Genomic DNA, 57,671 nt, shown 5'->3' with positions numbered 1-57,671 from the left:
TCGCTGCTCTCGGCGAGGACCCGGCTGAACTCCATCGCGTTGGCGTAGCTCCTCGGCTCGCCGCCGAGCCGATAGACGTCCGCGGCGTTGACGGGCATGCCGTTGTCGATCGTGCGGTACTTGCCGATCGCGTCGTAATGCTCGAAGGCGAACCCGGCCGGGTTGATCATCGTCCCGTGGCACGCCTCGCCGCACGTCCCCTTGCCCGTGTGCGCCTCGACGCGCTCGCGGTTGGTCGCGTGCTCGCCCGGCGGCAGCGAGGTCGCGTTGTCGGGCGGCGGCGGCAGCGCGGCGCAGATGACCCTGAGGTTCACGAAGACGCCGCGATGGATCGAGTCCGGCTGCCGCGCCGTCGCCTTCGACGCGAGGAAGCCGAGGCGCGTGAGCAGCCCCGCGCGCTCGTCCCCGTCGAGCTCCACCTGCTTGAAGTCGTTCGACGACTGGCCCTCGACACCGTAGACCGTCGCGAGGCGCTCGTTCACGAACGCGGTGCGGTCGGTGAGCAGATCGGTGAGCCCGCCCTCCTTGTCGAAGACGATGTGCTCCACGAACAGCTCCGCCTCGCGCTCCATGTCGTCGCCCATCTCGGGGACGAACTCGGGGTAGAGCGCCTGGTCCTTGTTGAGATCGTGGTAATGATCGAAGTCGTAGAGCTGCCGGTGGAACGAGCCGATGACCTCGCGGGCGCGCGGATCCTCGAGCATGCGCTCGGCGTAGGCCCGGACGGCCTCGGGGGTCGACAGCTCGCCCGCCTTCGCCGCCGCGAGGAGATCGTCGTCGGGCATCGTGTTCCAGAAGAGGTACGCGAGCTTTGTCGCGATCTCGTGGCCGCTCAGCGGGATGAGCCCGTTCTTCGTCGGCCCGGCGCCGAGCTCGACCCGGTAGACGAAATGGGGTGATTGCAGGAACGCCTCGAGCGCCGCGCGCACGCCCGCGACGAACGGCTCCTCGCCCTTGAAGAGCTCCTTGCCGCGGTGGAACAGGGCGACGTACACGTCCCGCTCGTCGTCCGTGAGCGGCCGCCGGAACGCCCGCTCGCCGAACCGCTCGACGAACGCCTGCGCCCGCGCCTCCGGCTCGTCCGGCAGGCCGGCGGGCGCGATCCGATCGAGCTTGCCCTGATCGGCGGCCACCATCGCCGCGAGCTCCTCGGCGGCGCGCTGGTAGTCGCTCCAGAGGCCCGGGGTCACCTGGAGCGCAGCCTCGTTGTTGTCGAACACGCCGCCGAGCGGATCGGTCGTGAACGACGCCGAGAGGCCAGGCCTGTCGTCGAGGCGCAGGAGATCGCGTACGGTGTTTTCCCACTGCACATGGCTGAGCCGAGGGAACATGCTGCGCGCTGCGACCTCCTCTGGCCGCGCGCCGCCCGGAACGGGGCCATCCCCATCGCCTTCGGCCCCTTGCGGGTCGCCTCCCTGCGGGTCGCCCAGGGCGCCCATACACGCCGAGAGCAGGAGCGGCGCGACGCTCAACCCCGCGCCGAGCAGCCGCCGCCACCGCGGGGAGCGGGCCAATCGATAAGCCAATGAGGTCATCGGATTCTCCTGATAAGCAGCCTGATCAATTTATGTAGGAAATACTCTTTACCAACAAACAAAAAAACCTCGGGCGCTGAGCCCAGCCTGTCGATCGTCCTGGAGCAGAAATAGTTCAACACCACCCGAATCGCGGTCTCGCGTGTAGGGGCTCCGGCCAACACCCGACACGGCAAGAGATCTCGATTTCGCCAGAGCGGGCGCCGCCGTCACTGGTGTAGTTCTTCACCAGAGATAGAGCGGAGAATGAATGACTGAGCTCCCGCGTGCCTCGAACGAGGTCGACGAGCTGGCACGAAGTGCCTGTGGGCACGACACGGCCCCCTAAACCCCACACCCTTCACCCCTCGTGTCACGCCGGCCGGGTGGTCGCAGCGCTCACGAAGGGAGAAGGGCGGCCGCCTCGCGTGCGGCAAGACGGAAGAACGAGGCTACATATGTTAGCGGTCACAAATCGGACGTCAACTCGGATTCGCCCGTCCGCGGCCTAGCTCGGTTCGGATGGCTGGCCTTCTGCTTGCCCGCGCGGAGGAAGCTGAGGATGGCCTTCCTCCCGCGCGATGGCGGGGTACCCACGGGTCATCGAGGACCCCATCGGGCGTGAAGAGGGCTGTGAAGGCCTCGTCGGTGTCGTCGTCGGTGTCGTCGAAGACGGCGGGGGAATAGCGACGGCGCGCCGGCGAGGCGGGCGCATCGCGAGGGCATGGCGCGGGCGTGGCGTCCGCGAGAACGCACGCCACCGACGCCCGCCCGGGTTGCAAGGCCGTCCACCTCCCTCTATCTTCTAGGTCTTTACACTTGTGAGGAACTGTGCGCAAAGAGCCGGCTCCGCCCGCGTTTTCCGACTTCATCCTGCTCCTCATCTCCGCCGCACCGAAGCTCGGCCTGCCGCTCGATGCGGTCCTGCGAGGCGCGGCGCTTCCGCCGGGGGCCCTCAGCCAGCGCGGCGTGCCGATCCCCTTGAGCGCAGCGCGGTACGTCTGGTCGTCCGCCGAACGGGTGAGCGGCGATCCCCTGCTCGGGCTCCGCGTCGCCGAGACGCTCGACGTCGGCACGCTCGACATCCTCGACTACCTGTCGCGGAACAGCGAAAGCTTCGGCGCGGCGCTCTCCCGCTTCATCCGCTTCGCCCCGCTGCTCGCCGACTCCGGCGAGCTGAGCTTGAGCGTGGACGGCGCCCGCGCGCGCTTCCGCCACGTCGCGCCCAACGGGCTGCCCGCCGTGTCGGAGCTCCTCGCCGGCATGACCGTGCTCCGGGCGCGGACGTTCTCCGGCGAGCACGTCCGCCCGCTGGCCGTGCGCTTCCGGCACCACCGCCGAGGAAGCACAGGCGCCTACGAGCAGATCTTCGACGCGCCGGTCGAATTCGGCGCCCCCTGCGACGAGCTGGTCTTCCGGCGGGAGCACCTGGAGATGCCGTTCCGCTCCGCCGACCCCCGGCTGTGCGAGATCCTCGAGGAGCTCGCGCAGCTGCGGCTCCAGCAGCAACGCCGGGTCGACGCGCCGCCGCCCGCCGCGCCGTCCGGCTTCGTCGACGAGGTCCGCCACGCGCTCCGCGAGTGCATCGCCGAGGGCAACCCGAACATCGACCAGGTCGCCGTGCGCATGGGCGTGAGCCCACGCACGCTCCAGCGGCAGCTGCGGGAACAGGGCACGTCGCACCGCGCGCTCCTCGCGGAGACGCGCGCCGCGCTCGTGGATCGGTACCTGACCATCGCCACCCCCTCGCGGCACGCGCTCGCCACCGAGCTCGGGTACGCGAGCGCCCGCTCCGCGTCCCGCGCGCTGCGGCGCCGGTAGACCCGCCGCAACGCCGGTAGACCCGCCGCGGCGCCGGAAGGCCGGGGCCCGCCGGCGCCGCGGCCGCGTGGTCACCCGCGGCCGCCCGCGCGGGCGCCGCGACGGCAGGCCCGCGCCGGGGGCGCGGCGGCGCTCACGGATGCCACGCCAGCTGGAGCTGCCGGTTGGCCGTCGTGCTCACCTGGTAGACGACGGGGGTCGACGCGCCCGGGAACGGCGTCGAGAGCTGCATCGACCAGCTGTTCGCCGCGGGGCTCTGGGCCGGCCCGCCGTTGGCGGACACGGTGACCCCGTTCAGCGACGCGCCATCCATCGACGTCACCTGGAGCCACAGGTTCGCCGGCGTCCACCCCGTCGGGTAGTCCGCCGGGTCGATCTGGAAGCACGCCGTGCCGTTCACCGTGGCCGTGGTCGCCGGGCCCGCCTGGCCGAGGCTCTGGCAGGTCGGCGTCGGGCTCGGGTTCTTGTAGACCCCGAACGTGTACTGGCGCATGAACATCGGGACGGTGGAGTTGCCGGCGTGGTCCGCGAACACCGTGATCTGGTGGCTCCCCGTCTCGGTGAACTGGTTGAACTTCAGCGAGTAGACGCCGTTGTTGGCCACCGAGTCACCGTGCGCGGCGAGCCCGTCGTCATAGAACGTCAGCGGCGTGACCGCGCCGCTCGGCGCCGTCATCTCGGCGCTGACCGCGGCGCCCGTCACCGGGGCGCCCAGGTGGGTCACCGCGGCCTCGACGACCAGCGGCTGCGACCCGACGTTCAGACCGTTCGTGGTGACCTGGAGCTGGATATCGTCGATCAGCGTCGACACGGCGGCATAGAGATAGATGTCCGACGACGAGTTGTTGACGGCGCAGAACTGCCAGAAGCCTTCCTCGTACGACTGCGTGAGGTTCAGCGAGAAGCGCTTGAAATTGTCGGCCGAGAAGAAGGTCACGTCGGAGCTCGACGACCCGTAGCCCGTCTCGTTGATCTCGGTCTCCGGGTGCTGCGACGGCGGAATCAGGTACACGTTGGGGGCGGCGCTGCCCAGGAAGATCATCGTGAAATCCGCGATCTGAGCGGCCGAGATGTACGGCTGGACGCACGACATCCCCCCCGGCAAGATCCGGTCCAGCCCCTGATCGATCATGCCGCCCTCGCGGCAGTCGTTCGCCATGCGGTTGAACGCGCCGAGCAGCTCGAGCTGGTCGATGTCGGAGCTGACGTCGGCGCGCATGAAGAGCCCGGGCGAGGCCCCGTAGTTCGTCGCGATGTCGCTCATCATCGCCTCGTCCGCCCCCGCCCCGAGCGCGATCGAGTGGACCTCGTCCACGCGGGTGAAGTAGTCCAAGAAGAAGTCGCTCGGCGCCGGCGGCGTGTTGTGCTGCCCGTCGGACAGGAGGACGACGCACTCGCGCGGCCCCTTGGTCGGGTTCTCCGCGGTGAGCATGTCGAGCGCCTGCTCGAGGCCCGCCCCGATCGACGTCGACCCGTTCGCGACGAGCGCGTCCACGGCCGCGTCGTAGCCGGACGCCGGGAGCGGCGTGATCGGGAAGGACTCCGAGGCCGTGTCCGCGTAGCTCGCAAGGCCGATCTGCTCGGTGAACGACTGCGAGGCGGGCACGTTGCTCGAGGCGAGCGTGTTCTTGTAGATCTTCGCCGCCTGCTGCGCGAGGGCGAGGTTGGTCCCATACATGCTGCCGGAGCGGTCGATGATGACCACGTGGTTTGTGTCGAGCGACGTGACCTGAGCCAGCGCCGTGGACAGCCCCAAGACGCCCGCGAGGACGCCGCCGGTGATGCCTGCGAAAGTTCGAATTGCGGTTCTCATCGTCTCTATTTCCTCTGCATTCCTCTGCGTTCTCGGACACGAACAGGAGCTGAAGAGCGAACGGGAGCGGCGTCGCCGGGCCGACGCGTCGGCGCCGTAAAGGGCGTCCGGAGGGGCGAGGTGGCGGGCGCCGCCTCGCGGACGGCGACCCTCCACCCTGCATGCCTATCGGGCCGGACCGGCGACGCCGGCTCTCACGGGTTGCGGTACAGGACCTCGAGCTTCGGACGCCTGTGGGCGGTCGCGTAGTCGCTCGACGTGAACGAGACCTCGCGGTAGCTGTTCGCCTCGCTGTCGAGCCGGATCATGAATCCGTTGTTGCTCGACGACGGGCTGAGCATGTCTCGCACGAGCGCGGTCACGTCGATGTTCTCGTAGTCCTGGCTGCTCGACGTGCTCTGCGGCAGGAGCACCTGGTGGACCGTCGACACGGCCGGCTGGTTGTTCCACGTCACCGTGTTCTCCTGCCAGGCCGCGGTGATGCGCTGGATCAGGAAGGCGTTGGAGCCGCCGACCGTCAGGTGCCCCGGGGAATACGGGTTGTACGTCCCCTGGCCGTAGAGGCGCGCGTCGGGGTCCGCGTACAGGCTCAGGCGCGCCCGCTCGATCGTGGCGCCCGCCGGGAGGGTCGAGAGATCGAAGCGGAGCAGGCTCCGGTTCCGGTACCAGACGCTGCTCGCCGTCCAGGACCCCGCGGTCAGGTTGACGGTGTTGCCGGAGTTGTTGCCGCTCGCCCCGGTCATGTTGGTGATGGTCGCGTCGACGCCGTCGCTGCCGGGCTGCAGCGTCAGCGTCTGGACCGGGTTCTGGCAGGCCCCGTTGACGGTGAACACCGCCCCCGGCACCGCCGCGCACTGCGACTGGTAGGTCGGGTCGTGGCAGGTCCCGTCGGCCTCGTGGCAAGCGCCGACAGGCTCGCTGCCGCACGCGTCGACCTCGGCGCAGCTGTAGCCGCTGATGAAGTAGCCGCCGGCGCTCGCGCAGCTCTGGCCGGAGCTGATGCCGCCCTGGCCGAGGTCGGTGCAGCCGCCCGACCGGCAGCACGCGCCCTTCGACTCCGGCTTGCAGAGCGCCGAGCAGCCGTCGCCGCTCACGGTGTTGCCGTCGTCGCACTGCTCCGAGGCCTGCTGCACGCCGTCGCCGCAGCACCGCTCGACGGTGACGCCCGTGTTCTCCACGACGGAGCACTCGGCGACCGTGTTCTCCGGCGTCTGGCACGTCCCGCTCACGCAGGTCTGCCCAGGGCCGGTGGTGCAGTCCGCGTCGGTCTGGCACGCGCAGGGGATCGTGTCCTCGTAGTGGTCGTCGAAGCAGGTCTCCACCTCGTCGAGCCACGCCTCGGACGCGGCGGTCCGCTTCACCAGGTTCTCGGCCTCGAGGCCGGCGTCCGGGTCGACGAGGACCTTGGTCAGGTCGAAGTGGGCCGTGCCGGGGTTGACCACGGCGCCGCTGAAGTCGCCGATGGCCAGCTGGATGGACGTGGCCGTGCGCTGCGTGTCGAGGCACCCCCAGTGCTTGAGCAGGTGGCGATGCGACTCCTGGCACGGGAAGGTGAGGCTCCCGCGCGAGCCGGTCTGCGGGCCGACGTACGAGCAGGTCCCGGTCACGAACGTCTGGGTGAGCGCGTCCTGGTCCTGCAGCCAGTCCGTCATGGGCTGGCCGTTGATGCAGAGGTTCTCGGCCGACGAGACCGTCTCGCCCACGTCGAAGCCGAAGTTCACGACGTCCTCCACGCCGCCGACCACGTCATCGGTGGTGGGGGGCAGCGGGTCCGCCGCGTGCAGCGGCAGCTCGTCCTTGCACCACTCGAGGAAGTCGGCCGTCGACGCGTTCACCTGCGCATACCGCGTGACCTCGCCGGGCTGGTAGTTGGTGATCTCGCCGAGCGGCGAGGTGTCCCACTGGTAGGTGGCCTCGAGCCCGGGCTGGAACTTGTACTTCGAGACCGAGCCGATATCGAAGGTCCGGCGCCACTTCCACAGCGTGAACTTCTTCCACTTCTTGAACAGCTTCGCCTCGAGGCCCACGTGGATGCCCGCGTTGAGCGCGGCGATGAGCTCGATCTCGGTCAGGCCGTACGTCGCGATCGCGTGGGTCGGGTCATCGCCGTTCTTCATGCCCCAGATCACCTCCTCGGCATAAGGCACGTTCGGGCCGGCCTTCGGCTCGCACGTGCCGCCGGGCGTGCAGACCTCGTTCTGGCCGCAGGCCGTGTTCGCCGTCGAGGGGTTGTAGGTGCAGTGCCGGGCGCACGCGCCGTTCACGCAGGCGCGGCCGGGCTGGTTCGGGCAGGTGCTCTGCGCGGTGCAGACGCAGTCGACGGGCGTCCCGCCGACGGTGCACAGCTTCGCCTGGACATCGCACGTCTCGCCGCTCGCGCAATCGGCGTTCGAGGTGCAGCCGCACGCCGACGGGAAGCCCGTCTGGAGCGGGTGGCACCCGGGCCCCTGCCACTCCGTGGCGTCGGCCTTGGTCTCCGACAGGCAGCTGTACGCGTCGAAGTTGCCGGGGCACTCGGCCTCCGTGACGTCGAACACGACGGCGCCGGGGATGCCCGAGTCGCAGTCGCCGCTGATCTTGCGGACCGTCGCAGGGGTCGTGTCGCTCACGTAGATGTCGCCGGTCGGGAGCACGGCCACGCCGGAGGGCAGCTCGAAGATCGCGTCGTCGGCCAGGCCGTCCGTCGCCACGGTGCCGGGAGCACCGGAGACGGTCGTCACGGCGGAGGTCTCCGGGTCGAAGCGCCGCACGCGACCGGGCTTGTTGCCGTCGACGACGAGCACGTGACCCGCGCTGTCGACGGTGAGCCCCTTCGGCGCGGTGAACCGCGCGGCCGAGCCGATGCCGTCCGCGGAGCCCGCCGAGCCGCTGGTCCCGGCCACGGTGGTGACCGCCGCCGACGCGACGTCGAACCGCCGCAGCGTGTTGTTGAGCGTGTCGCTGATGTACAGCCTGCCGCGCCCGTCGGCGACGATGTTGGTCGGCTCCGAGAACCGGGCCGCCGAGCCGATGCCGTCGGTGCCCCCGGTCTGGCCCGACGTGCCGGCCACGGTGGTGGCCGTGCCCGACGGGAGCGGGATGCGGATCAGCGTGCGGGCGCCGCTGTCGGTGGCGAAGAGGGCGCCGTCGTGCACGGCGACGTCCCGCGGCGTCAGGAACACCGTCCGATCCGCGATCGTGGTCACCTGGTTCGTGCTCAGGTTGAGCTTGCGGACCGAGCGAGCGCCGCGATCGGCGATGTAGAGCGAGCCCGCGTCGTACGTGATCCCCGAGATCGTGTTGAACCGCGCGGCGGTCCCGACCCCGTCGACGTTGCCCGCCGCGGTCGACCCGGCGATCGTCGTCACCTGGCCGGTCTGCAGGTTGATGCGGCGGATGGCGGTCCGATCCGCGACGAAGAGGCGGTTTCCGCTGCGATCGTAGGCGAGGTCGGCGGGCTGGAGGAAGCGGGAGCCGCCGAACGTGCCGTCCGTGAGCGACAGCGAGTAGGCGAGGCCGTAGGGCGAAGAGACCGCGGGCAGGCAGCACACGCCGCGCTTGGTGCACGCCGAGATCTCGGGCAGCGCGGGCGCGCGCAGGCTGTTCGGGCAGGTGCCGTCGTTCGCGCACTCCTCGCACGACTTGTTCGCGCTCCACTGGGTCGTGAAGCCCTGCTGGAAGATGCTCTTGTACGTCTTCGCGTCCTTCTCCTTCAGGAAGGTCGAGAACAGCGCGTACGAGAGCTTGGACGGGCTGCACTGATCCTGCGTGATCCCCGTCCAGTCGTCGAGGCAGGCGCGGCTGCCGTTGACGAAGGTGATGCAGCAGGAGTTCTTCGTGTCGAGCGGGGAGCAGGCGAGGTTCAGCGACGACTCGGGGATGTACTTGTTCGAGCAGGACGCCTCATCCTTGTAGGAGAAGACGGGCTTGCACTCGAGGTCCTCGTTCGGGTTGCTGTTCACGAGCGCCTGCTCGAGCGAGGCGTTGAGGTCGACCACGCCGCCGGAGCCCTTCGGCTTGATATCGACGGAGAAGCCGATGCTGGCCTCCACGCCCACCTTCAGGAGCTTGCCGATCGGCACGCCGAGGAAGAGCTTCGCGCCCACCTCCGGCCTCACCGACACCTGCGTCCCGGCCTCCGCGGTCACGTCCGGCGCCTGGAAGCCGTGCATGTCGCGGTTGAAGTCGAGATCGGAGATCTTGTGCGACGTGTTCTTGTTGAGCGCCTCCTGCAGGCGCCTGCGCATGAAATAAGCCTCGTCGTACCACTTCACCCCTGCGCCGAGCTTGAAGTACGGGATGAGGTACGCGCCGGGGACCGGCGGGAGGGGGATCGGCGTCAGCTCCTTCTCGATCGGCTTCAGCCGCAGGTCGAGGTTGAGCGCCGCGGCGAGGAGCGCGGCCGACTTCCCCTCCCAGTCCTCGATCGCCTCCGCGCCGTCGCGGGGCCAGGTGAGCTGGGCCGGGACGCCGTCGGTCGGCGTGTAGTCGAACGGCATGTAGGTGCCGATCAGGAACTCCTGCGGGGAGACGCGGCCGTCGCCGTCGCTGTCGAGCGACGTCATCTGGTCCTCGTCCGCGAGGTAGAAGACGCCGAGCTTCTTCGCGGCGTCGAGGCTGACCCCGCCGCCGGCGAGGTGGCCGAGCTCCTCGATGCCGAGGGGAGCTTCACGGTTGAACCACTTGTAACCGTCAAGCTGCATGTTGAACTCCATCCCTGGCAGGATGCTCAGCGTCTCGCCGAACGCGGTCACGGCGAAGCCGCCGGTGCGCATCTGGGCGCGGCGCTCCTTGCTCAGGGTGTGCGACGTGTAGCGGCCGCCGATGCCCCACCGGTCGCTGTCCGACAGGTTGGCGTACGCGCCGTGTCCGGCCCACGGAATGCACATGTGCAGGTCGGGCCGCTGGTCCGAGTAGCTGCCGAGGTGGTACCCCTCGGTGTACTGGTCGATGTAGCACTGGATCTTCGACATCACCTCGCTGATGTTGTCGAGCTCGCCGCCGAACTGGCTCAGGAAATTGGCGAACTGACCGCCGCCGATCTGGCCGGCGATCTTGTCGAGCCACTTCACCGTGCTGAGCGCCCACTTGGCCTTGCCCGCCTGGGTCTGCTGGATATCGTTGGAGAGCCACACGAGGACGCCGGTGCTGCACGGGTCCGCCGAAGACGAGCTCGGGTCGCAGAAGTCGAGGCACTCCTCGTACGTGGTCTTGTCCTGCTGGATGACGTTCAGGCACTGGGAGGACACCTGCTGGCTGCAGACGCACGTGCCCTTGTCCGCGTCCGCGGCCGGCTCCGTCTTGAGGCCGTTGATCGCCTCGGCCGTCTTGTTGACGATCGACGCGAGGAGCTGGATCGACTGGAGGACGTGGAAGTTCGTGGTGATGTTCTGGAGGTCGGCGCCCTTCGGGTTCGGGTTTTCCGGCAGCTTGCCGAGCTGGCTCGGATCGCACGCCTGCACCTGGAACGTGCCTGTGCCGGCGTCCGGGGCCTCCCCCTCGATGACGGCGTCCGGCCGGTCGGGCTGCTGGGACCACGTCGGCCAGTCGTGGATGGTCGTGTCGTTGCAGGCCACGTCGTCCGGCGCGCACAGCGCCTGTTCCGCCTGACCGACGGGCCCGTCCAGCGCGACCGGATCGTCGGCGCCGGCCGTGCAGGCGGTCGTGAGCGCGCCCAGGCACGCGAGGAGCGGCAAGCGCCCCGCGCGCCATGGGGCAGCGCGTGATTGTGCGACCTGACGTAGCAGTATGGATCTTAGACTCGTCATGAATAAGCCCTCGACGCCGTTGTTGACGGGAGGAGACGAAGCGAATCCGCTCTCGCCCGGCCTGCTCGCGCAGACATAGGCGCTCTCCCATTGCGAACATCTGTGTACTCGGCTGTAAACCGATCGCGAAGGCGACAAATCGCGCCACGCGGCGACAAATCGCGCCAGGCCAGGGGCGGTCGGCACAACCTCCCACGATCTCCGCCTCCCTGGGGCTTTTGCGCATCACCTCGACATCGGGTCCTCCCCCCGCTTCGGCGAGGAGCTCCGAGGCCTGTCATGGAGCTCACGCTGGCTCGGCCCCGGCGGATCCATCTAAGATCGGACCGAGGAGGTTCTTCATGCGCACGCATCGACCTGTCTTGCTCGCGACGCTCCTATCGACCGTCGCCGTCGCGATGTCCGCCGTGCCCGGGTGCGGGGACGACGAGACGGGGGCGAGCAGCGGAGGGCCGGCGCCGACAGGCACCGATTTCCTCTCCAGGTATGCAAAGGCCCTCTGCGACCGCACCTTCGCGTGCTGCGACGCGGCGACCCGGGCCGCGCATGACCTGGACGCGAGCTCTGCCGACGCGTGCGCGTCGGAGCTCGAAGCGATCCTCGTCGCGGTCACCGGCGGAGGCGAGGTGAACGGCACCTTCGTCCCGGAAAAGGCGGAGGCGTGCCTCGCCGAGGTGGACGCGGCCCCCTGCGCCGAGCTTCAGATCCTGGGCGTGCTCTTGGGGGTGAACGACGGGTTCACGCCGTCCTGCCTCGGTGCGTGGGACGGCGCCGTGCCCGAGGGCGGGACGTGCGCCACGGACTGGGACTGCGCCCGGGACCGCTGCGTGCGCAACATCGACACGAGCGGGCAGACGACGTCGACGTGCAGGGCGAGGGCGGCGGCCGGAGAGCCGTGCTCGTCGGCGTTCTACTGCGACGAGGCGCTCCGGTGCGACCAGCCCTCGCCGCCCGACGAGGGGACGTGCGCGCCACGGCTCGCCGTGGGCGGGTCGTGCAAGCGAAGCCTCGACTGCCAGGAGGAGCTCCGCTGCGGCGAGGACGATACGTGCCAGGCGCGGGAGCAGGCGGGCGGTCCATGCGCGTCGGACGAAGACTGCGCCGCCGGCACGGCGTGCGATGGCGCGACGTGCGCGCCGCTCGGCGCCGCCGGCGCGCCCTGCTCCTTCGATTCGGACTGCGCGTCATCCGCGTGCGTCGATGCGACGGGCACCTGCGCCGACGTCTGCAAGGGCAGCTGATCGCAGGCCACGGCGGCCATGACGATGCCGTGGCCGAGATCCGTTGCATGTGCGAGGGCACGCCGTCAAATGCGCGGTGCCGCATCCCAGCGCGCCAGCGCCCTATCCCCTCGCGCCCGCCGGTCGCCATGACCATCGGCAGGTTCGCTCCCGACAGGCTCGACGCCCACGCGAACGAGCCGGTCCGGCGCGCCTCCGGGAGCTCCCAGACCGGGGGCGAAGGCCGCGGCTACCGCCGCTCGCGAGCGCCTGCGCCCGCCTTCGTTCCGCGCGAGAGCCGCGCCTCGATGCCGTCGAGCACGCAATCGAGGCCCCAGTCGAACACGACGTCGGCCGGCGGGTGCGAGGCGTCCCGGACCACCTTGGCGAGCGTCGGGAAGCGGCCGGTGGCGATCATCCGGTGGATGTACGCGTCCGATGCTCGCTGCCATTCGGCCTGGCTCATGCCGCTCGCGAGCTCGGCGCGCAGCTCATTGGCCTCGCCGCGGATGGCGCCGATCACATAGGCGTTGACGGTCCCGACGGCCAGCATGACGGCATCGATGTGCTCGAAGCCCGGAGCCCCGCTCAGCGCGGCGAACGAGGCCTCGAGGTGCGCGAGGGCGTTCGGACCGAGGTGCGGCCGGCCGCCCAGCAGATCGATGAACCACGCATGCTCCCTGGCGGCCCGCCGGGTGCGGTGGGCGATCGTCCGGAGCGCCTCGCGAAAGCCGCCGGGGATCGGCCCGGCGGACGCCATCTCCCCGTACACCGCGTCCACCATGAGCTCGAGCAGCTCCTCCTTCGTGTCCAGGTAGCCGTAGAGGCGCATCGGACCGGCGTCGAGCGAGGCCCCGACCTTGCGCAGCGACACCGCGGCGAGGCCTTCCGCGTCGGCGAGCGCGATGGCGGCGCGCACGATCCGCTCTCTGCTCAGCGGTCCGGGCGCGGGACGGGGGACGGGCTCCGGACGCTCCCAGAGGAGGGAGGCGTCGGTCGCGCGCGCTTTCTTCTGCCGTGCGGTCATGCCTCGGTCTTGTTCGCATCGGAGCGCGGTTGACAACAAATCGTGCTAGATACAGTGTATCGACGTGATACACTGTATCAAAGGACGGTCATCATGCACATAGAATCGACGTCGGCGCTCGTGGTCGGGGGCAGCTTGGTCGGCCTGTCGGCCGCGGTATTCCTGGCCTGGCGAGGTGTGCGGGCGGTCGTTGTCGAGCGGCACGCGGGCAGCTCGCCGCATCCGCGCGCGATCGGCTACACGCCGAGGACGCTGGAGCTCTATCGCGCGGTCGGGCTGGGCCCGCGCATCCCGCAGGTGCCGCCCACCTTCCGGCTGCGCCGAGCCCGGGTCGAGAGCCTCGCCGGGGCGTGGTTCGAAGAGCTCCCGTGGACGCCCGGGGAGCAGGGGGCGCCCTCGATCGAGCTCTCGCCGTGCGCGGGCGCCGCGCTCGCCCAGGATCGTCTCGATCCCATGCTCCGGGACAGGGCGGCCGAGCTCGGCGCCGAGGTCAGGCTCGAGACCGAGCTGGTCCGCTTCGAGCAGGACGCCGACGGGGTGACCGCGTGGCTGCGCGAGCGCGGCGGGCGAGCGTACGCGATGCGCGCGGACTACCTGGTGGCGGCGGACGGCCACCGCAGCCCGATCCGCGAGGCGCTCGGGATCGGCCGCTCCGGGCGGGGCCACATCCAGACGGTGCGCAGCGTCCTGTTCCGGGCTCCGCTCGAGGAGTACCGCCGGACGGGGATCACGCAGTTCGCGATCGAGCAGCCGGGGTTCAAGGCATTCCTCACCACGTACGGCGATGGCCGCTGGATCCTGATGTTCTGGGACGACGAGGAGCGCGACGCGGGCGCGCTGAGGGCGATGATATCGAGGGCGATCGGCAGGTCGGACCTGGACTTCGAGATCGTCACCACCGGACGATGGGAGATGAGCGGCCTGATCGCGGATCGCTTCGCGTCCGGCAGGGTATTCCTCGCCGGGGACGCCGCGCACACCCTGCCGCCGAGCCGCGGCGGTTATGGCGCGAACACCGGCATCGAGGACGCCCACAACCTCGCGTGGAAGCTGTCTGCGGTCCTGTCGGGCGCGTCGACGAAAGAGCTGCTCGACACCTACGACGCCGAGCGACGCCCGATCGCGTGGCTCCGGCACGACCAGATCTTCGCCCGGGCCGACTACAAGGCATACGCGGGCGGGGCCGCCGCGGGCGTGCCGATCATCGACGACGATGCGATGGAGCTCGGTCAGCTGTACCGATCGACCGCGGTGCTCGGCGCGGGCGACGGGCTCCCGCCGGCGATGCGGCCCGAGCGATGGGCGGGTCAGCCGGGCACGCGCGCGCCGCACGCGTGGGTGGCGAGGGGCGACGAGCGGCTGTCCACGCTCGATCTGTTCCAGCGAACCTGGGTGCTGCTCGCCGAGGACGGGCGGTGGGGTCCCGCCGCGGCGCACGCCGTCGAGCGGCTGGGCGTCGCGCTCGAATGCGTTCGCGTCGGCGTTGATGTGCGCCCGGTCGAGGAGGGAGCGTTCCGGAGGGCGTTCGGGATCGGGGCCGGGGGCGCGTCGCTGGTGCGCCCGGACGGCTACGTGGCGTGGCGCTCGATCGACCTGCCGGCGGATCCGCGCGGCGCGCTCGCCGATGCGCTCGCGCAGGTGTCGTCCGCCGCGCGCCGCCCCGAGCGCGTCGCCCCGTAGGGTCGATGCGAGCTCAGCGGCTCGGCGACGCGAGGATCGCCGCGATGGTCCGGAGCCGGCCACGAGGGGGTCGAGCGAGGGCTATGATGCTGGGACATCATGAAGATCGCCGTTTACGGTCTCGGAGCCATCGGCGGGCTGCTCGGCGCCCGCCTGGCCACGGCCGGCTGCGAGGTCAGCGCCGTGGCGCGTGGAGAGAACCTCGCCGCCGTGCAGCGACGCGGCTTGCTGCTGCAAATCCGGGAAGAGATCACCAGCGTGCCGATCCGCGCTGCGCCGGATCCAGCCGCGCTCGGCGCGCAGGACGTCGTGCTCATCGCGGTCAAGGCCACCGCGCTGACCGACGTCGCCGCGCGGATCGCGCCGCTGCTGCGCCCGGACACGATCGTCGTCCCCGCGATGAACGGCGTGCCGTGGTGGTTCTTCGCGCCCGAGAACGTGCCGTATGCCGGCGCCCGGCTCCGGTCGCTCGACCCGGGCGGCGTCCTGCCGCGCGCCATCCCGCTCCGCCAGGTGATCGGCTGCGTCGTGCACCTGTCGGGCTCCAGCCCGGAGCCGGGGCTCGTGCGCGTCGGCCTCGGCAATCGCCTGCTCATCGGCGAGCCGGCCGGCGGACACTCGGACCGGGTGGCCGCGCTGGTCAAGCTGCTGCAGCGCGCCGGCTTCGACGCCGAGGCGAGCGCCGATATCCGGACGGACGTCTGGTACAAGCTGTGGGGCAACATGACGATGAACCCGGTGTCGGTGCTCACCGGCGCGACGTGCGACCGGATCCTCGATGATCCGCTGGTGCGCGGCTTCTGTCTCGAGGCGATGGAGGAAGCGGCGGCGATCGGCGCGAGGATCGGCTGCCCCATCGCGCAGAGCGGAGAGGACCGGATGGAGGTCACGCGCAAGCTCGGCGCGTTCAAGACATCGATGCTGCAGGACGCGGAGGCCGGCAAGCCGCTGGAGATCGACGCGCTGGTGACCGTGGTGCACGAGATCGGCAAGCTGACCGGCGTGCCCACGCCGACCATCGACGGCTTGCTCGGGCTGACGCGGCTGTGCGGCCGCACGCGCGGCCTGGTCGCCGGTTGATCCTCGAGCGAAGCCCGCTCGTCCCGGCTCGCCGCCGGGCTACCCGAGCAGCGCGCGGCGGCACGGCTCGACCACCTCGAGCTCCGGGAACCGCTTTGGGGAGCCCGGCCCCCGATGTGTCGTCATGCACTGCGGCAGGAGACGATGATCAGCGGGGTCTCCCGGCTACGAGCCGTGCGCGGAGGCGAGCTTTGCGAGCGTCGCTCCGTCGGCCTCTCCCGTCACCGGCAGGCCGTGGTCGCTCTGGAAGTCTTCCAGGGCGATCCGAAGGAGGCCCTCCTCCCGGCCTTGCTCCTCGCTCTCCAGATAACCGAGGCTCACGAGCCGCACCAGCGGCCCTTCCGCCGTATCGAGGGGCGGAAGATGGCCGAGCGAGAGCGCCATCTCTTCTTGGTCCTCGCCGGTGCCCAGGAGGAGCCGTCCCTTCGCCGCGGCGGGTGAGATGGGCACGACGATGAAGCCGTCGCCGTCCGTCTCGCCCTCGAACGTGGCGCCGTCGATCTCGAGCACATAGGGGACGCCGGCGCGCGGCTCGGACTTCGCGTCGAGGAACCGGAGCCGCAGCTCTTCGGGCACGCCGCGGCGGCGGAAGGTGTGACGAGCGCCCGTGGGCCGCTCTTCGATCTTCAAACGCTTGTCGGGGATGAAGACGACATCTTCGGTCGGTAAGAGGGCGCTGGGGTTCGAGCGCTTCTCGCGGAGGGCCGCGTTCTCGGGCAGGTTCCAGAGCGTATCGGGATAGAATCCATAACGAAAAGCGATGCTCGACAGACACTCTCCCGGCCTCACGACGTGCTTGAAACCCATCACGAATTCTCCTTGTCCTCCGAGCCCGTCTCCTCCTCGCCTCCCGAGACCACCTTCGATTTGCCGCGCGATCCGAGGAGCTGCGCCTGGAACTCACCGACCTCGAAGTATGGAATCGGCTCGAAGCGGCTCTCCTCGTCCCTCGGCGTGATCGAGCCGTACGTCTCGCTCTCGTCCTCCAGATCGAGATCCCCGAGGACGTAGTTGAGGAGGTGCAGGTAGCGATTGGCCTTGTGGACGCGGTTGCAAAGGGCCATGCCGTCGCCGACGAGCTTCTCGAAGCCTTCGGGCTTCCCCGCCACCCAGCAGTCGAGGAGGTACCCACGGGCTCTTCGATCCCACTCGTCTTTGGATCCCGGGCCCCTCTCGATCCACCCCTGGCCCACCTTGCGGAGATCGTCGTCCGACAGCCTCTCTTCTTCGAGCTCCATGCTCGTCGGGCCGACGTTCTTCGCCTTCTTCTTGTTCTTCTTCTCCGGTTTCACGGGAGCGGGGCCGAGCTCGAGCACGGCCCTCAGCCCCGCGTCGATGGGATCGGCTTTCAATCGAGCGATCATGAAGTTCGTGAGCCGCTCGTCGGTCGGGCGCCGGACGTCGTGACAGTACGAGAGCCACTGCAGCAGCGACTCGCTGGTAAGCCCCCTGGACTCCTCGGCGAACGCTCTATAGTCCGCTTCCGGCACCTCGGGCGCGAGATCCGACAAATCGGGATCTTTGAGCACGCACGAGAGGAGTACACAGAAGCTCTTGAGGCATGCGGTCCAGTCGTCGCTCCTTCCTTGGCGCTGCTTCGCGAGCTCGCAGAGGTCGGCCAGCGACTCGCTGATCCCTCGAACGGCGTCCCTCCGCATGCACGCCACCTTCTCGCAGGCTTCCTCGATCTTCGACCTGAAGTCTTTCGGTAATTTTTGGATCTCGAACCGGCGCCAGGCTCGGGGTCGCTCCCCGGTGCTGAGGAGGGCGCCCACCGGACAATGATCGCTGATGTCCGACCACCAGTTCAGGGCGCGGTGGTCGAAGTCGAGCGGCAAGAGGCCGCCGCCCGGGGCGACGATCCCCGCCTGCCGGAAGACGAACGTCTTCGAGTGCGCGAAGAAGTCCGCGCGCTTGTTGAGCACGACGACCCTCCGCTCTCCCGCCTTCCCGTCCTCCTGCTTCGCGACGATCATCCTGGTCGTGCGGTCTTGGATGTTCTTGGCGTTTCCCTTCAGACGGGTCTGGTTCGTCGCCGACACCGAGATCGCGAGCTCGAGGTTCGCCTTCGTTAGATGGGACTCGAAGAGCTGGCTCTTGCAATGATTCAGCTTGGTCGACTTGACCACCGTCGACTCGGGATCGAGGTAATAGTCGCCGGCGAGCACCCAGTGCCCGCCTGCCTGGCCGACGTAGGCGAACATCCCTTCGAGCTGCTCGTACTCTCCCTGTCGCTTGAGCCCGTGTCCGGCGGGTGTCGTGTGGACGACGCCGACGGAGACCTTCTCGCCCTGGGGCTCGAGGAGCTCCAGGTCGTGTACGACGACGGGCCTGCAGTAGGCTGGCCAGAAGCGGGTTTGCAGGTAGGCGACGAGCTGCCCCTCGGGCCGAGCGTCGAGCTGCCGGCACGCCTTCTCGTAGTTCTTGAACTGGCGAACGAGCGTCTTGTCCGGCTGGTCCGTTTTGCTCGTCTCCTCATAATCGGCGATCAGCTGCTTCAAGTCGTCCGCGGGCTTCATCTGCACGAGCAACAATTGGACCTCGGGGTACTGGTCGAGCGTGAAGACCCATTTGCGGACCCACGGCGCTGCTTTGGAGCGGACGGTGCTCTTGATGGAGCGGACGTAGGTGCCGGCATTGGTCCGTACGGGCGCCCCTCCGTTCTTGTTGAGCTGCAGGTTCAGCTCCTCCAGCAGCGCCAGGGGCAGGTAGACGGAGCCGCCCTTCGACGGTTTTTTCAGAGGAAGCCTCTCCACGACGGGCAGGGCCTTTTTGCCTGGAAGCTCGCACAGCTTGAGGGCGCAGGGCTTCTTTGCCCAGTAATGGACCCCGGGCGCCAGGCGCTTGCCGTCGTAGGACGCCCAGGCGTCGTCTTCGCGAGCCTTCCTGAACATCCGGGATCGCACGACGACGGGGTAGTACTCCGGCTGGCCGAGCCGCACGCTCTTCCAGGTCTTGAACCACCCCATGTCCACCTCCACCTCGCGGAGCTTCACGCCCTCGCCCTCGCCGGTCACTCGGACCTTGAGGTCCTTCCCCCAGATGGACCATGTCTCCTCTCTCACGGAGTTGCGATCGTAGGCCTCGGGGGCGTCCTCTTCGGGGGAGCCGTCGTCGTCTTCGCCCTCGTTGTCGGTCTCGTCGTCCTCGCCCTTCGTGCTCCCCTCGTCCTCCTCCTCGTCGTCGACCTCGATCTCGGGGCCGACCGCGGAGAACGATCGCATGAGGGGGCCGAAGCGGCACTCGAGGCCCCCCTCCTCCAGCGTGGTCACGAACGCCTCTTTCTCGAGCACGTCTCTCCCGGCGAGGTTCACCTCCTGGAGGGCCAGGACGTCGATCCAGAGGTGGCGCGTGAAGATCCAGGCGATGGTGCTGGTCTTCTCCTCCGCCTGATTGATATGGTTGAGGTTCCACGTCGCCACGCCGAGGTTGAGAGGAGGGGGCCTTCGCGTGTTGTCCGACAGCTTCTTCGGGTGCCCTTTGCCCGCCTTGGCGACTTTGAGCAGCTTGGGATCCGGTTTGAATCTCTTTTTCGGATCGAATGTCTCCCCCTCGCCCTCCTTGGCGCGCGCCCTCTTGCGGGAGGGCGGGTCCTCCTCGGTCGGGATCTCCGTGCTCGTCGAATCGAACTTGACCGACCAGGAGCTCCAATCGAGCCACTGCTCCTGCACGTTCGGCGTCTGCGGGTACAGCCACGACGATCCAAAATCGAACCCGACGAGGCGCTCACTCTCGTGCATGTGACGCTCGTGCGAGTTCCGCGCGCAGCCCCGGTCGGAGCAAGCGAAGCAACGACCGCAGAGGGTCCGCCCCTGGCAAGCGAAGCATCCGTAGAACGTGGTGAGAGTGTTGCACTTGGGGCACAGCGGCTCGTCGATGACGTTCATGGCAATCCTCTCGCTCCGATGTTGCTCACCATGGGTTCACGGGATCACAGGACGCTGACGCGATCGCAGAACCGCGCTCCTCTCGACCGAGGCTGGGCTTTGCGCGCCTGCTGGCGCGCTCAGGCCAGCTTGCTCCCCTCCTCGACCGCTTTTCGGATCCCCCGCAGCATCTCCAGCACGGCGTCCGCCCCGCCCCACGGGTACGCCATCCGCAGGGTCCCCTCGAGCAGCGCGTCGAGCGACGCGCCGTCGGCCCCTGCCGGGCCGGCGCCCGCCGGCGCCCCGGCCGAATGGGCGAGCTTGGAGACGAGCGACGGGATCCGCTCGATGCCGAGGAGATCCCACGGGTGGGGGAGGCCGCGCTCCAGGCACCAGGCGTCGTACTGCTTGGCCAGCGCGAACTCGGGCAGCTCCCAGTGCTCCATGTCCCAGATCGCGCAGTAATCGCCGGCCGGCGTGGAGCGGTAGAAGACCTCCGATCGCATGTGGCGCGCCGCCTGGGGCGCGGCGCCTGGGTAGCCCCCGCCCGGCGCCGGAGCGGGCGCGCCGCCGGGGACGCCCGACGTCGCCGGCGCGCCCGGCGCCCCCGCCGCGGCCCCCATCGCGGGCGCCTTCACGAGCCGCAGGTGGTCGAGGATCGCATTGACCGCGTGGCGCCCGGACTCGTTCGCCGCCTCCATCGTCGACATGCGGGTGAAGGTCTTCAGGTACACACCGGCGAAGACCAGCTTGCCCCAGTGCACGAGATAGCCGCCGTGGGGAGCCTGCCACAGCGCCGCTTCCGGCGCCTTCGCCGGCGGCGGGCTCACCACCCGCGGGGTCGGATCCCACGGCGGCGGGCCGGGGCGGCTCTGGAAATCGGCCTTGATCGGCACGAGGTACGGGACCCGGGCGCGCGTGAACACGCCGCGCTCGTCGAACTCGAGGAGCTCGTCGAGGTAAAACCAGGCCGGCGCCGGAGGATCGTAGATCGGCGCCTCGGCCGCCGCGCCCGCCGGGCGCATCTCGGCCACGATCTGCGCGAAGACCTGCTCGGCGATCCCCACCGGGCCGCACTCGGCCGCGGTCCTCCCGGCCGCCGCGCCCTCCCGCGCCCGGGTGTTCCAGTCGCAGAGATCGATGCTGAGCAGCGAAACGAACCCGTCGCGCTCGAGCGTGGGGCGGCGCCGCCAGAACTGCGCGCTGTTGATCGAGGTCAATCCCCAGGGCGCCTGGCTGTAATAGACATATCCATTGTTGATCTTCAGCTCCTGGGTGAAGAAGAACTGGAGACCCGACATCGTCTGGAAGCGATCCCAGGCCGTCACGCCGAACGCGTGCCCCGCGCCGGCCGCAGGCCGCGGCGCCCCCTCGCCCTCCTCGGGCGGCGGCGGCCGGACCTTCGTGGTGAAGCCGCCGAGATCCCTCGGGACGCCCGCGGCGACCCCGGCCCGGCGCAGCGGCTCGGTGACCGCCTCCGCCGAGCACGCGTCGGTGGCGACCACGTGGTAATCGGCGCTCCGGAGGGCCTCGATGAGCTCCCTCTCCCGCGCCGTGAGGTCGTCTCCCTCGGCCCGCTCCCCGGTGGCGAGGCGGATCAGGAAGCCGTGGGGCACGATCTCGCCCCCCTCGAGCTCGAGGCGCTCCAGCCCGCCGAGGATGAACTGCACCCCGAGGCGCCGCTCCAGGTAGGCCCTCCAGGGATCGAGCCACGCCTCGCTGGTCGGGCCGCTCAGCGTGCCGTCGACCTTGGGCAGCGTGCGGACCCAGTTGTAAAAGAGCTGCACGTACGTGTTGCCGCAGGTCCGCGCGTCGCCCCACACGGCGTCGAACGAGGCGAGGACGCGCGATTGCGTCTTGGCGTCCCGCTCGAACCGCTCGCTGTAATGGTAGAGCCGGGCGCCGGTCGCGGGATCGTACCCCTCGAGGTACTCCCACCACGAGATGCGCTCCATCTCCTGCGCCCGGCGCCCCGCGGAGGTGCACATGTACCGCAGGACGCGCAGCATGAGCTGCGTGAGATCCGCCGCCGTGTAGCCCATGGTGCGGAGCGCCGCGAGGCGCTCGGCGCGCTCGTGATCCGAGCCGGGCGGCGAGCGCGGCATGATGAGCGGGCTGAGCCCGCCGCTGACGATGCCCTGGTTCGGGGTGGGCACCACGTTGTCGTACACGGTCCTGCCGCTCTCGTTCCCGTCCTCGTCGAGGAGCGGGATCCGGCGCATCGTGTCGAAGACGTGGTTGTAATAAGAAGGGAAGAAGCGAAAGCCGTGCTCGCCAGGGAGCACCGTGAAGCAGACCTCGACGACGGCCCAGCGGTTGTGGTCCGGCGCCGCGCCGTCCGATCGCCGCGGCGCCCGCTCGCCCTGCCCGCTCGCCGCGATCGTGCACGCGGCGCCGCCCGCGGCGGCGGCGATCAGCGCGCGCGCCGCCTCGGCCCGCTCGACGCAGAGCTCGCGGTGCTCCTCGGGGTTGGTCAGCGGCCGCAAGCCGGGGCCGGGCGGCGGCGCGTCGTCGTGGGCGTCGGCGTAGCCGGTGATCTCCAGCCGGAAATCGACGTCCTTGCCGCGGAGGTAGGCGAGCAGCGCGCGCACGCGCCCCTCGACGTCGGCGCGCGCCTCGCCGCCGGGCGCGGCGTGGCTCCCGCGCGCGAATGGGACGTGGATGGGGACGAGGCGCAGGTCGCGCGCCTCGGCGACGGCGCTCATCCCGTCGACGTCGCTGCGGCAGAACCGCGCTGACCAGGGCCCCTCGGCCCCGCCCGGCCGCGCCTGCCGGGCGATCGCGTACTGCGTCCGCGCCACGCCGCCCATGGCGATCCGGCGCCGGCCGTGCCGGTCGAGGCAGGTGTCCTGCTCGACGACGCGCACCACGAAGCCCCGCTCCGCGAGCTCGTGCGCGACCGTCAGCCCCGCGATCCCGGCGCCGAAGACGTTCACGGTGGGCCGCCGACCCGCGTCGCTCCCGCCGCCCATCAGAACGCCGCCTTTCCGCCGCCGTGGAGGTACGCGCCGGGCTCGTCCGCGAGCGCGCCGGCGCCGCGATCCGGCCCCACGCGGAGCTCGACGCGGCCCCGCCTGGTGGACGCGCACTCGAGCAGGAACTGGCTGTCGGGGACGTCGGGCGTGGGCGTCAGGCAGAGGGAGTGGACGCGCCAGACGGCCTCGATCTCGGCGGCGGCCGGGCTGCCGCGCAGCGCGCCGAGGAGCCGGGCGATCGAGAGCCCCTCGGCCTCCATCGAGAGCCACGCCGAGCGGTAGAGGAGCTCCCCGTCCGACCTGCGCCGGAGGATCAGCCGAGCGCGCCCGCGCGGGCGCAGATCGGATCGCACGGCGCCGACGTCGGGGAGGAGCCCGACGCCGCAGAAGCGGAGCGACTCGGTCTCGGTCTCGAGCGGGTCGGGAAAGCGCGTCCACAGCGCCCCCTCGACGAGCGCCTCGGGCTCGGCGGGATCGTCCTGCCGCACCTCTTCGAGGCCGGGGGTGCCCCAGAGCTGCAGCGCGCGCCGGTCGCCGTCCTCGTGCTTGCGGAGGACCAGCGCGACGCGCCCCGCGCCGGCCGCCGAGCCCGCCCAGAAGAGGCAGGCGCCCGGCCCGATGCGATCCCAGAGGGCGCCGCCCCACTCCCGGAAGGGGCGGAGCAGCTCCGGGGCGTCGGCCGGCGCGATGGCCTCGCCGAGCTCCCGGCAGCGCTCGAGGCCCACGAGGCCCCGCCCGACGTCGCCGTGCCTGCCGCCGTCCCAGCCGCCCACGCACAGGGCCGCCGTCACCGCGTCCTCGGACAGCGCCGCGAGCGGCACCCGGCCCTCGATGAACAGCGCCCGGGCGATCGCCGGCCGCCCCTCGGCGTAGACGCGGGCAGGGTCCACGATCGGGATGCCCGTCAGGTGCTCGGCGACGGCGCGCGCCCACGCCTCGCCCGGGGACGCGTCGAAGCGGCGGTAGGCGCCGTGCTCGAAGGCGCGGGCGAGCCGGCCGCCGTCCCGCGCCCGGTCGAGGAGGAGGCCGGCGATCGCCTGGGGGTCGTCCGGCGCGCCGCCCTCGTCCGGGAAGAGGTCCGGATCGTTGAGCGCGCGGCGGAGCCGGGGCGGCTCGAGGTCGGCCGCGAAGCTGGCCGCCCTCGCCTTCACGCCGTCGCTCCGGAAGGCGCCGAGCGCCCGCTCCAGCGCGGGAGGAGCGGGCGCCCCCGGGCGCGGCGCGGCCTCGGGCGCGCGCCCGGCGCCGCCGTCGAAGAGGTGCACGGGCGCCGGCACGGGCCTACGGCGCGGATCGGTGTGTCGCTGCTGCATGGGTCCTTCCTTCCGGTGAGAGATCGAGCCCCGGCGCCACGGCCGCCGCGAGCGCCCGCGGCCGCACCACCCCCTGCCCCGCCATCCACGCCTCGGCGCGCCGGATCTGCGCGGCCCCGGCGCTGCCCCCGGCGAGCTGCCCCAGCGCGAGCCGCGCCGCCTCGCGGTGCAGCGCCATCTCCAGCCGATCGAACCCCGCGATCGCGGCCTCGAGCGCGCGCGCCGCCTCGCCGGCTCGCCCCTCGACGCGCGCGATCCCGGCGCGGAGCAGCTGCCCGATCGGCGCGCCGGCCGCGAGCGGATCCCGCTCGATGCGCCGGATCTGCGCGCGCGCGTCGTCGAGCAGCGCCCGCTCGGTCCACCCCGAGCGCCGGCCGCGCGGGCGCGTGGCCGCCGCCGCGAGCGCGGCGCGCGCCCGCGTCCAGCGCAGCTCGAGGCCCGTCCCGCGCAGCGGCAGCAGGAACGACGCTTCCAGGCGAGGCCAGTGATCGAGCACCGCCGCCCACGCCGCCCAGGGGTCGCCCCGGTAGAGCGCCGCGTAGCCCGACGCGATCATGGCGGCGTACTCCTGGCGCCGGTAGCCGTGCTCGGGCCAGCGGCGCGACCGCGACGCCTGGCGGCCGAGCGCCGCCGCCGCGCTCGCCTGCGCCTCGTCGCCGCGATCGGCGGCGAGCCACGCGAGCATCGGCTCGCCCACGTGCGCCTCGCAGAGCGCGTGCACGTCGCCGCGGCGGCGCGCGTCGCCCGCGAGCTCCGACAGGCGCGGGAGCAGCTCGCGCAGCTCGCCGAGCCAGGCCAGGGCGAAGTGGTGGAAGATCGCCACGGTGACGCGCTCCCACGCCGTGCCGGGGCAGCGCTCGCGGAAGAGCGTGTCCGCGCGCCGGCACGCCTCCGCCGTCCTCCGCCACTCCCCGCGGGTGAACGCCACGTTGGCGAGGGTCAGCTCGCGCCACGCCTCGTCGTACGGGTCCCGCGTGCGGACCACGAGCGCGCTCACCTGCTCGAGCAGCGCCTCGACGCTGCGGTCGAGCAGGGCGCCGCCGAGGTGCGCCTCCATCGAGGCCTCGTAGGCGAGCGCGCGGCAGACGGTGGAGGCGTCGCCGACCTTCAGCACCCGCCGGAGGTGCAGCATCCGGAAGGCGTCGGCGAGGTGGGGGCTCAGCATCGACATGCTGGTGGAGGCGGTCCACAGCGCGTCGAGCCGCGCGCGCTCCGCGGCCGGCAGCGCCGCGGGGAAGGCCCGCCGCCGCGCGTCGGTGCGCCCGAGCAAGAAGGCGAGGCGCCGCCACGACGCGGCGGCGAGCGCGCCGGCGAACGAGCCCGGGATCGGCACGCGGAGCGCCTCGAGCGTGCTCCGCATCTCGCGCCACCCCGCGTCGATGAACCCCGCCTTGAGGTGCTGCTCGGCCGCGCGCCGCCGCAGCGCCAGCCCCCGCTCCGCGGCGGGCGGGCCCCCGACGTGCGCGGCCGCCTCGAGGTAGCGCTCCGCCGCCTCGGGCGCGCGGCCCAGGTTCACGAGCGCGTCGCCGAGCTTCTCGAGGATGCCCGCGCGCCCGGCCGCGTCGCCCGAGAGCGCGAGCCCCTTCTCGTAGAGGACGGCGGCGTGCTCGAAGGCGAGCGCGGCGGCCGCGCGGTCGGCGGCGCGGAGCGCGTGCTCCCCTGCCCTCCGGGGCTCGCCCGCGCCCTCCCAGTGGTACGCGAGCGCCTCGTGGTCGCGCGCCCCCTGCGCCTCGAGCGCCTCCGCGATGGCGCGGTGCCTGCCGGCGCGCTGCTCGGCCGGCAGGGCCGCGAGGAGGGCCTCGCGGATCCGGTCGTGGTAGATGGCCACGGCGCTCGCGCCGTCGCCCGCGATCTCGCGCAGGAGGTTCGCGTCGCGGAGCCGGGCGACGAGGGGCCGCCGCCGCTCGTCGAGCCCCGCGGCCGCGAGCGCGACGCCGCGATCGAGCGGCTTGCCCGCGACGGCGGCGACCTCGAGGAGGCGCTGCGACCCGGGGTCGAGCGCCCGGACGCGCGCCATCACGAGCGCCGCCACGTCGAGGGGCGCGCGCTCGTCCCCGGCGCCGCCCTCGTCGGCGCGCGCGCCGAGGTAGCGCGCCATCTCGGCCGCGATGAACGGATTGCCCTCGGCCTGCGCGACGACGGCGTCGATCTGCCCCGCGCGCCGGGCGCCGTCCGCGCCGAGGATCGCCCGCGCGAGCGCCGCGACGTCGTCCACGGCGAGCGCGCCGAGCTCGATCGTGCGCGTCGCCCCGCCGCCCTCCGCGCCCTCCAGCAGGTGCCGCAGGAGCGGGCTCCGCTGCCGCTCGTCGCTGCGGTACGTGAGCAGGAGCAGGAGCGGCGGCGCCGGCGCGCGGGTGAGCTGGTCGAGCAGCGGCGCCGAGTCGACGTCGCCCCACTGCACGTCGTCGAGCCACAGCACGACGAGGCGCGTCGCCGCGAGGCGGTCCACGAGGTCGCGCAGGGCCGCGGCGCCCTGCTGCTGGAGGGCGATCGGGTCGGGCTGGGCGGCGGGCTCGGGGCCGGCGAGGAGCGCGGGGAACTGCGCGAGCACGGGGAAGAGCTGGGTCAGCGCGCGGGCCCCCGCGGGCACGAGGGCCGAGAGCGCCTCGGCGGACAGCGTCTCGAGGTGGGCGGCGAGGCCGTCGATCGCCGCGTCGAGCGCTTTGTAGGGCAGGCTCTCCGCCGGGTGGCAGCGCCCCTGCAGCACGAGGAGGTCGCCCGCGCCCCGCTGGGCGTCGAGGAGCTCGCGCACCAGCGTCGATTTGCCGATCCCCGAGGGGCCGTGGACGTGCACCGTGATCTGCCGCCGCGCGCCGGCGACCTCGTCGAGCGCCCGCGTGATCGCCGCCATCTCGGCGGCCCGCCCGACGAACGGCGGCCCCGGGGCGGCCTCCGCGGCGCGCGCGGCCGCGGCGCCGCCCTGCCCCCGCGCGAGCACGGCGAGGCACGCCTCCGCGCCGGGGCGCCGATCTGGATCCACGGCGAGGAGGGCCATCGCGAGCTCGAGGAGGTCTCCGGGCGCGTCGGGGGCGAGGGCGAGCGCGGGCTTCGGCGCGTAGTGGACCTTCTGGTAGAGGATCATGTCCACCGCCCCGCGGAACGGGAGCACGCCGGTGAGCGCCTCGTAGAGGATGACCCCGACCGCGTAGAGGTCCGCCGCCCGCGTGATCGAGCCGCGGAGGACCTGCTCGGGCGCCATGTACGCCGGGGTGCCGGCGATCTCGCCCGGCGGACGCTCGCTCGCGCCGCGGAGCGCCGTGACCAGCCCGAAGTCGAGGAGCGTGATCCTATCGCCCGCGGAGACGAGCACGTTCGCGGGCTTGACGTCGCGGTGGACGCGGCCGGACGCGTGCAGCGCGTGCAGCCCCCGGACGAGCCCGGCGAGCCCCTGGCGCAGGCGCGCCCAGGCCTGCTCGGGGACGGGCCCCGCGAGCGGCGCGCCGCGCCCGCCGTCCGGCGCGCCAGGCGGAGCGCTCCCTGGCGGCGGCGCGAGCGGCGGCGTCTTCCCCGCCGCGCTGGCGGTCGTGTCGCCGCCGGGCGCGGGGGTGGCCGGGCTCAGGGTCATGGTGGCCGTCGCGCGCTCGGCGGTCGGCGCCTGGACGGCGGCCCCGGGGATGCCGAGATCGTCGCGGATCCAGCGGAGCAGGTCCTTCCCCTCGACGAGCTCCATCGTGAAGAAGCAGCGCTCGTCCTCGACGAAGAGCTCGTGCAGCTGGAGGAGGTTCGGGTGCGTCACGCCGGCGAGCGCGCGGAACTCGCTCTTCAGGCGGAGCACCTGCTCCGGCCCCGGCTGGTGCATCATCTTGAGCGCCACGTCCTGACCGAGCTCGCGATCGTGGACGCGGTAGACGGTCCCCATCCCGCCGTGGCCGAGGTGGGCTCGGAGCTCGAAACGCCCGGTGCCCAGGAACGAGGCGCTCTTGCTCGTCATCCGCGGGTCGGAGAGTATAGAGGAGAAGCGGACGTCCTCGCAGTCACGCGGGCATGGTGGCAGGAAAATCGATGGTCGCGCCGAGCCTCGAGCGGCACCTCTTGAACCACGGCCTGGCGATGGCGCTCCTCTCGTGGAACCTGCACGTGTTCCAGCCGGCGCTGGCGCTCCGCCGGCTGGGCCTCTACCGGCCGGCGACGCTCGGCGAGCGGCCGGAGGCGGGCGCGCCGCGGGGCGGCGGGCGGGATCTCTCGCTGCGGCACGCGCAGCCGGTGCTGCTGCCCGGCGAGCCGGAGGGCTACGAGAGCGTGCGGGCGTTCGACGACGTGGCCCACCTGTACGAGGCCGTGGTGCGGCCGTTCTCGGAGCCCATCGTCGACGAGACGGTGGCCCTGATGCGGCCCTACCTCGCGCCGAGCGCCCGGATCCTCGATCCCTCCGCCGGGACGGGGCAGGCGGCGATCCGGCTGTCGCGGCTCGTGCCCGAGGGGGAGGTCGTCGCGGCCGATCTGTCGCGGGGGATGCTCGAGCAGGCCCACGAGGGCGCGCGGCGCGCGGGCTGCGGCAACATGGCGTTCTTCCAGGCCGACGTGGCGCGGCCGCCGGAGGCGTTCGCGGGGTACTTCGACGCGATCTTCTGCTGCCTGTCGTTCCACCACTACCCGGACGGCGCTGCCGCCGCCCGGGCGTTCCGCGGCGCGCTCGCGCCCGGCGGGAGGGCGTTCGTCGCCGACGCCGGCCCGGCGTGGTTCGTCGAGCTGGCGCGCCCGATCTCGGTGCTCGCCGATCCCGGCTTCGTCCGGCACCGGACGGGCGAGGAGTTCCAGCGCCTCTTCCTCGAGGCGGGCTTCTCGTCGGTGTACTGGATCGAGGCGCTGCCGGGGATCGGCGTCACCATCGCGTCCGCGTAGCCGCGGCGGCGCCCGGCGGCACGCGCGCCGGGCTCCGGCGCGCGTGCCTGGTCCTCCGGATCACCACGCGATCGTCAGGGACGCGGGCTGGCTGGTGTGCGCTCCGTTCGAGGCCGTCACCTGATAGACGCCGAACGGATACTCCTCCTCGATCAGGATCCTGCGCTTGTTGATCTGGGAGATGGGGGCCAGCACGTCGATACCGTTCCCGGTGATGCGCACGGTCGTCAAGCCCGGGACGAAGTTGTCGCCGATCACATAGATGGGATACCAGACGGGCATGTCGGTCCGGTCCGACGCGAACCGCAGGATGCTCGGCGGCAGGTTCGGGTTGGGCGCGGGCTCGGGGGTGCAGGTGGTGACCCACGGCGGGCAGTCGCCGAGGGAGCGGTACGGATCGCGCCCGAGCAGCTCCTGAACGCGCCATTCGGAGACCAGCCGCATGCGGATCCCTTCGTAATCGGACGCCATGCTGGGGAGCGCCGGCGCCGCTGGCACCGCGTCCATGCAGCCGCTGTCTTTGGTGTGGTCGCGGCACACCGCCGTGTCGAACGAGCCGGGGGCGAAGCGAGAGATCCACTGCGCGATCGGGAGAGGCCCCGCCGGCTCGATGGCGGGGTCGAGGATCATGAGCTGTCCGCCGACCCGGACCACGGGCGCGACGTGGTGGCTCCACGACACCTCTCCGTCCGGCTCGTTCTCGGTCTGCAAGATCAGATTCCCGGTCACCCTGGCGTACCAGGGCGTCGGGTAATTCTCCTCGTGGAGGAAGTAGGTCGCCGCCGGGGCCCGCTCCTCGCAGCCGTTCTCGGGATCGAGCCAGGGGATCCGCCGCGGGAAGCCGGGCTGAGACGGCACGGTGAGCTCCTCGAACCGCGTGTCGCGGATCAGGGCGAACCCGGCGCTCAGCTGCGCCTCGGTCCAGCTGGGAACGCAGTCGACCGGCAGGTTCGCGAGCGGGCCCTTGAGCTCGTTGTACGAGTGTGCACCGTCGAGCAGCGGGCAGCTCCCGCTTCCCTCGAGCGGCGCCGTCCCATCGGACCGCTCGATGTCGAGGTCCGGCGCGGCATCGGCGCCCTCGTCGCCGCCGCAGGCCGAGGGGGCAATGGCCATTGCCGCGACACAGAACAATTTCGCCAAGGCAAGATACGACGGTCTCATCGATTCAATCTCCCTGCATGCGCGACACGAACCGCCACGAGAGCCTGGCTCCCATGGGGGACCGGACGGTTACCTGGGTGAATGCGGGCACCCCGGTCGCCCTTCGCGCGAACCGCGCCCGACCGCGTCGTTTTCCTGCTGTGCGCGCCCCTGCGCCGCGAAGATCGACGCCCATCGGGTGAGCTCGCTCGAACACGCAGGGTCGAGCTCGCTCCAGCGCGGTTGCCCGGGTCAGCGGTCGAGCGCGTCGACGTGCGGCGACAGCACCTCGGCGATCCAGCTCATCACCGCGCGCACGCGGCGCGGCACGCTCCTGCCGTGGGTGTGGAGGAGCGAGACCGGCATGGGCGCGCAGGTGAGGGCGGGCAGGACCTCGACGAGCGCGCCCGCGGCGAGGCTATTGGCGACCCTCCCTGCCCGCGGCGCCTGGATGATGCCGAGTCCCGCCACGCACGCTGCGAGGTAGGCGTCGGCGCTGTTCACCGTCACCACGCTGCGCATCGGCCGCTCGCGGTAGCCGCCCTCGTGCGGGTACTCGAACGACGGCGCGTCGGTGCCGAGCGTCGACTCGTAATGGACGACGAGGTGCCGATCGAGATCCTCGAGCCGGCGCGGCGTACCGCGCTCGCGCAGGTACGACGGGCTCGCGCAGTTGGTCATCCGCAGGGCGCCGAGCCTCCGGCCGACGAGCCCCGCGTCGCCCGGGGCGCCGATGCGCAGGACGCAGTCGAAGCCCTCGCGGAGCGGCTCGACGCGCCGATCGGTCGTGCTGAGGAGCACCTCGAGCCCCGGGTGGCGCGCGAGCAGCTCGGGCAGGCGCGGGATGATGACATCGCACGCGAAGCGCACCGGCAGATCGATCCGCACGCGCCCGCGCAGGGCCGTCGCCGCCTGGAACATCGCGCCGACCTCGTCGGCCTCGAGCGCGAGGCGCCGCGCCCGCGGGAGGAGCTCCTCGCCGTCGGGCGTGAGGCGCACGACGCGCGTCGAGCGCTGGAGGAGCCGGGTGCCGAGCTCGGCCTCGAGGGCCGAGAGCCGCAGCGACACGCGCGCCTTGGGCATGCCGAGGTGCTCGCCCGCACGCGTGAAGCTCCCGAGCTCGGCCACCTTCACGAAGATCTTCAGCGACTCGATGTCGACGCTCATTGTTTCGGATGACGAAACAGTGTGTCGGAATCCCGGGCCTTTCTCAACCGGGCTCGGCTCGCTATCCATGACCGCAGACAGCGGCGAGTGGCCGCGTCTCCACCGAAAGGACCCGACCATGACCACATCGAAGCAGAGCCCCGTCGCCCTCGTCACCGGCGGGAGCCGCGGGCTGGGAAAGAGCATGGCGCTCCACCTCGCCGATCGCGGCGTGGGCGTCATCATCACCTACCGCGGCGGCGCGGCCGAGGCGGCGGACGTGGTGAAGCAGATCGAGGCCAAGGGGGGCAAGGCGGCGGCCCTCGCGCTCGACGTCGCCGACACGCGCGGCTTCGGCGCGTTCGCCGAGGCGGTGAAGGCGGAGCTCGCCGGCCGCTTCGGGCGCGATCGCCTCGATTTCCTGGTGAACAACGCCGGCATCGGCGTCCACGCGAGCTTCGCCGAGACGACGGAGGAGCAGTTCGACGCGCTCGTGAACGTCCACCTGAAGGGGACGTTCTTCCTCACGCAGAAGCTCCTGCCGCTCATCGCGGACGGGGGGCGGATCCTGAACGTCTCGTCGGGGCTCGCGCGGTTCAGCTTGCCCGGGTACGCCGCCTACGCCGCCATGAAGGGCGGCGTGGAGGTGCTCACCCGCTACCTGGCGAAGGAGCTCGGGCCGCGGAAGATCTCGGTCAACGTGCTCGCGCCGGGCGCGATCGAGACCGACTTCGGCGGCGGCGCCGTGCGCGACAACGCCGAATTGAACAAGATGATCGCCTCCCAGACCGCCCTCGGCCGGGTCGGCCTCCCCGACGACATCGGCGGCGTGGTCGCCCTGCTCCTCTCGCCCGAGAGCCAGTGGATCAACGGCCAGCGCATCGAGGCGTCCGGCGGCATCAATCTCTGAGGCGCGCCCCGTCGGGCGAGCCGTGAGCCGTCGCCTCGTCAGGGGGTCCGGCGCGGTCGCGCCTTCGCGCCCCCACGGGCGCGCGCGCCGGCGCGAGGCGCGGCGCTCGCCGGGGCGGCCTCGGGCGCGGCCGGGCGCTGCATGCGGGCGATCTCCTCGGCCATCAGCGCGGTCGCCTGCTCGAAGAAATCGCAGATGAGCCGCAGCTCGGCGAGCGAGTAGCGCGAGCAGAGCGCCGCCCAGCGCTCGCGGAACGGCGCGAAGAGCGCGCCGATCTCGGCGTAGCGCTCGACCACCGGCTCGACCACCAGCTGCCGCCTGTCGCTCGGGTGCTTCACGCGGCGCACGAACCCCGCCGCCTCCAGCCGATCGAGCACCCCCGTCACGCCGCCCGAGGTCAGCCCGGTGAGCTGCACCAGGTCGCCCGGCGTGACCGGCCCCGCCTCCGCCGCCCGCCGGAGGACGTCGAGGTACTTGTGGTCGGTGCCCTTCAGCCCGAGGCGCTCGGCGATCGCCTGGTGAAGGAGCACCGACTGCGTGCTCAGCTCGCGGCCCAGCCGGTCGCCCAGGCTGTCGATCAGCTCGCTCACCTCCTTCGCGCTCGCCCGTTTCGCGGCCATCGCCTCTCGCCTCGATCCGCCCGCACTCTACCCGAGCCGCCGCCGGCTTGACAATCCGCAGTAAATATCTTACTTACTAAGAGAGTTACATCGCAAGGAGAGCTTCCATGGATCGTTCGACCGACGAAGCGGCAATCCGGCGCCTGTTCGAGGCCCTGTGCGAGGCGTGGGCGCGCGAGGGCGCGCGCGCCGTCGACGCGTTTTACACGCCCGACTCCGACTACGTGACGTTCGACGGCTCGTGGCTGCGCGGCCGCGCGGAGAACCGCAGGGTGCACGAGGAGCTCTTCGCCGGCGTGCTCGCCGGCACGCGCCTGGTCGGCGAGATCGAGAGCGTGCGCTTCCTCGGCCCCGACGCGGCCGTGGTCGTCAGCACCGGCGCGGTGCTGTGGCCCTGGCAGAAGACGGCGCCCCCGAGCCGGCGGTCGCGGCAGACGCTGGTGGTGGTGCGGGGCGACGACGGGCGCTTTCGGGTCGCGTCGTTCCAGAACACCCGGGTGCGGCCCCTGCCCTCGTCCGGGAGCCTGTCCATGCGCCTCTTCGCGGCCGTGATGCGCTGGCGCCTCGCCCTCTGGCGACGGCGCCACCCCGAGGCCCTCGCGGCCTGAGCGCCCGGCGACGAACGCCGCGACACATTGGACGGAAGGAGACGTTTGGCGCGCGACGAGGAGGTCCTCGCCTGCGCTCGACGGCGCCGCCCGGCGGGCAGCGCTTTCGCAGACCCGGTTGTTGCGCGATCGCGCAAGCGTGCAGCGATCGCCCTCCCTGCCGCCGTCCGTCGGCCTGCCGAACGACCGATTCCGCCGCAGCGCCGGCTGGCCCGCAGGTTGCTTGATGCTTGATGCCACCGTGTCGCGTTCAGCCCGTGAATGCGACACGGTGGCGGCGCTGCATGGTAGACTGCTCACCCTGCTCGCCCGAGGATCGAGGTGCCATGAACCTGCTTGCAGCGGCGCTACAGATTGCCTCCTTGCTGTTCGACATCACCCCTCCGAGCGGTTCGCCCCCGGCCGGCGACCGCCCCGACGAGCGCGGCAGCGGCGATGCCGTCGGCGCGAGCGACGACGCTTCCAGGAGGGGCGAGCCGAGCCTCACCGATTGCCGCGGGCCGGCCGCCTACACGTTCGGCACCGCACTGGCGGACACGCGCTGCGCGGGGCCGGAAATCGCGATTTTCGCGGACTCGGACGTGGAGGCGCTGGGCTGCGCCGCCGCGATCGCCGTCCGCCGCGGCGTTCGGCTCGCCGCGTCGGGGACGGCGCAATCGTACGCGATCTGCGTCACCGGCTCGTTCGGGAGGTCGACCCAGTACGTCACGGCGCACTCTCAGGCAGACGCCGAGACGTGCGCGCGCTCCTACGTCTGCGCGGCCCTGGGCGACTGCACCGCCGCCCCGAACGCGTGCCGGTGACGTCTCCTCGCTGGATCGGCGCGGCCGGCAGCGACCTCCGCGGCAGCGGCTGCCCGCCGAGATCGATGGCGTGACGAGCGCCCGCGGGCGCGGGCGTCGATACGGCCCCTTGCCGGCGCGACCGCGGGTCGGCAGGGCGCGAGCTCCGGCGCGCCTCGAACGACCCACGCCGTAATGCGGCTCATGCGGCCAGCAGCTTGTCGCAAAAGAGCTGGAGGACGCGGTCGAGCGCGGCGCGCGTCGGCTCGCCCGGAGCATCGATCAACGCGCCGGTGAGCACCGAGTGATGCTTCTTGAGGGGGCCTTCGGGGTGCCCGTCGGCTTGCTCCAGCTCCACGGCGACGAAGCCGTCGCCGAGGCGCTCGCGGAGGAACTGGAAGCGCTCCTCGGGCACCAGCGGATCCCCCTTGAAGCGGAGCCCGATGACCCGGAGGCCCTCCCGGTCGCAGCGCTGCGCCACCGCGTCGAGGGTCGCAGGATCGCAATCGACGGATCGCCGCCGGCTCTCGGTGAGCCCGAACGGGAGCGACGGCTGCGACATGACGGGCGCCAGCACCCGGGCGTCCGCCGCCATGGCGAGCGCGAACCCGCCGGTGAAGCACATCCCCACGACGCCCACGCCCGGCCCGCCGCAGCGCTCGTGCTCCGACGCGGCGAGGGTGCGGAGCCAGTCGACGACCGGCGAGGAGCGCCCCGTCGCGAAGACGGTGAACTCCTTGCTGACGCAGGCCTTGGCCATGGTCGAGAGCGCGTAGAGCGCGCCCGACAGCCTGGATGGCTGCAGCGGGTCGCGGCCGGCGGTCCCGAAGAGGTCCGGCAGCACGGCCGTGCAGCCGAGCGCCACGACCCGGTCGGCGAACCCGAGCACCTGGGGAGAGATGCCCGGCATCTCGGTCAGCACGAGGACCGCGGGGCCCTTCCCTTTCCGATAGACGTCGCGCGTCTCCCCCTGGTGCGTGATGCGCTCGCGCTGGAAGGTAGCGAGATCGCCCTCGGGCGCCTTGGGTTTGCTCGGTGTGGTCACGGCGTCACTGCATCACAGCATGCGCGCGCGGTAAAGCCCCTCAAGGCGGTGTGACCGCGCAGGCAGCGCCATGATGTAAAGAGGTGTGACTCCTATGCAGATGCGCTGCCGACGTGCCTGAATTCTCCGCCTATCCTCTCTCGCGCGGTGCTCCACCTGCATGATGGGAGCGATACCTCGACAAGGCGGCCTCCACGCCCGATCTCGGGCTGCTCAGGACAGGGATTCCGAGATGCCGAACGAGCTCGGCAGCGGGAGCCATCGACGCCTGCGCCAGCAGCACGAGATCGCTCGGGAGCGCGGTGGTCTCGATGGTCCTGGCGATCTCGCCGAGATAGCCGGGGTGGTCACCCGTCTCGAAGAGCCGCCACGCTCGCTCGCACAGCGTCTCTACGACGTCGATCGAACGCTTCGCGTCCGACGCTGCCTGATGCAGCAACGCCACGGTCGGCTGGAATGTGCTCTGGAGCGCGGCCAGGACGACGATCCGGCGGCCGCTCGCGACGGCTTGCTCCGCCATCGGGCGATCGATCCGCATCACCACGCCGCCGGCGACGGGCACCGCCTCTGCCACGCCGCCGAGGGTCGAGCAGGTGCACACGATCACCCGCGCGCCGTCGCCGGCGAGCCCCTGTACGACCGCGGCCGTGGCCGAGCGGACGCTGTCGGTGATCGCGCCGGCCGCCAGCGCATCCGCGAGGAGGCTCTCCTGAACCTCATGCCGAACCGGGATCGCGTCGTCCACCGCCCGAACGAGGCGGCTGAAGGTCTCGACGTGGACGCGGGCCGTGTGGATGAACGCGAGCATGTCTCTCCCTCGGGGTCACAGGGTGATAACGATCTTCCCACACGCCCTTCCCTCCCCGAAATAGCGAAACGCGTCGGCGATCTCAGCGAGCGGGTAACAGCGATCGATGACGGGCCTCACCTTCCCAGCTCGAAACAGCTCCGCCAGGACAGCCAGCTCATGGTTTGCCTTCGCTGCCATGACGCGCATCTTCTTTCGCTCGCGCCTGGAGATCCAGGGACCGAGCAACAAGAGCTCGAGGATTCGACCGACGGATCCCCCGAGCATCACATAGGTCCCCCCCGGGCTCAGCGCACGCGCATAGTCGAACATCGATCGATGCGCCGCGGCGTCCAGGATCAGATCGTACGTTTTACCATTCTCCGCGAAGTCTTCTCTCGCGTAGTCGACGACATGATCCGCACCGACCGAGCGCATCGTCTCCAGCTTTTCCGCCCGGTCCACGCCGGTGACCTCGGCGCCGAACGACTTCGCGATCTGGATCGCGAACGTGCCGACCCCTCCCCCCGCGCCGTTGATCAAGATCGTCTGCGCGGGCCGGATCGCGCCCTCGTCGCGGAGCCCCTGCAGGGCCATGGCGCCCGCCTGGGGGATGGCTGCGGCCTGCTCGAACGTCATCCCGGCCGGCTTGAGCGTCAGCGCGCTCTCGCTGGCGCGCGCGTACTCTGCAAAGCCGCCCCAGCCACACTGGCAGAGATCCCCGAACACCTCGTCGCCTGGGCGGAACCGGGTCACGTCCTTGCCCACCGCCTCGACCTGTCCCGCGATGTCCGCGCCAGGGACCCTGTGCTTCGGTCTGAACAGGCCCCAGAAGCGAAAGAACACCGGCGTTCCGGTCACGAGATCCCAGTCCCAGGAGTTCACGGACGCCGCGCGAACTCTCACCAGGACCTCGTCGTCCCCGATCTCCGGCACGGCGATGTCCGCGAGCCTCAGGACGTCGGGCGCGCCGTACCGGTCGTAGACGATGGCCCTCATGTCGCCTCCGCCGGCGCGGCGAGGCGCGCCCCTGCGCGCAGCAGCGCCTGACCACCCTCGGTGACGGCTGGCGGGCATCGCGAGAGCGGCGTGATGGGACGGTTCATGCCGAGGATTCTACTCATCCCTTCGTCACGACCGCCACCCGGCGCGGCAGGCCGGCACCGGCGGCGGCCCGCGCTCGAGCGACACGGCCGGGAACCTCCGGCCCACCCCGCTGTCGATCGCCCCATCCCACGCCGGCGGACCTGCGTTCATGCGCGGCCCGCCGCGCCACGACCGGAGGCCCCCGTGCGAAGCTCCCTCCCCCGCGGCCGCGCTGCGCTCGCCGCGATCGCCGCCCTCGTCCTCGCGCTCTCGAGCTGCGCCGACAGCGCCTCGCCGCCCGCCGCCCCGGGCGCGCACCGGCGCGGGCCCGACCCCGCCGCATCGCGCGCCCAGCCCGCGGAGCCGGCCCCCGCCACCGCGGCGCGCCGCCCCGCGGCCGCGCCGATCCGGCTCACCGCCGCCGACGGCACGGGGCTGCGCCTCGTCGCCCTCACCGGACGCGCCGTGATCGAGGCGCCGCTCGCGTTCACCGAGCTGCACCTCACCTTCGAGAACCCCGAAGATCGCGCGCTCGAGGGCACCTTCCGCGTCACCCTGCCGCCCGGCGCGAGCCTCGGCCGCCTCGCCATGCGGCTCGGCAGGCGCTGGCAGGAGGGCGAGGTCGTCGAGCGACGGCGCGCGCGCGAGGCGTACGAGGACTTCCTCCACCGCAAGCAGGATCCGGCTTTGCTCGAGCAGGCGGCGGGCAACGAGGTGACCGCGCGGGTCTTCCCCATCCCGCCGCGCGGCGTGAAGGAGATCGTCCTCGCGTACTCCCAGGAGCTCCGCCCCGACGCCCCCTTCACCGTCCCCCTGCGCGGCCTGCCCGCCGTGAGCTACCTCGATCTCGAGGCCACCGTCGCGGGCGCCGCCGCGCCGATCCACGCGCTCCACCGGACGGACGCGGCGCCCGACGCCGACTTCGTGGTGGAGCCCGCGCGCCTCGCGCCGACGGAGGCGCACGGCGGCCTGCGCAGCGGCGAGCTCGCGCTGGCCCGCGTGCGCCCAGCCGTGGAGTCGCGGCCCGATCCGCTCGCCTCCGCCGTCGTCCTCGTCGACACGAGCGCCTCGCGGGCGCTCGATCTCGAGGAGCAGCTCGGCCTGCTCGCGGCCATCGCGCGGGCGGCCGCGCGCGCGGGCGGCCCGGGCGCGCCGCTCACCGTCGCCTGCTACGACCAGACCGTCACCCCCGTCTTCGACGGCGCGGCCTCGGCGTTCGGCGAGGCGGAGCTCCGGCGCATCCGCGAGCGGAAGGCGCTCGGCGCCTCGGATCTCTCGCGCGCGCTCCGCTGGGCCGGCGAGCGCGCGCGCGCCCGCGGGCAGCGGCGCGTGGTGCTCCTCTCCGACGGCGTCGCCACCGCGGGCGAGGTCGCGCCGGGCGCCTTGCGCGGCGCCGCGGCGGCGCTGCGCGACGCGGGCGTCGAGCGGCTCGACGCGGTCGCGCTCGGCGGCCTCCGCGACGACGTCGTCCTCCGGCAGCTCGTCACGGCGGGCCTGCCCCGCGACGGCGCCATGATCGACGGCGCCCGCGGCGTCGCAGAGCTCGAGCGGCGCCTCTCGTCGGCCACCCGCTCGGGGATCGCGGTGAGCGTCGAGGGCGCGCGCTGGGTCTGGCCCCGCGCGCTGGACGGCGTGCAGCCCGGCGACGAGGCGCTCGTCTACGCCGAGGTGCCGGCCGAGCTGCCGGTCCGGATCACGGTGGACGGCCGCACCACCGCGCCCGATCTCCGCGGCGTCGAGCGCCCGCTGCTCGAGCGCGCCTGGGCCCGGGCGAAGATCGACGGCCTGCTCGCCGGCGACGCCGCGCCCGGCGGCCAGGACGCCCTCCGCAGGCAGATCGTCGACCTCTCGATCGCGCACCGGGTGTTGAGCCCGTACACCGCGCTGCTCGTGCTGGAGACCGAGGGCGACTACGAGCGCTTCGACATCGCTCGGCGCGGCCTCGCCGACATCCTGACCGTGGACGGCGGCCGAATCGCCGTGCAGAGGCGCTCGTGGCCGCCGGCCGACAAGCCGCAGGGCGCCGCGCAGCCCGCCGGCGCGCGCGCCGACGCCGCCGCCGGCGAGGCCGCGGCCCTGCGCCCGCCGCCCGCGCCGCCGGCGCCTCCTCCCGGCGCGCGCGAGGAGTCCTTCGGCGCGGGCGGGCTCGGGCTATCGGGCATCGGCGAGGGCGGCGGCGGCCGCGGCGAGGGCATCGGCCTCGGCTCGATCGGCACCGTGGGCCACGGTGCCGCCGCGCCCGCGCCGTCCGCGGGCGCCGGCGACGGCTTCGGCAGCGGGCACGGCCGCCTCGGCGGCCACCACCGGGCCGCGGCGCCCTCGGTCCGCATGGGCGCAACCCAGGTGAGCGGCCGCTTCCCGCCCGAGGTGATCCAGCGCATCGTCCGCCAGAGCTTCGGCCGCTTCCGCCTCTGCTACGAGCGCGGGCTCGAGCGGAGCCCGCGCCTGCAGGGCCGCGTCGCCGTGCGCTTCACCATCGACCCGAGCGGCGCGGTCGTGAACGCGCGCGACGGCGGGTCCGATCTGCACGACGGGGCCGTGGTCTCCTGCGTGATCCGCGCCTTCTATGGGCTGAGCTTCCCTCGGCCCGAGGCGGGAAGCGTCGACGTGGTGTACCCGATCCATCTGGCGCCTCCGGACGCCGCGGCCGCGCCGCAAGCCGCCCCCGGCGCCTCCGCGCCGCAAGCCGCCCCCGGCGCAGCCGCGCCGCCGGAGCCGCCGGTCCAGCCGTACACCGGCCGCTTCGCGCGGATCCACGACCTCCTCGCCCACGGCGACGCGCAGGCCGCGGCGCGCGACGCCTCGGCCTGGCACGCCGACGCCCCCGGCGACGTGCTCGCGCTCGTCGCGCTCGGCGAGGCGCTCGAGGCCGCGGGCGATGCGCCGGGCGCCGCCCGCGCGTACGGCTCGCTCATCGACCTGTTCCCCGCGCGCGCGGACCTCCGCCGCTTCGCCGGCGCGCGCCTCGAGCGCCTCCCGGCCGACGCGGGCCTCGATCTGGCGGTGGACACCTACGAGAAGGCGCGCGAGCAGCGCCCCGACCACCCCTCCAGCCACCGCCTGCTCGCGTTCGCGCGCCTCAAGCGGGGCGAGCACGCCGCCGCCTTCGACGCGCTCGCGGCGGGCCTCGCGCGCCGCTACCCGCCGGGGCGCTTCGCCGGCGTGGAGGGCATCCTGCGCGAGGACCTCGGCCTCGTCGCCGCCGCGTGGCTCAAGGCGGATCCGGCGCGCCGCTCGGACATCCTGGCCCGGCTCGCGAAGGCCGGCGCCGCCCTCGACCGCGCGCCGTCGCTCCGCTTCGTGCTGACCTGGGAGACCGACGCCAACGACGTCGATTTCCACATCCGGGACGACCGCGGCGGCCACGCCTACTACGCGAGCCCGGCGCTGCCGAGCGGCGGGCGCCTCCACGCCGACGTCACCACCGGTTACGGCCCCGAGTGCTTCACCATCCGCGCGCCCCGGGACCGGCGGGCCAGCCGGTACACCCTGCAGGCGCATTACTATGCGCGCGGCCCGATGGGCTATGGCATGGGCAAGCTGCAGATCGTCGATCACGACGGCAAGGGCGGCCTGAGCTTCGAGGAGCGGCCCTTCGTGATCATGAACGACCAGGCGTTCGTTGATCTCGGCGCCGTCGCGCGCTGACGCGCCGACGACGTCGAGGTGCCGCGGGAGGGTCACGACCGGCGGAGGATGACCGTGTCGTCTTCCTGGCTCAGCCGGTACGCGCCGTCCTCGGTCCGACACCGCGCGGCGTGCCCGCGGATCTTCTCGTCGAGCGCGCGCGCCTCGCTCTCCGTCATCGCGGCGAGCTGCTCGGCGGAGATGCAGTCCGCGAGCACGAAGAAGCGACAGAGCGTGACCATCTCCTCGAGCGTCTCCGCCGTGTAGGCGTTGTGGCTCCCCACCACGTCGAACGCGAGCTGCTTGTCCCGCAGCGTCTTGATGAGCACGGAGCTGTCGATGACCGTCGACGTGAAGTCGCGGTGCATCTCGTAGTTCTGCCCCCGGTCGGCGCCGAGGACGATGGCGCAGTACCCCGCCGGCTTCGCGAACGAGAGCAGCCTGTCGATGAAGCCGCCCCACGCCGCGAGGGGCACGTGATAGAGCACGTGGGAGCAGAGGACGAGATCGTAGCGGCGCGGCGACTCGAACCTCTCGAAGGTGTCGCGGAAGATCTCGGCGCCGGCCGGCGCGGACGCGCCGAGCTGCGCCTCGTTCGGCTCGATCAGGGTCATGGCGCCGAACCAGGGGGCGAGCCGCGCCGCGATGGCGCCGGGGCCGGCGCCGACGTCGAGCAAGGACGGCCTCTCGGGCAGGTCGGGGACGATGCGCTGCCGGACGGCGTCCGCGATGTTCTCCGGGTGCCTGGAGGTCGCGGAGAGGAGGCGGAACGCGGTGGCGTAGTCCTGGGGCGACAGGGTGATCTGCATGGTGCATCTCCTTGGGCGAGGGGGGTTCGGTCTGGCTCGGGCGGCTGTGACGTGAGCGCGACCGCCCCGGCAACGCGGACGGTCGCGCGCAGCAGGCCGCGACGCGATCGCGTGCCTCGCGGAGAGAGGGTACTTGCGCGAGCCGCGATCGCCCTAGGGATCTGAGCGCGACGAACAGCGAGCCCTGCCACGGGCCACGGAAGCCGGTCTTGTCCGCTTGCCAGTCTGGGTCGCGATCTCGAGCGTCCAGAGGTGGACGGTGTCGCGGCGCAGCCTGGCGCGCGCGCTCGGGTCGGCATCAGGACCCGACGGCGCCCCGGGCGACCCGGAGGGCGGTCTCGAGCTGGGCAACGGCGCCAGGTCCTCGCGGCTCACGCCCTCGGCCTCGGCGCCCCTGATCAGGGCGCCTTCACCTCGACGGGGACCGCGGAGCTCGTCCCGGCGCCGTCGCCAAGCTGACCCAGGGTGCCTCTGCCCCAGCACAGGACCTGGCCAGGGCCCGTGGGGCCGCACGCCCCCTCGACGATCGCGCACGTGTGGAAGAAGCCGGCGCTCACCGCGACGACCTTGGCGAGCGGGGTGCCGTCGCCGAGCACGACGGGTTCCATGCGCGCATGATCGCCCATCATCGGCGTGCTGCGACCGAGCTGCCCTTGCTCGTTGCTGCCACGGCAGCGGAGCTGCCTTTGGTCGTCGATCGCGCAGACGAAGACGTAGCCGGTGGACATCGGGCCCCAGACACCCGGGATCGCAGCCGCCGTCCCGGCCGGGGGAGCCTCGGCGCCGTGCTGACCTGAGCTGTTGTTCGTCCCCCAGCAGAAGAGGCCTCCCACGTCGTCGCGCGCGCAGCCGAAGTTCGTGCCGTAGGAGATCTCGGAGAAGGGCAGCGTCGCTCCCGCCTCGATGAGCGGCATGTGCGCGCTGTAGTTCACGCCGCCCTGGGAGCTGGTGGAGGTGTTCGTGAGGATATAACCGCCGCCGAGCGCGCCCCAGCAACGCAGCCCGTCCTCCGCGGCCCCGGTCGAGGAGCAGCTGCCTATCGAGCCGATGCCCCGCGCGAGGACGGCCTTCGGACCGGCCGCCGCGGTGAAGTTGAACGCTCTCACCGGGACGAGGCTCTCCTCGCCGCTCGCATCCGGCCCGAGGCTCGAGAACAGGTTGGCCCCCCAGCAGTAAATGCTGCTGGTCGAGGTGAGCGCGCACGCCGAGTACCACTGTGGCGCGATCTTGCGCACGAGCAACGGGGCCGTACCGTCATTGACGATCGCCGGGACGTCATGGGCCATCGAGTCCTTGGCGCCGTTCGCGAGGATCCCGGTCTCGTTGTTTCCCCAGGCCCAGAGTCGGAGCTGGCTGTCGATCGCGAAGGTCGCCCGCTCGGTCAACGCGATCTGCGTGATCGTCGCCGTGCCGAGCGACGCGGGGAAGAGCACTCTCACCGGCGTGCTCGAGGAGACCGCCATCGCCTGCGGGACACCCAGCTGGCCGAACGAGTTGTCCCCCCAGCAGTAGAGAGAGCCGTCATGCCGGATCGCGCACGTATGGCTGTCGCCCGCAGCCACCATGATGGCGTCGGCGAGCGTGGGGCTGTCTGGCGGGATCTGGCATCCAGGATCACCACCGCCCCCCCCGCCGGACGCGCCCCCACCGCCTCCGCCGGACGCGTCCTCGCCGCCTCCGCCGGACGCGTCCCCGCCGCCCCCGCCGTCGCCCCCGCCGGACGCGCCGGCGCCCACGCCGTTCTGCGCATCGGTCGGACCGCCGCCCGTTCCGCCTCCCGCGCCGCTGTCCGAGAAATGCCGGTCGGGAGCGGAGCATCCTGCCCCCGCAGCGAGGGTGGCGGCGACGACGAGAAAGGAGCAGAAGTTCGGTCGCGTCTGGGTGTTCCTCTTCATCTCGAGCATCCGGCTACACCCCCAGCGTCCTTTACGGAGCCTTACCGCACGGAGGACAAGAAGTCCAGTTGGGCCCGCTCACCGATGTCCCCGCTTTCCCGGAGGCCTCAGGGGCGCTGCGGTACGCGCACGACGAGCGCGGGCGACCTTAGCAGAGCCTGCGGGCGCCGGCGAGCGACAAGGGGCCTGGTGAATGACGAGGGGCAGGTCGTCGCCCTCCGCTACGATCGCTGGAAGGCCGTCTTCGCCGAGCAGCGCGCCCAGGGGCTCCTCGTCTGGCAGGATCCCTTCGTGCCGCTCCGCCTGCCCAAGCTCTTCGACCTCCGGGCCGATCCCTTCGAGAGGGCCGATCAGGGCAGCATCCTCTACGACAAGTGGCGCATCGACCATGCCTTCGTGATCATCCCGGCCCTCGCCTTCGCCAGGAAGTTCGTGGCCTCGTTCCAGAGGTTCCCTCCCCGGCAGAAGCCGGAGACGTGGAACCTGGACACCATCCTCCAGCGCATGCAGCGCACCTCCGATTGAACGACCGCCAGACATGGCAGGGAGCATCTGCTCGCGGGCGATCCGAGGCCCCCCCCGACAGATGATACGCGCGGCAGCAGAGTGGTCATTGGCCGGCAGGCGGCTGCCAAAGCTCTACCTTGTTTCCTTCTGGATCGATGATCCAGGCAAACTTCCCGTACTCGGAATCGTCGATCTTCTCGAGGACGTTGCAGCCTTCTTCGCGCAAGACCTTGACGAGGGCGTGGAGGTCCTCGACCCGATAATTGATCATGAACGTTGAAGCGCTGGGCGCAAATTGGTCGCCTTGCGCCGGAGCGATGGACCAGACGGTCGTTCCGGCGACCGGCTTACCTTCACCGTCGGTCCAGGTAAAAGCCGTGCCACCCCATGCTTGGACATCGATCCCGAGGTGCCGCTTGTACCAAGCCTGTAGCGCCGGAGCGTCTTTGGCTTTGAAGAAGATGCCGCCGATGCCAGTGACTCGCTTCATAAAAACTCCAAGGACGGGTGATGGTGGGGGGGGGGAGATTGTGTTTTCTGCGATCTGCCGCCTGAGCCGAGCCGGGCCGCGGAGCGGCGTCGTCGCCGACGATCTGTCAGCTATCACTCCATGGGTTGGCGGATGATGGTTTTCCACTTGGCCGGGTCGGCGCGACGTATGTCGCTCAGATACACCTCGTGGTGCTTTCCCGCGAGCGCCGAGCGCGCATCGATGAAATCATGCACTCGCTGGATGGTCGGTCCTTCTTCCGTGAAGGGACCAACGTGAAGTATCTGAGCACATGTCCCTTCGGTGAAGCTCTCCAGCCTGAGCGCGTCCACCGCGGGGAGCGCCTTCTTTCGCCTCACCTCCGCCATGGCCGCGTGAATCACCGCCTCGTCCGCGAAGTGAGGCTGCATGATCATCATCGTCCATTTCCACCTTGACCTATCGTTGGAGGTGAAGACGGACATGTCATCCGACCACCAGAGGCCTTCGAGAGGCATGACCGCATAGTCAATCCCTCGCGTCCCCTTCTTCACCATGAACTTCGCCGTGTAGGAGACGGAGAACAGCGCTTCCACTGCCTCGACATACGCCTGCGACGTGTTGGGGTCGCCCTCGCCGTCGATCATGAGGTACCGGAATGTCGGCACTTCGACCTGGACCACCTCCTTCGCAGATGCCTGGTAGAGATGTTTGAGCTCCTTCTTGAGATCGACTTTCGACACGAATGCACCTGATGATGTGCTAGCGGTCAGCCGCTCGGCGGCAAGCGAAGCCCGTGCGCCGCAGCGGCGCGTTGGGCAGCAGCTCCGCCGACGGACGCAGCGCTGCGGCCAGGACATTGTCGACGTCGCTCATGACGCAGGGAGCTTACCGCAAGTTCGGCCGGGTCACGAGCCGGGCCCGCCTCGGCGCCGGTCCTGGGCGAGGGGCCGTGGCTCGCGGCGGCCAGGGCGGCGACGGCGGCGAGCCCCAGCGAGGCGGACGAGGCGGCCGGGGCGCACCGGGCGGCGCGCTCTCGAGGAGGAAGGCGGCGTGGGGCTGCTGCAGCAGGTGGACCTCAACGTGTAACCCACCCCACCGTCGGCACGAGGGCTCAGCCTTCGATCGCTCGACGGGGCACCCGTGCTCGCTGGGCGACGCGCGCCGCCTTCGAGTCGCTAGAGCTCTTCCACCGTGCTGTGCTCGTAGTACTCGATCAATTCGCGACCTGTCTGGCTCAGGCCTGCCTGGGCGTTGATGTACGGCAGGGCGTCTCGCACGGCCTTCATCGTGGTGGCGATCGCCCGGCCCTCACCCACGACGAGGGCCGTGTGGTGCTCCACCGCCCGCTTGGGGTCCGTGACGTGGCGGAAGAGCTCCTGGATACGCGGAATGTGGACGCGCCCGCGCGTGCCAAAGGTCTTGATGCGCTCCTCCGTCACGCGCCCCACGCCACCATACATGAAGATGCTGCCCTCCCGCGCGTTGGTGCACGGACGCAAGAAAGCGCACGTCCCGGGCTTGAGATCGCCGTCGACCGCGCCCCAGCTGTTGTCCTTGCCGACCTCCTTGGCCAGGATCTGATGCTCCGTGATCTTGGCCCCGGGGTGCATGACGCTCTTGGCCCAGACGCCGCAATGAAAGAGGTCGACCTCTTCTCGGTCGTCATCGAACATGTTGTTCCAGTCCCCCAGGACCGGAACCAGGCCGGACGCGCATTGCAGCATGTACATGCCCATCCAGCCCGCGATGTCCGTCTCACACGCGGCGGGCAAGAGCTTGTCCGAGAGCATGCTCATGCACGTGCACGGCATGACCCCGACCGTCCCGCCGATCTGATACTTCTGCATCTCCGTCCAGCAGCGCACGGCGATGCCGTCCAGGTCGTTGTCGCGAATGAAGCGGTCAAAAACCACGCCCATGCGCGCGATGGCGTCCAGCGAAGGCGGCGGGACGTCGACCGCGCCAAAGTGGGCGCGGATCTCTTCGCGCTTGTCGGAGAGCTGCGCCGCATCGACCTGACGCATCTGCCGATCCAGGGCGATCAGCTCCAGCCCCACCGTGCTCAACCCCATGTGCCCCAAGAGCTCCGTGGAGACGTGGGTGACCGTTTGAAAGGCGTCCGGCCCCGACCCCACCAGCCCCAGGCGAACGCCGCGGCCGCGACGCCGAAACTTGGAAGCCAGGACACACGTGGCATAGAACGCCTGCAAATCCCGCGCGAAGTCGGCAGAGCGCACCGACTCGCAGTGCTTCGTCGTCAAGGTGTAGGGGTAGCCGATGTGGCGCAGGGCGTTGGCCGCGGAAAAACGCCCACAAGCGCCGTCACGACGGCCCCGCTCCCCCATCCTCCCCTGGCCGCGCACGTCCGGCTCCGTGTGGATCAAGACCGGGATGTTCAGATCCGCGAGGCGCAGGAAGTCCCGAATGCCGTTCTCATCCGAGAAATTGTACATGGAGCAGATCACGCCGATGGCGCCAGCGCCGTCGACGCCCTGCCGATGCTCCTGAGCCATCCCCGCAGCGCGCTTGGCGTCCGCGTAGGACTCCACATTCCCTAGATCTACGTATTTGACGTGCTCTCCGAGCAGCGCCTCCACGACCGCGGCCGTGGCCCGCGCGCCCTCCACCGCGAACTCCGTGGGGAAGAACCCCCGGTTGCCCATGAACCCCAGAATGACCGGCTTGCGCGTCTCCATCACACACCTCTCGCCAAGTCCGATGCGGTCCGTGGACCGCCTTTGATTTGTCCAACTCCCCTGTACCTGCCGCCACCCGCGACGATGGACGAGCGCCCCCGTCTGGCCCTCGGGCCGAGCGCACGTCCGCGGCGGATAGGACAAGCGACCGCGTTCCGCGACGTCAAGATTTTCGGAGCCGACCTAACGGCAGGATGAAGCTCGCCGCCATGTTCATTCTTTTACAGAGCGGCGGCGAGGGTGGGGCGAGCTGGAACGCGCCGGGGAGGCCGTTCGCTCGCCCGATCGATTTATCGGATCCACCGATTGACGATGTTTTCGTACAGCTCCTGCTGACCGCTGGTGAGCTTGACCTCACCGCCGGCGTTGCCGATCTCGGCCAGCTGCTCCAGCGTGAGCTTCCCGTGCTCGAACTCCGCGCCCTTGCCGTTGTCGAACGACGCGTAACGAGCCTTGCGCATCGACTCGAGCGGCGACTTGCGGATCAGGTCGTCGGCGATGATGAGCGCGCGGGCGAACACGTCCATGCCGCCGATGTGGCCGTGGAAGGTGTCGATCAGATCCGTCGAGTTACGACGGCGCTTGGCGTCGAAGTTGACGCCGCCACCCTGGAACCCGCCGCTGCGGAGCAGGATGAGCATCATCTCCACCGTCTCGTTGATGTTGTAGGGGAACTGATCGGTGTCCCACGCGTTCTGGTAGTCGCCGCGGTTCGCGTCGATGCTGCCGAGCATGCCGGCGTCCGCGGCCACCTGCATCTCGTGCTCCATGGTGTGGCCGGCGAGCGTCGCGTGGTTCGTCTCCAGGTTGAGCTTGAAGTCCTTGTCCAGGCCGTGCTGGCGCAGGAACCCGATCACGGTCTCGGCGTCGAAGTCGTACTGGTGCTTGGAGGGCTCCATGGGCTTGGGCTCGATGAAGAAGGTCCCCTTGAAGCCCCGGGCGCGCGCGTAGTCGCGAGCCATGGTCAAGAAGCGAGCGAAGTGCTCCTTCTCGCGCCTCATGTCCGTGTTCAGGAGGCTCATGTAACCTTCGCGGCCGCCCCAGAACACGTAGTTCTCGCCGTTCAGCGCGATCGTGGCGTCGAGGGCGTCCTTCAGCTGGGCGCCGGCGTAGGCCACCACGGAGAAGTCCGGGTTCGTGGAGGCGCCGTTCATGTAGCGCGGGTTGGAGAACAGGTTCGCCGTGCCCCACAGCAGCTTGACGCCCGACTGCGACTGCTTCTGCTTGGCGTACTCGACGATGCCCTGAAGGCGGCGCGACGTCTCGGCGCGGCTGTCGCCCTCTTCCACCAGGTCGATGTCGTGGAAACAGTAGTGCGTCGCGCCCAGCTTGGTGATGAACTCGAAGCTCGCGTCCATCTTCATGCGAGCGCGGGTCAGCGGGTCCTTGCCCTCGTCCCAGGGGAAGTTGATCGTCCCCGGACCGAACGGGTCGTGCCCACGACCGCAGAACGTGTGCCAGTAACACACAGCGAACTTGAAGTGATCCTTCATCGCCTTGCCGGCGACGACGCGGTTGGCATCGTACCACTTGAAGGCGAGGGGGTTGTCGGACTCAGGCCCCTCGTAGGGGATCTTGCCAACACCGGGGAAATACTCTTTGTTTCCAATCACAACGGTCATGGACGGCTCTCCTGCTCGTGGCTTGCGTGCGCCTTCGTCAGGCCCGGACCAGACGCACCACGGGGTCGACGGATCATCACGGCGGCCTTCCACCGGCCTGCATCACGTGGTCCGAGAGTAAGTTAGCACTATTTACTAAGTCCGTCCAGCCCTTTGATCAGCGCACCGTCGAGCGCTTCGTTGCGCGCCGCGCAAGCCGCCGCGTCGACGCGCGCGTCCGCGGACGCGCGCGTCCGCGCGCGCGCGGACGGAGGCGGACACGACAGGGCCGGCGAGGTGCTCTTCCCCGGCACGGAGCGCGGCGTGCCGGGGTGGAGCGCCGGGGTCCTCCGCGTCAGGCGTGGCTCGCGATGAAGCGGGCCGTCGTCTCGGGCGACGAGAGGATCGCCCACTGGCGATCCGGGTAAGAGAAGTTCGTGGCGAACGCGTCGGCCAGCGGCTGGCTGCGCGAGGCCGCGGCGAGGAGCGCCAGCGCGTGGTCCGGCGGCGGCAGGAGGAAGGCGTTCGTCCAGTCCGTGGCCGGCCGGAGCGCCTCCCAGAGGCGGTCCTCCAGGTCCGCGCAGAACGCCTCATCGAACGCGGCGCCGGCGGCGGCCTGCCCCGCGATCCGCTCGGCGGCGAGCCACGCCGCCAGCGTGGCCATGTTCGCGCCCTGGCCCGTGATCGGATCGTGGGTGATGTGGAGATCGCCCAGCGCGAGCGCGAACCTGCCGCCGCCGAGGGGCGCGTACGCGCGCCGCACGAGCGGCGTCACGGCGCCGGTCAGATAGTCGCGCGGGCTGGCCACGCCGAAGCTCGCCCGATCGACGCGCTCGGCCGTGAGCGGCGCGTGCGCGAGCACCGCGTCGAGCAGCGCCGCATCGAACCGCGCCGGATCGTCCTCGTAGCGCATCCGCGTGATCGGCTCGAGCGCGCCGCCGGGGATCGCCTCGATCAGCAGCGATGGCGCGACCCCGCCGAGCGTGAGGTACTGGTTCTCGAAGATCTCGCCGTGCCCCGGGGAGAGCTGGAACATGAACTCGAGCCGCTCGGGCATGCGGAGCCCGCGGACGATGCCCGCGAAGAGCCGCCGCTGGGGCCCGGCGTGCGGGCTGCGCTCGGGGACCCTCGGGAAGAGGTCCGAGAGGCCCTCGCGGCCCGTGGCGGCGACCACGAGGTCGTGCCCCGCGGCGAGGTCGCGGATGCCGGCCGCGTCGAGCGAGGCCTTCACCACGCGGCCGCCGCGCGCGGCGAAGTCCTCGAGCAGCCGGGGCAGATAGACGCGCATGTCGATGAAGAGCGCGTGATCCGGGAGGTGGCCGACGAAGCCGAGCGGCGGATCGGCCGCCACGCGCAACCGGACGATGCGGGTGGCGTGCTCGGCCCCCTCCCAGTGCGCGACGCCGAGCGCCCGCTGGCGCGCCCGGGTCGGCGGGGAGAGCGCGACGGTGCTGGGCAGGCGCCCCGCCCGGATCTCGTCCGGCGTGCGCTCTTCGTAGAGGTGCACGTCGAGGCCCTCCTTCTGGAGGTGCAGCGCGAGGTGCAGGCCGGCCATGCCGGCGCCGACGATTGCAATGGTGGGCATCCTTGTCCTCCTCGTCCTTCTCACCCGTGGGGTGCGAGCTTCACGGCGAGGTCCGCCGGGCTCTCGGCGCCCCCGACCGCGGCGACGTCGCGGGAGCGGATCGCGGCGGCGAAGGCGCCGCGCGCGGCGGCCCTATTTCCAGAGGACCACACCGCTGCGCGGAATGCGCGTGTCGATCTCGAGGGATGCCCTGAATTCCTCCTCGGCGGCCTCGATCGGCCGGCTATTGTGGAGGAGCACAGTAGAGCGGCCCACCGTCGTCGGGAGGGGGATGTGTGGAATCGACGCCGAGGAGCAGCGGTCGCTCATGCGTCGACCTGGATCGCCCATGCCTCGACCCGGGTCGGCTCGCTGGACCGCTTCGGGTTGGGTCAACCGGTCTGGCGCTGGCGCTCGCGCCGCCGTCCGCAGCATGGCACGCTCCGGCGCGGGCCGGTGGATCGGCCACCGATCGGAGAACGACATGATCACGCTCTACGGCTTCGGAAAAATTTTCCCCGAGGGGATCGGCGAGACGAAAGACCTCCGGGCGCAGTGGGCGCTCGAGGAGACCGGGCTGCCGTATCGAGTCCACGCGCTCGACCACACCGCCGGCGAGCTCGACAGCGACGCCTACGGCCGCATCAGCCCCTTCCGCCAGGCGCCGGTCATCGACGACGACGGCTTCGTGGTGGCCGAATCTGCCGCGGTGGTGCTCTACCTGGCGGAGAAGTCCGGCAAGCTGATCCCGGGTGACGTCCAGGGCCGCACCCGCGTCGTCCAGTGGTGCTTCGCCGCGGTCAGCACCGTCGAGCCGACCCTGGTGTGCCTCGACGTGATCGGGATATTCGACAGCGGCAAGGCCGCACCCAAGCTCCACGCGGAGGTGCCCAAGCTCGCCCGCCGCTGGCTCGGCGACGTCGAGCGCCGCCTCGAGGACCGCGAGTGGATCGCCTGCGCCGATTTCACGGCGGCCGACATCATGATGGCCGGCGTCCTGCGCAGCATCCGCAAGACCGACCTGATGGATCCCTTCCCGAGGCTCAAGGCCTACTACGAGCGCTGTCAGGCCCGCCCGGCGTGGCAGCGCACCCTTGGCCTCTACGCCGAGCGGCTCGGCGTGAGCGTCGACGACATCCGCTAGGACACCGAACGGGTTGAAACCCCGAGAAAATGAACCACAGAGGCGCAGAGGGCACAGAGTGAAGAGAATTAAAGATTCCTATTTCTTCTCTCCCCTCTGTGCCCTCTGTGGCTCTGTGGTTCGAATCTCTTCATTCTCGGGCGTTTCAAGCGGATCGGTGCTCTAGCGCATGTGCTCGATGTCTTGCGGCATGACCACCCAGCCATGCATTCGCTCTTCATAGACCGAGAACGTTGGACCGGGGAAGGCCGGGTCCGCGAAGGCTCCCACCGGGATGGCGATCATGTCCTCGTGCCCGGCCATCGTGTAATAGACGGTGGCGCCACATTCAGGACAGAACGTGAAGGTGCTCTTCGTCCCTTCGTCTCCGATTCGGACGAAGTCCTTCCCGTGACCCTTCATCTTCACGTCCTCGCGCCTGAACCTGGCCTGGGCGCCAAAAACACTTCCGGTTCTGCGTTGGCAGGCCAGGCAGTGACAGACGGACACGCGGATCGGCTCGCCTTCGACTTCGGCCGACAACTTGCCGCAACTGCAGCTCGCGAGGCGATTTCTCATCATGGTGCTCGGGTGGATTGCGTCGCCTGACGACGCCGAGCGGCTCGAGCGCCTTCAGGAAGAACGCCTTGCTCGCCGCATAGTCGCTGACTCCGAATACGACGTGATCGAACATGAGGTTTCCTGAAGCGCGTGGGCCTGCGCGAGGCGGGCACCCGTATCCGGACGATTCGGACATGGCTCGGCTACAAGGATGTGCGGAGCACGATGTCCTACACCCACATTGTCGACCGCGGCGCTCTCGGCGTGATCAGCCCTCTCGACCGCTGACCGCGGCTTCCGCGTGGAGCGCCTCGAACGCCGATCCCGCCCCTCGTGCCGCCCTCACGCATCGTCGAGAGATAGCGTATCCGAAGGGTGCCCCGCCTTGTCAAGGAGACCGGCCCAGGACCGTGCGGGCCGCGGCGGACGGGCACGACGGCGAGCCGACCCCGACGCCGGACCGCAGCAACGACCGACGGCGAGGAGGCGGGGACGTGGCCGACGTGGGCTGCACGGACGGCGACCAAGGGATCTACGGTGCGCGAGGCGCCGTCGGCGACCACGGCCAGGGCATCGGGTGCATCAGCGAGGCCGGCTGGGAAGCGGACTGGGCCGCCGACGGCGACCGGGGCACGCCGCGCCACGGCGGCCGCGGAGACGGCGGCCGCAGGGGCGGGCCCGGCGTGTGCGGCGCGGCGTCCAAGGGGGGCGCCGGGAGAGGCTCGGGCGGGACCGGCGGCTGCGGTGGCGAGGCGGCAAGGGAACGAGAACGGCTCCCCGAGCATCGCCCTCGCCGCGCTGCACGCCAAGGTGACCGTGTGCGACTGAGGGCAAGGCCTGTTCTACTGACCGGGTGACTAGGATCAGATTGCCATTTCCATCTCTATCAGAAACTTCCACGAAACAATACGTTCGTTTGGACGTCGACAGCGCCTCCGAGTCCGGAGCCACCGTCTGCACCGATGCCTTCCGCACCTCAGCGCGCCGCGCCATTTTCTCGAGACGGTAAGCTGCTTCCCTCTGGAATTCATGTTCCCGCTGTTTCAAATCCGTTGACACGCTCCGCCGTCATCACTACGTCCACGCTACCACCATGAGCCTGGTCTCGTGTGCGCGAATACACCAAACTCTTCCGACCAAAGCCAGATCGTGGTAAGGTCCTTGTGCTCACTTGCGGGGATGAACGATGCGGTGCACGCCCGAACGCGCATGATCGACCGTTCTTGGTGCACTTGAGAAGGAGCTGCGGCGATTGACCGGCCTCGGCGACCTGCCGAGCTGTGAGTGCCCCTCCGAGCGACCGCGTGCTGGAAGAGGCGGTCCCAAGTCAGGGTTTAGCTTTGCGCAGATGTCGCCCAGTCATCACCAAGGGTTTGCGAATCGCCGTTGCATTTGAACATTCCACTCCCTGGAGGAACCGGTATGGCTGTCGATGAGGGTTCGTATGTTCACGTCACGAGTCGTTCGGGGCTCGTGCACGACGAGGGAGGCATCGTTCGCCAGGAGGCGGCGAGCTCGCAACCCGTCGTGACGTCACCCTCGGCCATGGCAGCGTCACCAGCGGCGGCGGCGGATGAACTGCAGGTGCCGCCGGCGCCGGGCGACGAGGGCAGCCCGCTGTCCTTGTTTCAAGAGCGACTGTGGATCCACCACCAGCGCAGTCCAGAGAACACGAGCTACAATCTGCCCCTCCTGCTGCTCGTCCGAGGCGACCTCGATGTCTCGGCGTTAGAGCAGAGCTTGAGCGAAATCGTCGCCCGTCACGAGAGCTTGCGCACCTACTACGGGCAGACGGGAGAGGGAGAGCCCGTGCAGTTCGTCGCGCCGCCGGAGCGCGTGCGCCTGCCGGTCATCGCCGTCGACCGCGCTCGGATGCTGGAGCACCTCGAGCGACATCTCGAACATCGCTTCGACCTCCTCCGGGGTCCGATCTTCATCGTGAGCCTGCTGCGCTTGTCGGGGGACCTGCACCTGCTCCTGTTCAACGTGCACCACATCGCGGCGGATGCCTGGTCGCTGAAAGCCATCTTTCTGGGGGAGCTTCAGAGCGCTTACGCCGCGTTCTGCCGCGCGGAGCGGCCGGCTTTGCCGCCGCTGACCGTGCAGTACAAGGACTACGCGCGCTTGCAGCGGGCCTCGGACATGTCCGCTCGCCTCGACTACTGGCGTCGAACGCTCGAGGGCTACGAGGACAGCCTCGAGCTCCCCACGACGCATACGCGGCAGGCGAAATCCGGCACGAGGAGCGGGAGCTTCGTGCATCGCTATTCGAGCGAGTTCGCGCAAAACCTCGATCGCCTGTCTCGCCGGCACGGCTGCACGCTCTTCATGTCGTTGCTCGCGGCGCTCGGCGTCACGCTCAGCCGGTATACGAACAGGGACGACCTCTGCATCGGCACCACGACGTCCAACCGAACGGATGTCGAGCTCGAGCCCTTGATCGGGTTCTTCATCAATATCTTGCCGCTCCGGCTACACATAGACGAACAGAGCAGCGTCGGCGCGCTGCTCAAGGCGGTGCGCGCGCAGGTGCTGACCGCGTTCGAGCACGCCGTGCCCTTCGAGCGGATCCTGCAGGCGACCGACGTCGCGCGTCGCGGCAGCGCAAACCCGCTGGTGCCCATCGTCATGAGGCATCAAAATTTCCCTGAGACCTCGCTGGACGCTCCGCTGCCGGGTGACGTGAAGTTCCACGCTTACCCCGATCCCGACGAGGGCGACGACGCAGTTCGGAAGCTGCTCGCGAGAGAGCACGTCCCTGCGCGATGCGAGATCGAGCTGTCGTACTCGGGGGGGGCGGACGAGCTCGCGGTGGAGGTGGTGTACGCCTCCGATCTGTACGACCGCGAGGCCATCGAGCGCTTGCTCGCTCAGCATCAGCGGGTGCTGGAAGGCATGTTCAGCGACGCGGGTCGGCGCGTGATCGAGCTGCCTCTGCTGCGCGACTCCGACGTTCAGAAGCTGCTCGAGCAGTACAACCGAGCGCCGGCGACCCCAGCTCCGGCCTGGTCCTTCGTCCAGCGCTTCGACGCGCAGGTCGAGCGCTCGCCGGGCGCGGTGGCGTGCTGGGACGAGCGGGGCGCCTGGAGCTACCTCGAGGTCGCGCGGCACGCGAACCAGGTGGCGCACGCGCTCGCGGCGCGAGGCGTCGCGCGGGGGGATCTGGTCGCCGTGTGTCTGGATCGCAGCGGCGAGCTGCTCGCGACCCTGCTCGGTATCTGGAAGGCGGGGGCGGCGTACGTGCCGATCGACCCGGCGTACCCGAAGTCCTACGTCCGGCAAATCCTCGATGACGCGCGCCCGAGCGCCGTCGTTTGCGGCGCCCAGCAAAAGGCCCTGCTCGAGCTCGACGACTCTCGGTGCCTCAGGCTCGAACAGGTCTGGAACGCCGGGTCGAAGTACCCGGATACGCCGCCGGAGCCGCGCGCGGAGCCCGAGGCGCTCGCCTATGTCATGTACACGTCGGGGTCCACGGGCAAGCCCAAGGGCGTCCGGGTGCCCCATCGCCAGCTCGACAACTGGCTGAGCTCCCTCGAAGCTTGGCTGCCGTTCGAGGCAGGTGAGGTCGTCGCCCAGAAGACGACGTTCGTCTTTGCGGTCGCGGTCAAGGAGCTGTTCGCGGGCCTGCTCAACGGGTGCCCGCAGGTGTTCATCGGCAACCACACCGTGCGAGATGCGGCGGCCTTCGTCGCCGCGCTGGCCGAGCACCACGTCAGCCGCCTCAACATCGGGCCCTCGCACCTCGCGAGCGTCATCGAGCAGCTGCAGTCGAGCGGGCGGCGCTTGCCGGCGCTCAAGATATGCATCACCGCCGGCGAGCCGCTCCCGAAGGCCCTGGTGCTCGCTTTCCGCGAGGTGTTCCCGAGCGCGCGCCTGATCAACAACTATGGATGCACCGAGCTCAACGACATCTGCTACTACGATACGTCGAGCTTCGACGGTCAGCGGGATTTCGTCCCGATCGGCACGCCGATCGCCAATACAAAGGTCTACGTGCTCGATCGCCAGGGCAGGCTGGTGCCCGAAGGCGTCCCCGGGGAGCTGCACGTCGCCTCGGTCAGCTTGCCCGAGGGGTACCACGGCCTCGATGCCCTGACCGTCGAGCGCTTCGTGGCCAACCCGTTCGGCGCTGGACCGAGCGATCGCCTCTACAACACGGGCGACGTCGTCAGACACCTGCCGGACGGCACGCTCGACTACATCGGTCGCTGGGACTTTCAGGTCAAGGTGCGGGGCTTTCGCGTCGACGTGCGCCAGGTGGAGAAGGTGCTCGGTGACTTCGAAGGCATCCGGGCCCGGGCGGTCGTGGGCAACGGCGATCGGCTGATCGCGTTCTACACCAGCGCGCCCGGCAGCGCCGTGCAGATCACGGAGCTGCGCGCGTTCCTGCAAGACAGGCTACCGGCGTACATGGTGCCGGACGCGTTCGTCCTGCTCGACGCGATGCCGCAGCTGCCGAACGGCAAGCTGAATCGCCGCGCGCTCCTCGAGGCGCGGGGCGAGCTGCAACAGAGCGACCCGTACGAGCCTCCGGCGAGCCCGACCGAGCGCGCGCTCGCCGGCATCTGGTCCCTCGTCGTGAACGTGCCCGCCGCGCGCATCGGTCGCCGAACGCACTTCTTCGGCATCGGCGGGCACTCGCTCTCTGCCATGCGCGTCCTGGCGAGGATCAAGGACGTATTCGAAGTCGAGCTCGGCGTGTCGGAGCTCTTCGATTCGCCCAAGCTCGACTCGATGGCCGCCGCGATCGACCGCCAGATCGCGCGCCGGCCGCCCGGCGAGCGAAGGGCGCAGCCCTCCTCCACGGCTCGACGAGCGCCGAAGACGCGGGCGGGCTCGGGGCTGCTCCACGACAAGGTGGCGCTGGTCACCGGCGGCAGCCGTGGTATCGGGCTCGCCACCGCGATGCTGCTCGCGGAGCACGGCGCGAGGGTCGCCATCAACTACCGGGACAGCGAAGCGCAGGCTCGGCGCGTCAAGGAGCAGATCGAGGCGGAGGGCGGGACCGCCGAGGTCTTCGGGGCAGACGTGACGCACGCCGGCGACGTGGCAAACCTCGTGAAGGCGGTCCACCAGCGCTTCGAGCGCATCGACGTCCTGGTGGCGAACGCGCATATCAACTTTCGTCATCGCCCCTTCGTCGAGTACGACTTTGCCGATCTCGAGCGGAAGGTCAGCGATGAGCTCAAGGCGGTGTTCTACCCGTGCCAGGCGGTCGTCCCGGAGATGCTCCGGCGCAAGAGCGGCAGCATCGTGGCGGTCTCGAGCAGCCTCTCCAGGCGCAGCAATGAGGGGTTCCTCGCTCAGAGCACGGCCAAGGCCGCGGTCGACGCCTTCGTGCGCGCGCTCGCCGCCGAGCTGGGTCCTTCTGGCGTTCGCGTCAACACGGTCGCGCCCGGGCTCACGTTGACGGACGCGGCCATGCCGATGGCGCCCGCGGTCAAGGAGGCGATCGCCTCCAAGTCCCCGCTGCGCCGCAACGGCTTGCCGGAGGACATGGCGGGCGCCGTGCTCTTCTTGGCGAGCGACCTGTCGCGGTTCATGACCGGCTCGTACCTGCCGGTCGATGGTGGGCTCACGATGTTGTAGCGGCCGCGCCGAGGGGAAAGGCGGCGCCCTCTCTCTAACGAAACACGAGGCTAGAGCATGCCTGCCAAGCTTCTCGTCATCGACAACTACGACTCCTTCACCTTCAACCTCGTGCAGATGTTCCGCAGCTACGACCTGGACATCTCGGTGTTCCGCGCCGACGCGCTCTCGGTAGAAGACGTCGCGCGCCAGCGGCCCGACTACGTCC

General features: G+C 70.8%; 36 protein-coding genes and 1 pseudogene (2 of these 37 cut by a window edge). 13 read left to right on the top strand and 24 right to left on the bottom strand.

Features of this window, described 5'->3' with window-relative positions:
* Window positions 1-1,535, bottom strand: partial view of a DUF1592 domain-containing protein gene (locus NQZ70_RS01750; protein WP_129572667.1) — the 5' portion only. It extends 187 nt beyond the left edge of the window; only the first 1,535 of its 1,722 coding nucleotides appear in the window; it begins with the start codon at window positions 1,533-1,535; its stop codon lies off the left edge, out of view.
* Window positions 1,536-2,345: 810 nt separating this feature from the next.
* On the opposite strand from NQZ70_RS01750, the gene NQZ70_RS01745 reads away from it, so the two are divergent.
* Entirely contained in the window at window positions 2,346-3,335 is a 990-nt protein-coding gene (locus tag NQZ70_RS01745; protein WP_237244917.1) for an AraC family transcriptional regulator, read from the top strand.
* Between the two features lie 133 nt (window positions 3,336-3,468).
* Here the strand turns inward: NQZ70_RS01745 and NQZ70_RS01740 are convergent, their stop codons facing one another.
* Together NQZ70_RS01740 and NQZ70_RS01735 are read right to left on the bottom strand one after the other, a co-directional pair.
* Window positions 3,469-5,148, bottom strand: a complete 1,680-nt coding sequence (locus tag NQZ70_RS01740; protein ID WP_237244916.1) for a VWA domain-containing protein — start codon at window positions 5,146-5,148, stop codon at window positions 3,469-3,471.
* A gap of 194 nt (window positions 5,149-5,342) precedes the next feature.
* A complete protein-coding gene (locus tag NQZ70_RS01735; protein WP_129572666.1) occupies window positions 5,343-10,823 on the bottom strand; it encodes a DNRLRE domain-containing protein in 5,481 nt (1,826 codons plus the stop codon).
* A gap of 413 nt (window positions 10,824-11,236) precedes the next feature.
* On the opposite strand from NQZ70_RS01735, the gene NQZ70_RS01730 reads away from it, so the two are divergent.
* On the top strand, window positions 11,237-12,136 hold the full coding sequence (locus NQZ70_RS01730) for a hypothetical protein (RefSeq protein WP_129572665.1): 900 nt from the start codon (window positions 11,237-11,239) through the stop codon (window positions 12,134-12,136).
* A gap of 229 nt (window positions 12,137-12,365) precedes the next feature.
* Here NQZ70_RS01730 and NQZ70_RS01725 read toward each other — a convergent pair whose 3' ends face one another.
* Window positions 12,366-13,142, bottom strand: a complete 777-nt coding sequence (locus tag NQZ70_RS01725) for a TetR/AcrR family transcriptional regulator (protein ID WP_165373748.1) — start codon at window positions 13,140-13,142, stop codon at window positions 12,366-12,368.
* Window positions 13,143-13,235: 93 nt separating this feature from the next.
* Here NQZ70_RS01725 and NQZ70_RS01720 point away from each other — a divergent pair, with 93 nt between their 5' ends.
* The gene (locus NQZ70_RS01720) at window positions 13,236-14,822 is read left to right on the top strand and encodes an FAD-dependent oxidoreductase (protein WP_129572664.1); all 1,587 of its coding nucleotides are present in this window, start codon (window positions 13,236-13,238) and stop codon (window positions 14,820-14,822) included.
* Window positions 14,823-14,921: 99 nt separating this feature from the next.
* Window positions 14,922-15,902 carry a 2-dehydropantoate 2-reductase gene (locus NQZ70_RS01715; RefSeq protein ID WP_129572663.1) on the top strand — a complete coding sequence of 327 codons (981 nt, stop codon included), beginning with the start codon at window positions 14,922-14,924 and terminating at the stop codon, window positions 15,900-15,902.
* A gap of 165 nt (window positions 15,903-16,067) precedes the next feature.
* Here NQZ70_RS01715 and NQZ70_RS01710 read toward each other — a convergent pair whose 3' ends face one another.
* The 5 genes from NQZ70_RS01710 to NQZ70_RS01690 form a co-directional block, all read right to left on the bottom strand.
* Window positions 16,068-16,709, bottom strand: a complete 642-nt coding sequence (locus NQZ70_RS01710) for a peptidoglycan-binding domain-containing protein (RefSeq protein WP_129572662.1) — start codon at window positions 16,707-16,709, stop codon at window positions 16,068-16,070.
* Complete coding sequence (locus NQZ70_RS01705; RefSeq protein WP_129572661.1) at window positions 16,709-19,789, bottom strand: hypothetical protein; 3,081 nt, start codon at window positions 19,787-19,789, stop codon at window positions 16,709-16,711. Before NQZ70_RS01705 ends, NQZ70_RS01710 begins: the two co-directional genes overlap by 1 nt.
* Before the next feature lie 119 nt (window positions 19,790-19,908).
* Window positions 19,909-22,740 carry an NAD(P)-binding protein gene (locus NQZ70_RS01700; RefSeq protein WP_207217715.1) on the bottom strand — a complete coding sequence of 944 codons (2,832 nt, stop codon included), beginning with the start codon at window positions 22,738-22,740 and terminating at the stop codon, window positions 19,909-19,911.
* A complete protein-coding gene (locus NQZ70_RS01695) occupies window positions 22,740-24,053 on the bottom strand; it encodes a hypothetical protein (RefSeq protein ID WP_129572660.1) in 1,314 nt (437 codons plus the stop codon). Before NQZ70_RS01695 ends, NQZ70_RS01700 begins: the two co-directional genes overlap by 1 nt.
* Window positions 24,022-27,984, bottom strand: a complete 3,963-nt coding sequence (locus NQZ70_RS01690; protein WP_272827588.1) for a serine/threonine-protein kinase PknK — start codon at window positions 27,982-27,984, stop codon at window positions 24,022-24,024. The genes NQZ70_RS01695 and NQZ70_RS01690 overlap by 32 nt, the downstream gene beginning before the upstream one ends.
* Window positions 27,985-28,055: 71 nt before the next feature.
* On the opposite strand from NQZ70_RS01690, the gene NQZ70_RS01685 reads away from it, so the two are divergent.
* The gene (locus tag NQZ70_RS01685) at window positions 28,056-28,895 is read left to right on the top strand and encodes a class I SAM-dependent methyltransferase (protein WP_129572659.1); all 840 of its coding nucleotides are present in this window, start codon (window positions 28,056-28,058) and stop codon (window positions 28,893-28,895) included.
* A gap of 60 nt (window positions 28,896-28,955) precedes the next feature.
* On the opposite strand, the gene NQZ70_RS01680 is transcribed toward NQZ70_RS01685, so the two are convergent.
* Window positions 28,956-30,008 (bottom strand): protein-glutamine glutaminase family protein, encoded by a 1,053-nt coding sequence (locus tag NQZ70_RS01680; RefSeq protein WP_129572658.1) that lies wholly within the window; start codon window positions 30,006-30,008, stop codon window positions 28,956-28,958.
* Window positions 30,009-30,287: 279 nt separating this feature from the next.
* Window positions 30,288-31,202, bottom strand: a complete 915-nt coding sequence (locus NQZ70_RS01675) for a LysR family transcriptional regulator (RefSeq protein WP_129572657.1) — start codon at window positions 31,200-31,202, stop codon at window positions 30,288-30,290.
* Between the two features lie 118 nt (window positions 31,203-31,320).
* Here NQZ70_RS01675 and NQZ70_RS01670 point away from each other — a divergent pair, with 118 nt between their 5' ends.
* Window positions 31,321-32,091 carry an SDR family NAD(P)-dependent oxidoreductase gene (locus NQZ70_RS01670; RefSeq protein ID WP_129572656.1) on the top strand — a complete coding sequence of 257 codons (771 nt, stop codon included), beginning with the start codon at window positions 31,321-31,323 and terminating at the stop codon, window positions 32,089-32,091.
* Between the two features lie 38 nt (window positions 32,092-32,129).
* Here the strand turns inward: NQZ70_RS01670 and NQZ70_RS01665 are convergent, their stop codons facing one another.
* A complete protein-coding gene (locus NQZ70_RS01665) occupies window positions 32,130-32,711 on the bottom strand; it encodes a MarR family winged helix-turn-helix transcriptional regulator (protein ID WP_129572655.1) in 582 nt (193 codons plus the stop codon).
* A gap of 107 nt (window positions 32,712-32,818) precedes the next feature.
* Here NQZ70_RS01665 and NQZ70_RS01660 point away from each other — a divergent pair, with 107 nt between their 5' ends.
* Together NQZ70_RS01660 and NQZ70_RS01655 are read left to right on the top strand one after the other, a co-directional pair.
* Window positions 32,819-33,319, top strand: a complete 501-nt coding sequence (locus NQZ70_RS01660; protein ID WP_129572654.1) for an SgcJ/EcaC family oxidoreductase — start codon at window positions 32,819-32,821, stop codon at window positions 33,317-33,319.
* A 326-nt stretch (window positions 33,320-33,645) separates the two neighbouring features.
* Complete coding sequence (locus NQZ70_RS01655; protein WP_237244914.1) at window positions 33,646-34,122, top strand: hypothetical protein; 477 nt, start codon at window positions 33,646-33,648, stop codon at window positions 34,120-34,122.
* A gap of 181 nt (window positions 34,123-34,303) precedes the next feature.
* Here NQZ70_RS01655 and NQZ70_RS01650 read toward each other — a convergent pair whose 3' ends face one another.
* The 3 genes from NQZ70_RS01650 to NQZ70_RS01640 all read right to left on the bottom strand — a co-directional run bounded on the left by NQZ70_RS01650 (window position 34,304) and on the right by NQZ70_RS01640 (window position 36,932).
* Entirely contained in the window at window positions 34,304-35,146 is an 843-nt protein-coding gene (locus NQZ70_RS01650) for a dienelactone hydrolase family protein (RefSeq protein ID WP_207217714.1), read from the bottom strand.
* A gap of 130 nt (window positions 35,147-35,276) precedes the next feature.
* Entirely contained in the window at window positions 35,277-35,954 is a 678-nt protein-coding gene (locus NQZ70_RS01645) for a hypothetical protein (RefSeq protein WP_129572653.1), read from the bottom strand.
* Between the two features lie 15 nt (window positions 35,955-35,969).
* Window positions 35,970-36,932: an NAD(P)-dependent alcohol dehydrogenase gene (locus tag NQZ70_RS01640; protein WP_129572652.1), complete on the bottom strand. Its 963-nt coding sequence runs from the start codon at window positions 36,930-36,932 to the stop codon at window positions 35,970-35,972.
* 291 nt (window positions 36,933-37,223) lie between these two features.
* On the opposite strand from NQZ70_RS01640, the gene NQZ70_RS01635 reads away from it, so the two are divergent.
* On the top strand, window positions 37,224-40,667 hold the full coding sequence (locus NQZ70_RS01635) for an AgmX/PglI C-terminal domain-containing protein (protein WP_165373747.1): 3,444 nt from the start codon (window positions 37,224-37,226) through the stop codon (window positions 40,665-40,667).
* 32 nt (window positions 40,668-40,699) lie between these two features.
* Here NQZ70_RS01635 and NQZ70_RS01630 read toward each other — a convergent pair whose 3' ends face one another.
* Window positions 40,700-41,455 carry a bifunctional 2-polyprenyl-6-hydroxyphenol methylase/3-demethylubiquinol 3-O-methyltransferase UbiG gene (locus NQZ70_RS01630; RefSeq protein ID WP_129572650.1) on the bottom strand — a complete coding sequence of 252 codons (756 nt, stop codon included), beginning with the start codon at window positions 41,453-41,455 and terminating at the stop codon, window positions 40,700-40,702.
* A gap of 398 nt (window positions 41,456-41,853) precedes the next feature.
* Window positions 41,854-43,350 (bottom strand): RCC1 domain-containing protein, encoded by a 1,497-nt coding sequence (locus NQZ70_RS01625; RefSeq protein WP_207217713.1) that lies wholly within the window; start codon window positions 43,348-43,350, stop codon window positions 41,854-41,856.
* A gap of 189 nt (window positions 43,351-43,539) precedes the next feature.
* Here NQZ70_RS01625 and NQZ70_RS01620 point away from each other — a divergent pair, with 189 nt between their 5' ends.
* A complete protein-coding gene (locus tag NQZ70_RS01620) occupies window positions 43,540-43,875 on the top strand; it encodes a hypothetical protein (RefSeq protein ID WP_207217712.1) in 336 nt (111 codons plus the stop codon).
* A gap of 85 nt (window positions 43,876-43,960) precedes the next feature.
* On the opposite strand, the gene NQZ70_RS01615 is transcribed toward NQZ70_RS01620, so the two are convergent.
* The 5 genes from NQZ70_RS01615 to NQZ70_RS01595 all read right to left on the bottom strand — a co-directional run bounded on the left by NQZ70_RS01615 (window position 43,961) and on the right by NQZ70_RS01595 (window position 50,211).
* The gene (locus tag NQZ70_RS01615) at window positions 43,961-44,347 is read right to left on the bottom strand and encodes a VOC family protein (protein WP_129572647.1); all 387 of its coding nucleotides are present in this window, start codon (window positions 44,345-44,347) and stop codon (window positions 43,961-43,963) included.
* A 113-nt stretch (window positions 44,348-44,460) separates the two neighbouring features.
* Window positions 44,461-45,069, bottom strand: coding sequence for a GyrI-like domain-containing protein (locus NQZ70_RS01610; RefSeq protein ID WP_129572646.1), 609 nt, complete (start codon window positions 45,067-45,069; stop codon window positions 44,461-44,463).
* 435 nt (window positions 45,070-45,504) lie between these two features.
* Window positions 45,505-47,025, bottom strand: coding sequence for an L-fucose/L-arabinose isomerase family protein (locus tag NQZ70_RS01605; RefSeq protein WP_129572644.1), 1,521 nt, complete (start codon window positions 47,023-47,025; stop codon window positions 45,505-45,507).
* A gap of 290 nt (window positions 47,026-47,315) precedes the next feature.
* On the bottom strand, window positions 47,316-48,647 hold the full coding sequence (gene xylA / locus NQZ70_RS01600; RefSeq protein WP_129572643.1) for a xylose isomerase: 1,332 nt from the start codon (window positions 48,645-48,647) through the stop codon (window positions 47,316-47,318).
* Between the two features lie 334 nt (window positions 48,648-48,981).
* Entirely contained in the window at window positions 48,982-50,211 is a 1,230-nt protein-coding gene (locus NQZ70_RS01595; RefSeq protein WP_129572642.1) for a styrene monooxygenase/indole monooxygenase family protein, read from the bottom strand.
* 463 nt (window positions 50,212-50,674) lie between these two features.
* Between NQZ70_RS01595 and NQZ70_RS01590 the strand changes: the two genes are divergently transcribed.
* Complete coding sequence (locus NQZ70_RS01590) at window positions 50,675-51,334, top strand: glutathione S-transferase family protein (protein ID WP_129572641.1); 660 nt, start codon at window positions 50,675-50,677, stop codon at window positions 51,332-51,334.
* 162 nt (window positions 51,335-51,496) lie between these two features.
* On the opposite strand, the gene NQZ70_RS01585 is transcribed toward NQZ70_RS01590, so the two are convergent.
* Together NQZ70_RS01585 and NQZ70_RS53230 are read right to left on the bottom strand one after the other, a co-directional pair.
* On the bottom strand, window positions 51,497-51,892 hold the full coding sequence (locus NQZ70_RS01585; RefSeq protein ID WP_129572640.1) for a GFA family protein: 396 nt from the start codon (window positions 51,890-51,892) through the stop codon (window positions 51,497-51,499).
* Window positions 51,893-51,919: 27 nt separating this feature from the next.
* Window positions 51,920-52,007: pseudogene (locus tag NQZ70_RS53230) on the bottom strand (VOC family protein); the annotation flags it as partial.
* Window positions 52,008-53,296: 1,289 nt separating this feature from the next.
* On the opposite strand from NQZ70_RS53230, the gene NQZ70_RS01575 reads away from it, so the two are divergent.
* Entirely contained in the window at window positions 53,297-57,463 is a 4,167-nt protein-coding gene (locus NQZ70_RS01575) for a non-ribosomal peptide synthetase (protein ID WP_129572639.1), read from the top strand.
* A gap of 57 nt (window positions 57,464-57,520) precedes the next feature.
* Window positions 57,521-57,671, top strand: the start of a protein-coding gene (locus NQZ70_RS01570; RefSeq protein ID WP_129572638.1) for an aminodeoxychorismate/anthranilate synthase component II. 440 nt of this gene lie beyond the right edge of the window; 151 of the gene's 591 nt are visible here — the first part of the coding sequence; it begins with the start codon at window positions 57,521-57,523; the stop codon falls past the right edge of the window.

Origin of the sequence: Sorangium sp. So ce836, from assembly GCF_028553905.1 — a bacterium.
Lineage (GTDB): Bacteria > Myxococcota_A > Polyangia > Polyangiales > Polyangiaceae > Sorangium > Sorangium cellulosum_D.
Note: the sequence above shows the minus strand (reverse complement) of the source record. Positions and strands in the feature narration are given on the sequence as shown.

Excerpts from the sequence above, each read along its gene's own strand:
- NQZ70_RS01740 (WP_237244916.1), bottom strand. The coding sequence starts at position 5,148 with ATGAGAACCGCAATTCGAACTTTCGCAGGCATCACCGGCGGCGTCCTC.
- NQZ70_RS01730 (WP_129572665.1), top strand. The coding sequence starts at position 11,237 with ATGCGCACGCATCGACCTGTCTTGCTCGCGACGCTCCTATCGACCGTC.
- NQZ70_RS01725 (WP_165373748.1), bottom strand. The coding sequence starts at position 13,142 with ATGACCGCACGGCAGAAGAAAGCGCGCGCGACCGACGCCTCCCTCCTC.
- NQZ70_RS01720 (WP_129572664.1), top strand. The coding sequence starts at position 13,236 with ATGCACATAGAATCGACGTCGGCGCTCGTGGTCGGGGGCAGCTTGGTC.
- NQZ70_RS01715 (WP_129572663.1), top strand. The coding sequence starts at position 14,922 with ATGAAGATCGCCGTTTACGGTCTCGGAGCCATCGGCGGGCTGCTCGGC.
- NQZ70_RS01710 (WP_129572662.1), bottom strand. The coding sequence starts at position 16,709 with ATGGGTTTCAAGCACGTCGTGAGGCCGGGAGAGTGTCTGTCGAGCATC.
- NQZ70_RS01705 (WP_129572661.1), bottom strand. The coding sequence starts at position 19,789 with ATGAACGTCATCGACGAGCCGCTGTGCCCCAAGTGCAACACTCTCACC.
- NQZ70_RS01700 (WP_207217715.1), bottom strand. The coding sequence starts at position 22,740 with ATGGGCGGCGGGAGCGACGCGGGTCGGCGGCCCACCGTGAACGTCTTC.
- NQZ70_RS01695 (WP_129572660.1), bottom strand. The coding sequence starts at position 24,053 with ATGCAGCAGCGACACACCGATCCGCGCCGTAGGCCCGTGCCGGCGCCC.
- NQZ70_RS01690 (WP_272827588.1), bottom strand. The coding sequence starts at position 27,984 with ATGACGAGCAAGAGCGCCTCGTTCCTGGGCACCGGGCGTTTCGAGCTC.
- NQZ70_RS01685 (WP_129572659.1), top strand. The coding sequence starts at position 28,056 with ATGGTCGCGCCGAGCCTCGAGCGGCACCTCTTGAACCACGGCCTGGCG.
- NQZ70_RS01680 (WP_129572658.1), bottom strand. The coding sequence starts at position 30,008 with ATGGCCATTGCCCCCTCGGCCTGCGGCGGCGACGAGGGCGCCGATGCC.
- NQZ70_RS01675 (WP_129572657.1), bottom strand. The coding sequence starts at position 31,202 with ATGAGCGTCGACATCGAGTCGCTGAAGATCTTCGTGAAGGTGGCCGAG.
- NQZ70_RS01670 (WP_129572656.1), top strand. The coding sequence starts at position 31,321 with ATGACCACATCGAAGCAGAGCCCCGTCGCCCTCGTCACCGGCGGGAGC.
- NQZ70_RS01665 (WP_129572655.1), bottom strand. The coding sequence starts at position 32,711 with ATGGCCGCGAAACGGGCGAGCGCGAAGGAGGTGAGCGAGCTGATCGAC.
- NQZ70_RS01660 (WP_129572654.1), top strand. The coding sequence starts at position 32,819 with ATGGATCGTTCGACCGACGAAGCGGCAATCCGGCGCCTGTTCGAGGCC.
- NQZ70_RS01655 (WP_237244914.1), top strand. The coding sequence starts at position 33,646 with ATGAACCTGCTTGCAGCGGCGCTACAGATTGCCTCCTTGCTGTTCGAC.
- NQZ70_RS01645 (WP_129572653.1), bottom strand. The coding sequence starts at position 35,954 with ATGCTCGCGTTCATCCACACGGCCCGCGTCCACGTCGAGACCTTCAGC.
- NQZ70_RS01640 (WP_129572652.1), bottom strand. The coding sequence starts at position 36,932 with ATGAGGGCCATCGTCTACGACCGGTACGGCGCGCCCGACGTCCTGAGG.
- NQZ70_RS01630 (WP_129572650.1), bottom strand. The coding sequence starts at position 41,455 with ATGCAGATCACCCTGTCGCCCCAGGACTACGCCACCGCGTTCCGCCTC.
- NQZ70_RS01625 (WP_207217713.1), bottom strand. The coding sequence starts at position 43,350 with ATGAAGAGGAACACCCAGACGCGACCGAACTTCTGCTCCTTTCTCGTC.
- NQZ70_RS01615 (WP_129572647.1), bottom strand. The coding sequence starts at position 44,347 with ATGAAGCGAGTCACTGGCATCGGCGGCATCTTCTTCAAAGCCAAAGAC.
- NQZ70_RS01605 (WP_129572644.1), bottom strand. The coding sequence starts at position 47,025 with ATGGAGACGCGCAAGCCGGTCATTCTGGGGTTCATGGGCAACCGGGGG.
- xylA (WP_129572643.1), bottom strand. The coding sequence starts at position 48,647 with ATGACCGTTGTGATTGGAAACAAAGAGTATTTCCCCGGTGTTGGCAAG.
- NQZ70_RS01595 (WP_129572642.1), bottom strand. The coding sequence starts at position 50,211 with ATGCCCACCATTGCAATCGTCGGCGCCGGCATGGCCGGCCTGCACCTC.
- NQZ70_RS01590 (WP_129572641.1), top strand. The coding sequence starts at position 50,675 with ATGATCACGCTCTACGGCTTCGGAAAAATTTTCCCCGAGGGGATCGGC.
- NQZ70_RS01585 (WP_129572640.1), bottom strand. The coding sequence starts at position 51,892 with ATGAGAAATCGCCTCGCGAGCTGCAGTTGCGGCAAGTTGTCGGCCGAA.
- NQZ70_RS01575 (WP_129572639.1), top strand. The coding sequence starts at position 53,297 with ATGGCTGTCGATGAGGGTTCGTATGTTCACGTCACGAGTCGTTCGGGG.